38 protein-coding genes (1 of these 38 running past the window's edge) are annotated in these 46889 nt (G+C 72.5%); 23 read left to right on the forward strand and 15 right to left on the reverse strand.

Translation table 11 applies throughout. The annotated features are described in order from the left end of the window. Both ITX44_RS42390 and ITX44_RS32035 read right to left on the reverse strand, forming a co-directional pair. A protein-coding gene (locus ITX44_RS42390; RefSeq protein WP_205361735.1) for an NACHT domain-containing protein crosses the window boundary here: on the reverse strand, positions 1 to 2432 show its 5' portion. The gene continues 1519 nt to the left of window position 1, outside the view; the window shows 2432 of its 3951 coding nt (coding positions 1-2432); the start codon lies at positions 2430 to 2432; its stop codon lies off the left edge, out of view. A 131-nt stretch (positions 2433 to 2563) separates the two neighbouring features. Further along, the gene (locus ITX44_RS32035) at positions 2564 to 3058 is read right to left on the reverse strand and encodes a hypothetical protein (RefSeq protein WP_236062076.1); all 495 of its coding nucleotides are present in this window, start codon (positions 3056 to 3058) and stop codon (positions 2564 to 2566) included. Between the two features lie 564 nt (positions 3059 to 3622). On the opposite strand from ITX44_RS32035, the gene ITX44_RS32040 reads away from it, so the two are divergent. Next, on the forward strand, positions 3623 to 5176 hold the full coding sequence (locus ITX44_RS32040; RefSeq protein WP_205361737.1) for an FG-GAP-like repeat-containing protein: 1554 nt from the start codon (positions 3623 to 3625) through the stop codon (positions 5174 to 5176). An 80-nt stretch (positions 5177 to 5256) separates the two neighbouring features. Here ITX44_RS32040 and ITX44_RS32045 read toward each other — a convergent pair whose 3' ends face one another. After that, positions 5257 to 6963: an ABC transporter ATP-binding protein gene (locus tag ITX44_RS32045; protein ID WP_236062103.1), complete on the reverse strand. Its 1707-nt coding sequence runs from the start codon at positions 6961 to 6963 to the stop codon at positions 5257 to 5259. A 445-nt stretch (positions 6964 to 7408) separates the two neighbouring features. Between ITX44_RS32045 and ITX44_RS32050 the strand changes: the two genes are divergently transcribed. Together ITX44_RS32050 and ITX44_RS32055 are read left to right on the forward strand one after the other, a co-directional pair. Next, complete coding sequence (locus tag ITX44_RS32050; protein ID WP_205361743.1) at positions 7409 to 9205, forward strand: trypsin-like serine protease; 1797 nt, start codon at positions 7409 to 7411, stop codon at positions 9203 to 9205. Between the two features lie 255 nt (positions 9206 to 9460). After that, on the forward strand, positions 9461 to 11137 hold the full coding sequence (locus ITX44_RS32055; protein WP_205361745.1) for a hypothetical protein: 1677 nt from the start codon (positions 9461 to 9463) through the stop codon (positions 11135 to 11137). A gap of 101 nt (positions 11138 to 11238) precedes the next feature. Here ITX44_RS32055 and ITX44_RS32060 read toward each other — a convergent pair whose 3' ends face one another. Further along, positions 11239 to 12498 carry a serpin family protein gene (locus tag ITX44_RS32060; protein WP_205361755.1) on the reverse strand — a complete coding sequence of 420 codons (1260 nt, stop codon included), beginning with the start codon at positions 12496 to 12498 and terminating at the stop codon, positions 11239 to 11241. A gap of 48 nt (positions 12499 to 12546) precedes the next feature. Further along, positions 12547 to 13542, reverse strand: coding sequence for a polyphosphate kinase 2 family protein (locus ITX44_RS32065; protein WP_205361765.1), 996 nt, complete (start codon positions 13540 to 13542; stop codon positions 12547 to 12549). Between the two features lie 259 nt (positions 13543 to 13801). Here ITX44_RS32065 and ITX44_RS32070 point away from each other — a divergent pair, with 259 nt between their 5' ends. From ITX44_RS32070 to ITX44_RS32140, 15 genes are all read left to right on the forward strand, one after another. Then, on the forward strand, positions 13802 to 14614 hold the full coding sequence (locus ITX44_RS32070; protein WP_307795591.1) for an N-acyl homoserine lactonase family protein: 813 nt from the start codon (positions 13802 to 13804) through the stop codon (positions 14612 to 14614). After that, complete coding sequence (locus tag ITX44_RS32075; protein ID WP_205361769.1) at positions 14611 to 15516, forward strand: SDR family NAD(P)-dependent oxidoreductase; 906 nt, start codon at positions 14611 to 14613, stop codon at positions 15514 to 15516. The genes ITX44_RS32070 and ITX44_RS32075 overlap by 4 nt, the downstream gene beginning before the upstream one ends. Continuing rightward, positions 15509 to 16426 (forward strand): NAD(P)-dependent oxidoreductase, encoded by a 918-nt coding sequence (locus ITX44_RS32080; RefSeq protein WP_205361771.1) that lies wholly within the window; start codon positions 15509 to 15511, stop codon positions 16424 to 16426. Before ITX44_RS32075 ends, ITX44_RS32080 begins: the two co-directional genes overlap by 8 nt. Positions 16427 to 16431: 5 nt before the next feature. Next, a complete protein-coding gene (locus tag ITX44_RS32085; RefSeq protein WP_205361856.1) occupies positions 16432 to 16818 on the forward strand; it encodes a cupin domain-containing protein in 387 nt (128 codons plus the stop codon). 10 nt (positions 16819 to 16828) lie between these two features. After that, the gene (locus ITX44_RS32090) at positions 16829 to 17296 is read left to right on the forward strand and encodes a carboxymuconolactone decarboxylase family protein (protein WP_205361773.1); all 468 of its coding nucleotides are present in this window, start codon (positions 16829 to 16831) and stop codon (positions 17294 to 17296) included. Beyond that, a complete protein-coding gene (locus ITX44_RS32095; protein ID WP_205361774.1) occupies positions 17289 to 18185 on the forward strand; it encodes an NAD(P)-dependent oxidoreductase in 897 nt (298 codons plus the stop codon). Before ITX44_RS32090 ends, ITX44_RS32095 begins: the two co-directional genes overlap by 8 nt. A 136-nt stretch (positions 18186 to 18321) precedes the next feature. Beyond that, the gene (locus ITX44_RS32100) at positions 18322 to 19164 is read left to right on the forward strand and encodes a carboxymuconolactone decarboxylase family protein (RefSeq protein ID WP_205361776.1); all 843 of its coding nucleotides are present in this window, start codon (positions 18322 to 18324) and stop codon (positions 19162 to 19164) included. Further along, positions 19164 to 19985, forward strand: coding sequence for an enoyl-CoA hydratase/isomerase family protein (locus tag ITX44_RS32105; RefSeq protein WP_205361778.1), 822 nt, complete (start codon positions 19164 to 19166; stop codon positions 19983 to 19985). Before ITX44_RS32100 ends, ITX44_RS32105 begins: the two co-directional genes overlap by 1 nt. Further along, positions 19982 to 22411 carry a CaiB/BaiF CoA-transferase family protein gene (locus ITX44_RS32110; RefSeq protein ID WP_205361780.1) on the forward strand — a complete coding sequence of 810 codons (2430 nt, stop codon included), beginning with the start codon at positions 19982 to 19984 and terminating at the stop codon, positions 22409 to 22411. Before ITX44_RS32105 ends, ITX44_RS32110 begins: the two co-directional genes overlap by 4 nt. After that, on the forward strand, positions 22404 to 23693 hold the full coding sequence (locus ITX44_RS32115; RefSeq protein ID WP_205361782.1) for a PrpF domain-containing protein: 1290 nt from the start codon (positions 22404 to 22406) through the stop codon (positions 23691 to 23693). The genes ITX44_RS32110 and ITX44_RS32115 overlap by 8 nt, the downstream gene beginning before the upstream one ends. A gap of 202 nt (positions 23694 to 23895) precedes the next feature. Then, a complete protein-coding gene (locus ITX44_RS32120) occupies positions 23896 to 25125 on the forward strand; it encodes an ABC transporter substrate-binding protein (RefSeq protein ID WP_205361784.1) in 1230 nt (409 codons plus the stop codon). A 91-nt stretch (positions 25126 to 25216) separates the two neighbouring features. Continuing rightward, positions 25217 to 26089 (forward strand): branched-chain amino acid ABC transporter permease, encoded by an 873-nt coding sequence (locus ITX44_RS32125; protein WP_205361786.1) that lies wholly within the window; start codon positions 25217 to 25219, stop codon positions 26087 to 26089. Between the two features lie 103 nt (positions 26090 to 26192). Beyond that, a complete protein-coding gene (locus ITX44_RS32130; RefSeq protein ID WP_205361788.1) occupies positions 26193 to 28100 on the forward strand; it encodes a branched-chain amino acid ABC transporter ATP-binding protein/permease in 1908 nt (635 codons plus the stop codon). Next, the gene (locus ITX44_RS32135) at positions 28097 to 28828 is read left to right on the forward strand and encodes an ABC transporter ATP-binding protein (protein ID WP_205361791.1); all 732 of its coding nucleotides are present in this window, start codon (positions 28097 to 28099) and stop codon (positions 28826 to 28828) included. Before ITX44_RS32130 ends, ITX44_RS32135 begins: the two co-directional genes overlap by 4 nt. Before the next feature lie 285 nt (positions 28829 to 29113). Then, positions 29114 to 29848: a GntR family transcriptional regulator gene (locus tag ITX44_RS32140; RefSeq protein ID WP_205361793.1), complete on the forward strand. Its 735-nt coding sequence runs from the start codon at positions 29114 to 29116 to the stop codon at positions 29846 to 29848. 143 nt (positions 29849 to 29991) lie between these two features. Here ITX44_RS32140 and ITX44_RS32145 read toward each other — a convergent pair whose 3' ends face one another. Then, entirely contained in the window at positions 29992 to 30459 is a 468-nt protein-coding gene (locus ITX44_RS32145) for a Zn-ribbon domain-containing OB-fold protein (protein ID WP_205361801.1), read from the reverse strand. After that, the gene (locus ITX44_RS32150) at positions 30456 to 31607 is read right to left on the reverse strand and encodes a thiolase family protein (RefSeq protein WP_205361802.1); all 1152 of its coding nucleotides are present in this window, start codon (positions 31605 to 31607) and stop codon (positions 30456 to 30458) included. The genes ITX44_RS32145 and ITX44_RS32150 overlap by 4 nt, the downstream gene beginning before the upstream one ends. A 232-nt stretch (positions 31608 to 31839) precedes the next feature. Between ITX44_RS32150 and ITX44_RS32155 the strand changes: the two genes are divergently transcribed. After that, the gene (locus ITX44_RS32155) at positions 31840 to 32604 is read left to right on the forward strand and encodes a GntR family transcriptional regulator (protein WP_205361803.1); all 765 of its coding nucleotides are present in this window, start codon (positions 31840 to 31842) and stop codon (positions 32602 to 32604) included. 36 nt (positions 32605 to 32640) lie between these two features. Here ITX44_RS32155 and ITX44_RS32160 read toward each other — a convergent pair whose 3' ends face one another. Continuing rightward, the gene (locus ITX44_RS32160) at positions 32641 to 33846 is read right to left on the reverse strand and encodes an acyl-CoA dehydrogenase family protein (RefSeq protein ID WP_205361804.1); all 1206 of its coding nucleotides are present in this window, start codon (positions 33844 to 33846) and stop codon (positions 32641 to 32643) included. A 138-nt stretch (positions 33847 to 33984) separates the two neighbouring features. Continuing rightward, positions 33985 to 35484, reverse strand: a complete 1500-nt coding sequence (locus tag ITX44_RS32165; RefSeq protein WP_205361805.1) for a hypothetical protein — start codon at positions 35482 to 35484, stop codon at positions 33985 to 33987. A gap of 620 nt (positions 35485 to 36104) precedes the next feature. Between ITX44_RS32165 and ITX44_RS32170 the strand changes: the two genes are divergently transcribed. Continuing rightward, positions 36105 to 37085, forward strand: a complete 981-nt coding sequence (locus ITX44_RS32170; RefSeq protein ID WP_205361806.1) for a quinone oxidoreductase family protein — start codon at positions 36105 to 36107, stop codon at positions 37083 to 37085. Positions 37086 to 37180: 95 nt separating this feature from the next. Here the strand turns inward: ITX44_RS32170 and ITX44_RS32175 are convergent, their stop codons facing one another. From ITX44_RS32175 to ITX44_RS32190, 4 genes are all read right to left on the reverse strand, one after another. Continuing rightward, positions 37181 to 38101: an RNA polymerase sigma-70 factor gene (locus tag ITX44_RS32175; protein ID WP_236062109.1), complete on the reverse strand. Its 921-nt coding sequence runs from the start codon at positions 38099 to 38101 to the stop codon at positions 37181 to 37183. 140 nt (positions 38102 to 38241) lie between these two features. After that, positions 38242 to 39174, reverse strand: a complete 933-nt coding sequence (locus tag ITX44_RS32180; RefSeq protein WP_205361858.1) for an NAD-dependent epimerase/dehydratase family protein — start codon at positions 39172 to 39174, stop codon at positions 38242 to 38244. Positions 39175 to 39347: 173 nt separating this feature from the next. Beyond that, the gene (locus ITX44_RS32185) at positions 39348 to 39560 is read right to left on the reverse strand and encodes a hypothetical protein (RefSeq protein ID WP_205361809.1); all 213 of its coding nucleotides are present in this window, start codon (positions 39558 to 39560) and stop codon (positions 39348 to 39350) included. A gap of 77 nt (positions 39561 to 39637) precedes the next feature. Next, on the reverse strand, positions 39638 to 40675 hold the full coding sequence (locus ITX44_RS32190) for an aldo/keto reductase (RefSeq protein ID WP_205361811.1): 1038 nt from the start codon (positions 40673 to 40675) through the stop codon (positions 39638 to 39640). A gap of 146 nt (positions 40676 to 40821) precedes the next feature. Between ITX44_RS32190 and ITX44_RS32195 the strand changes: the two genes are divergently transcribed. Next, positions 40822 to 41538 (forward strand): TetR/AcrR family transcriptional regulator, encoded by a 717-nt coding sequence (locus ITX44_RS32195; protein ID WP_307795592.1) that lies wholly within the window; start codon positions 40822 to 40824, stop codon positions 41536 to 41538. 13 nt (positions 41539 to 41551) lie between these two features. Here ITX44_RS32195 and ITX44_RS32200 read toward each other — a convergent pair whose 3' ends face one another. Beyond that, entirely contained in the window at positions 41552 to 42769 is a 1218-nt protein-coding gene (locus ITX44_RS32200) for a class I SAM-dependent methyltransferase (protein ID WP_205361813.1), read from the reverse strand. Positions 42770 to 42957: 188 nt separating this feature from the next. Here ITX44_RS32200 and ITX44_RS32205 point away from each other — a divergent pair, with 188 nt between their 5' ends. Beyond that, positions 42958 to 44223, forward strand: coding sequence for a glycosyltransferase (locus tag ITX44_RS32205; protein WP_205361815.1), 1266 nt, complete (start codon positions 42958 to 42960; stop codon positions 44221 to 44223). Positions 44224 to 44227: 4 nt separating this feature from the next. Here ITX44_RS32205 and ITX44_RS32210 read toward each other — a convergent pair whose 3' ends face one another. Then, entirely contained in the window at positions 44228 to 45337 is a 1110-nt protein-coding gene (locus tag ITX44_RS32210; RefSeq protein ID WP_205361817.1) for an alpha/beta hydrolase, read from the reverse strand. 398 nt (positions 45338 to 45735) lie between these two features. Here ITX44_RS32210 and ITX44_RS32215 point away from each other — a divergent pair. Next, a partial coding sequence (locus ITX44_RS32215) for a glycoside hydrolase family 99 protein (RefSeq protein WP_236062078.1) occupies positions 45736 to 46889 on the forward strand: 1154 nt, incomplete at its 3' end.

A 46889-nucleotide genomic window follows, 5' to 3' on the forward strand; every position in this document is an offset into this window, starting at 1 on the left:
CTGCGGTCGGCGACGGCGCGTTCCAGCAGCAGCGCCAGGGCCGGTTCGCTGTGCGGGCGGCGCTCGCCGAGTACGCGCAGGGCGGCGGCGCGGATGTCGGCGCCCTCGTGGAAACGGGCCAGCGTGCTCAGCCGGGCCGGGTCGCCGTACAGGTGGCAGGCCAGGTGCGCGGCCGTGGACTCGGGGGAGACGACCAGGCCGCCGTCCGCGTAGAAGCGGTATTCGGGCACGAACTGGCCGCTCAGGTGGAACCAGCGCAGATACCGGGCCCGGCCCTCCCACGCCTCGGGGAACCCGGCCAGCACCGGGCCGAGTTCGCGCAGCCGGTCGCCCGGGCCGAGCGACAGCGCGGTGGTCAGCTCGTCCACGGCCCGCGCGCTCTGCGCCGCCAGCGACCCGGTCCGGCCGAACTCGGCCAGGCACCGCACGGCCAGCACCAGCATCGCCGGGTCGGCCCGGGAGCGGTACAGGTCCAGCAGGTGGTCGACCATCGCCGCGGCGTCCCGGTCGCCGAGCAGCCCGGCGAGCAGCAAAAGCACCTCGCGCCAGGACGGGTCGGCGGCGTGCCGGGTGACGACGTCGTCCAGCAGGTCCTGCGGCGTCGGCCAGTCCCTTCGGTCCCGGTAGCGGTCCGCGATGTCGCACGCGGCCAGGTACTCCAGGAAGGCGCGGTGCACGAAGCCGTACACCTGGCCGCCGTAGCGGGCCAGGATGAAGTTCCGCCGGCGCAGCAGTGCGACCAGGCCGCGGGCGCCCGCGCTTACGTCCGGCCCGGAGAGCGGGTACTGGGCCAGGAAGGTACGGAACACTTCTTCCAGGTCGGTGCCGTGGATGCGGTTGGCGCCGATGCCGTGCCCGTTCTCCTTCGCGTGCTCCTGTTCGTTCCCGGGGCCGTCCTGCCGCCGGTCTCCCTGCCCGTCCTCCTGCATCCGGCGGGCCAGGAACTGCAGCAGCTCCAGCCGCTCGTCCGCGCCGAGCACGTCCCGCACCGCCTGCGGCAGCTCCTCGCCGAGGAACTTCGCGTCCAGGTCCCAGTGCGCGACCAGGACGGTCACCGCGTGGCGGTACGCGCCCCGGCGGCTGCGCGGCAGTTCGTGCCGCCGGCCGATCAGGGCGAGGATCGTCAGCAGCAGCGGGTTGCCGGCCAGCTCGCGGATCGGCCGGGACCGCGCGACGGCCCCGGTCAGCCGGTCGCCCAGCTTCTCGGCCAGCTCCGGGTCGTGCGGGCAGACCTTCGCGTACCAGCGGCGTGCGAACGTCTCGATCTGCGGCCGGTCCAGGTCCTGGAGCACGTAGTGGCCGAACCCCGCCTCCTCCAGCACCGCTTCCTGGTAGCCGGTGATCCGGGACGTGACGACGACCCTGGCCAGCGGGTGGGCGCGGGCGAACTCGGCGATCCTGCCTTCCAGCTCGCGGCGCAGCCCGGGGTCGAACAGCTCGTCCAGCCCCTCGAAGACGACCAGTGCCTTCCCCCGGGCCAGCCGGTCCCGCAGCACCGCCTCGGGTACGGACAGGCCCTGGGTACGGTGCAGATGCCGCAGGAACTCCTCGAACGTGGCGTCCCGCCACTCCCGTTCGGCGAACCGGCGCAGCTCCACGACCACCGGCAGCATGCCGGCCAGCGGCCCGAGCGGATGGTCCGGCGCCGGGCCGGCCAGCAGCGTCAGCGCCACGTACCGTACGACCGTCGACTTCCCCGCCCCCGGATCGCCCAGCAGCACCACGCACCGGTTGCCCGGCGCCGCCAGCAGCGACAGCACGGACTGGCGGGGCCGCTGCCGGTAGTCGGTCCGCGCCCGGGCGAGCGTCGCCGCGTCCAATACGTCGAGCAGGCCGCGGGTGTCTTCCCCGGCTCGCGTCCGCCCCGGCTCCGCCACCTCCGGCTCCGCCAGCCGCCGCACCAGCTCGCGCGGCAACTCCACGGCGCGCACCCCGGCCCGCACCTTGGGCGCCACGAACACCTCCGTCAGGTGCACCGCCGGCGTCCGGCCCTGATCGTCCAGCGGCCTGATCACCTCCAGGTCCAGCCGCCCGTACGTGTCACGCACCCGCTGCCCGTACCGCGCGACCGCGGCCTCCGGGTCCACTTCCTCGGGGATCGGGGCAGCTCCGGTGACGGTCAGGTTGACGACGGTGGCGTTGTCGCCGGTGATCACGGTGTCGGCGTCGCCCCCGATGACGGCTGCGCGGGGGGCGGGGGCGGGTGCGGGCGGCGCGGGGGGCTGTACGTGTTGGCCGCCAGCGGCGCGGGCCTTGGACAGGGCGGCCCGGTCCCCGGAGTCCGGGCCGCCGAGCGGTGCCGGCTGGTTCTGGCCGGCCGGTAGCTCGGGCCGGGCGGGCTCGTCGGGGGAGTCCTGGTCCTCGGACGGTTCGGGCCGGTCGTGAGATGCCGAGCCCTCGGAGTGTGTCGGCCGGCCCCGGTCAGCGGGCACCTCTGGCCGGGCGGACCGACCCTGAGCGGGCGGGTCCTGAGGCTCGACGGGCTGGTCCCGAACAGCAGGGCTTTCGCGCTGTGCCGGGCGGAGCAGGCGGGCCAGACGGGTCAGGACGGGAAGGCGGCGGGTCAAGGACGTGGTCCGTCGCCCGTGACGACCTCGTCCGCGTCGCCGCCCACTGCCGCCGAGCGCGGCCCCTGGGCGGTGACGTCGGTCGCGGGCGCCGGTGCCCGCGTGGCGGGCGGCTGAGTTCCGGCCGCCGGCGGGAGCGGGGGGAGCGTGACGTCGTCCCCCGTCACCACACGCCGTGCGTTGCCGCCGATCGCGACCGCGCGTTCCCCGCCCGCCGCGACGGAGCCGGTGCCGGTACCGATCCCCGTACCCGTAGCGCCTGTTGACGTACTACCGCTTCCCGAAGAGCCCCCCGACGCCGCGTCGCGCGCCAGCGTGAGCACCGACAGGGCGAGGCCGGCGAGTGCGACCGCCCCGCTGGCCACGCCCGCGACGGCGCCGGCCGTGTCGAGGTTGACCACGATGGCCACGATCACCAGGGCCACCACCGCGGCCCCGCAGACGGCTGCCCCGGCCCGGGCCCACGCACGCCGTGTTGTCGTCGTCGACATGACTGCCCCCTTGATCCCCATTGCCCCGGTTCCCCCCAGGGGGTGGCCGATTGTAGGGGGTCGCTCCGGTACAGGGCGGGACAATCCGGCGTACGCCGCAGCACGCGCGCGGCACGGCCCGGCCGGCCGCGAACCCGGTCGTACAAAAAGGGGGAGCCCCGCCGCTCTCAACCCTTCAGTTGCCCTCCCCCCACGGAACACCAGGTCATCCCGCCCGTACCGGACATCGCCCCCGCCCCCGGAGCCCCGCACCGCCCTCCCCGGCACCCCCGGCGCGCCGACCGGCGTGCGGGTCCCGGCCCCCGGCCCGGTCGCCTTTCCGGCCGAGCACAATGGGCCACCCCGCACCGGCCGGTCCACCTCCCTGCGTACGCCGCCCTGCGCCCGTTGCAGGACGTCGCCCTGTACGACGACACGTACGTGTGAAGTCCGTGTGATATGCAGAGGCCGCCATCGGCCGTTGGGATCACGCGCGGCCGTCAGGGGGGTCGGGAGCCGGGAACCGCCGTGGGTGGCGGTCGGCACCGGTCATGGGGAGGGGACGTTTTGGGGATACGTGTGCGCGTGCCGGCGAAGTGGCGGCGGTCGGGGGCGGTGGCCTTCGCCGTGGGGGCGATGCTGGCGGGGATCGCGGGAGTGGGGGCGCAGCCGGCTTCGGCGCAACCGGCCTTTCCCTCCTGGCTGGTGGGGTTCGAGACGGAACACGGCCTCGGCGGCCCGTTCCGGGCGTGCTCGGCGATCGAGCTGTCGAAGGTCCGTGAGCTGACGTCGCCCGACTGCTTCACCGGGCGTACGGCCGGCGATTATTCGACGTGGTACCACGGCGGCACGCCGGACTGGGGCGCGGACACGGTGCGGTACGAGACGCACCCGCAGTACAACGCGGCGACCCGGCAGACCGCGCTCGCGGTCACCGTCGCCAGCAACCCGCCGGTGAGCTACACGACGGGCAACGGCCGGCCGGTGCTCGCGACCACCGCCGACGCGGCGCTCTACTCGCCGGGCGCCACCGCCACCTTCTACTCCTGGTCCGGGCCCACCGAGGAGGGTGTGCAGCGCACCGCGCACACCGAGCAGGTGGCGATCCTGTCGACCGCCACCTGCACGAGCGTGCTGGGGCACACTCCGCCGGCCGGCTCGCTGTGCACCCTGCCCGCCAAGGGCGCGCCCGTGCCGGACCACGCGGACCAGTGCCTCGGGGACGCGGGCGGCGCGCTGATGTCCGGCGGAAAGCTGATCGGCGTCTCGGCCACGCCGTCCACCGGATGCGTGGCCGCGAGCGGGGTGCGCCTGTACGTCAACGTGACGGCGTACCACTCGGTGATCGGGGCGTGGGGGCACGACGTCTACGCCGACCCCTGGGACAGCGGCTCGGTGACCGCGCAGCAGCCGTGGTCCGGCGGCGGCTTCGTCTCCTTCTGCGACATCGACGGCGGCGGCCACCTCATCGGCTGCCAGGAGAACGGCGGGGCGGCGGACTTCTTCGACGTCCAGTACAACTGGCTCACCCAGGCCGGCGATCTCGACGGCGACGGCTACGGCGATCTGCTCGCCCGGACACCCGGCGGCGCCCTCTACCGCTACTCCGGACCGTTGTCCGGCGACTTCGACACCCAGCGGCACACCTGGCTCGCCAACGGTTTCGGCGGCTACAACGCGATCTTCGCCAGCACCGACTTCTCCGGTGACGGCATCCCCGACGTCCTGGCCCGCGACGCCGCCGGCGACCTGTGGCTCTACCGCGGTACGGGCAAGGGCGGCCTCCAGCCCCGCGTCCACATCGGGGTCGGCCTGCGCGGCTACAACCTGATCACCGGCCGCGGCGACCTCTCCGGCGACGGCCTGGCCGACTTCATCGCCCGCGACTCCGCCGGCACCCTCTGGCTCTTCAAGGGCAACGGCAAGGGCAGCTACGCCGGCCGCGTCAAGCTCGCCACGGGCTACGCCGGCTACAACCGCATCGTCGCCTCCGGCGACATCGACCACGACGGCCACCCCGACCTCTTCGCCACCACCCCCGCGGGCGGTGCCGCCGTCATCAACGTCACCAACGGCACCCTGTCCCACCCCAAGTGGTACGCCTCCGGGGGCTACCAGGTGTTCACGCACATCAACTGAGCCCCTCCCCGCGGTGACCGGCCGCCCGGCCCGAGGGCGCGGGCGGGGCGGCCGGTATGAACGGAGGGGTCGGTTCCCGCTCAGTCCACCGCCGCCAGGAATTGCGTGGCCGCGAGCTCCGCGTACAGCGGGTCGGCGGAGACGAGTTCGGCGTGGGTGCCCACCGCCCGGACGACGCCAGCGTCCATGACGACGATGCGGTCGGCCATGGTGACCGTGGAGAGGCGGTGGGCGACGACCAGAACGGTGGTGGTGCGGGCCGCGTCGGCGACGGTGTCGCGCAGGGCGGCCTCGTTGACGGCGTCGAGCTGGGAGGTGGCCTCGTCGAGGAGCAGGAGGCGGGGGCGGCGCAGGAGGGCGCGGGCGATGGCGACGCGCTGGCGTTCGCCGCCGGAGAGCTTGGTGCCGCGGTGGCCGACCAGGGTCTCCAGGCCCTGCGGGAGGCGGGCGACCAGGCCGTCGAGCCGGGTGGCCACGAGGACGTCGCGCAGCTCGGCGTCGGTGGCGTCGGGGGCGCCGAGCAGGAGGTTGGCACGCAGGGAGCCGGACAGGACCGGCGCGTCCTGCTCGACGTAGCCGATGGCCGCGCGCAGCCGGGCGAGGTCCCAGTGCCGGATGTCGGTGCCGTCCAGCAGGATGCGGCCGGCGGTGGGCTCGTAGAAGCGCTCGATGAGCGAGAAGACCGTGGTCTTCCCCGCGCCCGAGGGGCCGACGAAGGCGGTCATGCCGCCGGGCGGGATCGTGACGGTGACGCCGTGGTGGATCTCGGGCAGGTCGGGCGCGTACCGGAAGCGCACGTCCTCGAAGGCGAGGCCGGCGGGCGGCGCGCCGGGCTCGGCGGGCGCGGGGAGTACGGGCGGCTCGGTCGGCAGCCGGTGCGCCTCCTGGATCCGGGCGACGGCGGCCGCGCCGACCTGGTACTCGCTGACCGCGCTCACCAGTTGCTGCACCGGCGGCATCAGGTAGAAGACGTACATCAGGAACGCGATGAGCGTGCCGATGTGGATCGCGCCGGAGGCGACCCGGCCGCCGCCGACCGCGAGCACCGTGAGGAAGGCGATCTGCGAGGCGAGCCCCGCGGTGTTCCCGGCCACCGCGCTCCACTTCGCCGAGCGCAGGCTCGCCCGCCACGACTCCTCGGCGGCCTCGTGGACGGCCGCCTCCTCGCGGAGTTCGGCGCCGGACGCCTTGACCGTACGCAGCGCGCCGAGCATCCGCTCCAGCGCGGCGCCCATCCGGCCCACCGATTCCTGCGCCTGCTTGCCGGCCCGGTGGATCCGGGGGACGAGCAGGCCGATGACGGTCGCGGCCAGGACGAGCACCGCCAGGGCGACGCCGAACAGCACCAGGTCGAGCACGGCCATCATGGTCAGGGTGGCGAGCATGGTCAGGCCGCCGGTGACCGCGCCGACCAGCGAACTCGTCGTCACCTCGTGCAGCAGGGTGGTGTCCGCGGTCACCCGCGACATCAGGTCCCCGGGCTCGCTCCGGTCGACCGCCGAGATCCGCAGCCGCAGCAGATGCGACACCAGGTTGCGCCGGGCGGACAGCACGACGGACTCCCCGGTGCGGCGCAGCACGTACGAACCGAGCGCCCCGAGGGCTGCGTTGCCCACCACCAGCAGGCTCATCAGCATGGCCTCGACCGCGATCGACCGGTGGCTGCCCAGGTTGTCGATCAGCCGCCGCGCGGCCAGCGGCAGGATCAGCCCGGTGGCCCCGGTGACCAGGCTCAGCGCACCGCCCAGCAGCAGCCACAGCCGGTACGGGCGTACGTACGCGAGCAGGACCCGCCAGGCGGGCGGATCGGGGTCGGGCTTCGGATCGTGGCCGGGGTCCGGGGCCGGGCCGTGCGTCGAGCCCTGACCAGGCACGGACACAGGCACGGACACAGGCACGGACACAGAGCCGGATACGGATACGGGCACTGCTGCGGCGGCGGATCCGGGCTCGTCGTTCCGCGTGTCCACGGACAGCTCCTCACCATTCGCACGTCGGCCGCTGATCCCCGGCCCCGATTCCATTGTCCCGCCCGGCGCCTCCACAACTCGCCGACAATTTCTCCGCAGTTCGATGACACAACCATGCACCGGCGGCAATAATCGCCGCTGGCATGGGTGGGGGGACCTCCTGTGTGCACGTTCGTTGCGCCGGGGGGGCGTTTGCGCAGTTCATCGCCAGGAGCCGGCCGGCCGCCGCGGACGAAATGTCGTTTCCATGAACAGGAGTCACGTGACTTTCATCCGCAAGGGTGGCCGGCGGGCCCGTCTCGCCGTCGCCGCCCCGCTCGTCGCGCTGGCCGTCGGCGCGGCGGGCATGACCCTGACGGCTCCGGCGCAGGCACAGCCGGGCACCGTCACCGGCGGCACGGGGGGCACCAACAGCACGCAGACCGCGCGCGCGGCCGCTCCGGCCACGCAGGCCCGGCATCAGGAGCGGGCGCGGCAGATCGCCGCGCAACTCACGGCGGAAGGGAAGGCCCCCGCGGGCAGGACCTCGGTCATGTCCGGGGCCGCCGTCACCCCGTACGTCATCGGCGGCACCGACACACCGATCAGCAGTGCGCCCTGGATGGTGCAGCTCCTTTACGTCGACGGGACCACCGCCGACTTCTGCGGCGGCACGCTGGTCGCGCAGAACAAGGTGCTCACCGCCGCGCACTGTGTCGCCGGCCGGGACTGGCGCAACGAGAACGGCGTGGTCGTCGGCGGCACCGCCACCTTCGGCGACCCGAACCAGGATGTCGCCTTCGTCTCCTCGCAGTGGGTCGACCCGCAGTTCAACAAGACGACGTGGGCCAACGACGTGGCGATCCTGACCCTCGACTACCCGTTCAACCTCAAGACGCTGCCGATCGCGACGCCGTCGAACAACAACCTCTACGCGGCGGGCACCAGCGCCACGATGTACGGCTGGGGCGGCACCACCACGGACGGGACCGGGACGTACTCGGACACCCTGAAGAGCGCCCCGATGCCGGTGGCCGACGACACCGCCTGCGCGAGCGACATGGCCTTCTACCACGGCCCGTTCGACGCCCAGTCGATGTTCTGCGCCGGCGTCAAGGGCACGGGCAGCGACGCGACCGGCAAGGCCAAGTGCGACGGTGACGACGGCGGTCCGCTGGTGGCCGGCGGCAAGCTGATCGGCCTGGTCTCCTGGGGCATCCACAGCTCGGTCGCGTACTGCAACGTCAACGGCGCGTACGACGTGTTCGCCCGAGTGGCGCCGTTCGCCGGTGTCCTGGAGCCGCAGATCGACAACACCGACATCTCGCGCGACGGCAAGGCCGACGTCATCGCGAAGACCCCGGCCGGGGCGTCCTACGCGTACGCCTCCACCGGCACCGGCGTGAAGGCCCGGGCCAACGCCCCGGTGCCGTTCGCGAACTACAACACGGTGATCCAGGCCGACCTGGAGCGGGACGGCTACCAGGACTACATCATGCGTGCCACCTCGTCCGGCAACGTCTTCATGGGCCACCGGACCGCGGACCGGCCGTCGTACTCGTACACCGAGATCGGCGCCGGCTGGAAGACCGTCAAGGCCATGCTGGTGCCGGGCGACGTCACCGGTGACGGCATCCCCGACCTGGTCACCGAGGACTCGGCGAGCCGGGTGTGGGTCTATCCGGGCAAGGGCAACGGCCTGTTCAACACGGCGGTGCTGACCCACGCCAACTGGGCCCAGTACAACCTGGTCGTCGGCCACGGCGACTTCTCCGGCGACGGCATCGCGGACGTGCTCGCGCGCAACGCCAAGACCGGCACGCTCACCGTCCTGCTCGGCACCGGCAACGTCTCGACCGCGTTCTCCTCGATCGGGAACGTCGTCAACGGCAACTGGAACGGCTACGACAAGCTGGTCACCGTCGGCGACTTCTCCGGCGACGGCAAGGCGGACCTGCTGGCCCGCGTGCCCTCCGGCTCCTTCTACCTCTTCAAGGGCAACGACACGGTCAGCAGCTCGCCCTTCGCCGCGTCGGTCCGGATCGGCACCGGCTGGAACATGTACAGCCTCATCGGCTGACCCGGCACTCCACCGGGAATCCGCGAACAGCTCGGCGCCCGTCCCTTTTGGGGCGGGCGCCTTTGTTTCGCAGCGTTTGTTCACCGCGCATGTTCACGGCGTATTACCGGAAGGTGAACTCCCGGTATCCACACGGGATTTGACGGGTGCCGGACCCGACCCCGGATATCGGGGTGGAAAAGGGGAGGCTAGGCTGCTCCCTCCAGCGTTTCCCGCTGTCCGCGGGCGCTGTATGACCTGTGGGGGGTCCACACGATGCGCATCACGCGCACTCGGCGGCGTGCCGTCATCGGCGCGACCGCTGTCACCATGTCCGCCGCGCTCGCCGTCGCCATCGCGCCGGCCGCGTTCGCGGATTCGACACCGGGATCGGTGTATCAGGTCGTCACGGGTGACGACGGCAAGGTGACCGTGTACATCAGCGGCGAAGTCCAGGACGGCTCCATGCAGTTGAGCGTCCGCGCGTCCACCGCCGCCGACGCACCCGTACTGACCACGATCGACGCGACCGGGTTCACCGGTAACCACACCACCAACGCCGTGCAGCTGCCGACCGGCACCGCCTACGGCGACTACCCGATCGACGTCGACTGGAAGCTGGCCGACGGCACCCAGGAGCACACCGCCGGCGCCGGCACGCTGAACTACCGCAAGCACGCCTCGGTCACCGATGTGACCACCGACCGCTCGATCACCGACTTCACCCACCGCACGGTGACCTTCGGCGGGCTCGTGAACGTCCTCGACCCGGCGACCGGCTCGACCGGACCGGCGGCCGCGGGCACGCAGGTGGGGCTGACCTGGTGGGAGGACGTCTCTCCCGCGCGCCGAGTGCAGCACACCGGCACTGCCACCACCGACGACTCCGGCGGCTTCAGCTTCCCGGTGACGGCGGGCGGCTCGCTGGAGAGCGGTTCGGTGAAGGTGATCGGCACGGCCGACACCGTGGGCGTGCAGAACTCGACGGCCCTGCCGGACGTCTCCGCGCAGTCGCAGTCCTACTCGGTCACCGCCTCCGTCACCCCGGGCACCGTGCACAAGGGCCAGACGGTCACCGTCAAGGGCAAGGTGATGCGGTACGACGTCAACAACGGCAGCTACGACCTGCCCTTCGCCGGCGCCCCTGTGGTGACCACCGCGGCGGAGCCGGACACCTACGGCTACACCGTCCCGCACAAGCTGGCGGGCGCCACCACCGGTACGGACGGCTCCTTCTCGTACTCGATCACCGCCAACATGACGACGGCGCTGCACACGTATCTCGCGCCGTCGCCGTACCTGTCGTCGGTGTCCGAGACGCAGAACACCGTCAACGTCCCGGTGGCCACCAGCATCACGCTGCCGGCCTTCTCCATCGACCAGTTCGGCCTGGTGAAGACCACCGGACGGCTGACCGGGGCCAACTGCTCCAACCAGTCGCTGTGGCTCCAGTACTCGCCGAACGGCCGGACCAACTGGCTGAACATGTCGCACATCACGACCGGCTGGACCAACGGCAGTTACTGCTCGTTCGTGATGCAGGGCTACGGCTGGAGCTACGGCTACTACCGCGTCGTCCACTTCGAGAGCCCGCAGCTGCTCGGCTACGCGGAGCCCGCGCACCGGCTCTCCCGCACGGACACGCAGATGTCCTTCGCGGCCAGCAGCACCCGCCCGTCGACCGCCTCCTCGAAGGTCACCTTCAGCGGCGTCGTCATCGCGCAGTCCGGCTCCAGCTGGATCCACTACAACCACGCCCACGTGGTGCTGGTGTACCGCCCCAAGGGCGACTCGAACTGGTACTGGGTCCAGAAGGGCTACACCAACTCCGCGGGCCGCTTCAGCTTCACCACCCCCGCGTACGGTGACGGCACCTGGGCCGCCTACCTGGACGCGGACTCGACCCACTTCTACAGCGAGACCAAGACGGTCTACGTCGACGTCGTCCACTGACGCCGCCCGGCCGACCCTCTGCTACGGCCGTCCCGCCGCGGATTCCCGCGGCCGGGGCGGCCGTTGGCGTTTCCGGCGGGGCTCTCGGGGGGACCTACGGCTCACCAGCCGGGCTTCGCCGTCTCCGGCTCGGTCACCCATCCCGCGGTCAGGACCAGGCCGGTCCGGCGGTGGACGGCGAGGAAGCCGAACGGCCGGTCGAAGTCGACGGATACGTGCTTGGCCCGCGCCGGGGGCAGGGCCGCGCCCACCATCATCGACACCGCGGTCACCGCGGCGGCGACGAATCCGTCGGCGCTGAAGGACGCGGTCATGGTCTGCCCGGCCTGGCCGACGGCCAGCGGGACGTCGCTGATGCCGGGGAAGTGGCCGGTCCGGCGGTCGGTGGCCGTCGCGAGGCCGAACAGCTGCGGCCGGGCCAGCAGATCGTGGTCGGCCCGTACGGTGAAGGCGAACGTGGTGGTGTGCAGCAGCGCGTCGGGGGACCAGCTCGGGGCCAGTTCGACCGTGACGCCGGGCGCCCGCGTCCCCAGGGGCAGCGCGCTGCCGGGGAGTTGCGGATACGTGCCCGCGAGCACCTCGATCCCGGCCCGGAGCACCGTGGCGGGGCGTGCGCCGACCTCGCCGAGCAGCAGGTGGACGTCGATGCCGTTGTTCCCCCGCACCTCCAGCACGGTGAGCGGTCCGTGCGGGGTCGGGGCGACCCGCACCTGGTCCAGGTCGGTGCCGGTACGGGTGAGGGCCGCCAGGTCGCGGCGGCCCGTCCACGGACCGGCGGCCGGGACCGCCTGGGCCGGTTCGAAGGGCTGCCGCCAGGTGGTCTCCACGGTCAGGGCACTCGCCAGCACCATGCAGGCCCGCGGATCCAGGGACAGCGGGAAGGCGGGGATCAGACCGCGGGTGCCGTCGGCGGCCCAGGCGTCGAGGGCGGCGCGGTCGGCCGCCGGGTCGCCGGTCAGCCGGCCGGACACACCCGGGGGGAGCCGGGCCAGCCAGTCCTCGCGCAGGTTGAGGGCGGCTGACGTCCACACGCCGGTCACCGCGCTCACCCCGCGCGCCGCGTCCAGGGTGTCCAGCAGCGTACGGGCCCGGAGCGCGGCGATGTCCGGGCTCATGCCCAGCGCCTCCGCCAGCTCCGCGCGGGCGGGGCCGTGCGCGGCGGTGCCCAGGAAGGCGAGCAGCGGCCACAGCCCGACCGCGCTGAACGCCGTGCCCCCGGCCGCGCCCGCGGCGGCCCCCGCCCAGCGCGCGGTCAGCCCGTTGATCGCCGCGACGGCCGTGTCCTCAAGGCCACCGGGCAGTCCACCGGGCCCTGCTCCACCGGGCAGTCCACCGGCCCGCCGTACGTCCCCCGCGTCCATCCGACCGCTCCCCCCTGCCCCCGCCGGCGGGTCCGGGCCCGCACGGGATCACGTGCGCCCAGCATAGGGGTCGGGGCGCGCGCCCTTCGGGGCCTCGGACTCCAACTCGTGCTTGGCGGCTAGCAGTTCGCGACGGGCGTGGGCGCTGACCGCCGGGTAGCGCGGGTCGATGCCGATCAGCGTGTGGGCGAGGATCGCCGCCGTGCCGATCCGGGCGAACCACTTGCGGTCGGCCGGGACGACGTACCAGGGCGCCCACTGCGTGCTGGTGGCCGACAGCATCTCGGAGAACGCCCGCTGGTAGTCGTCCCACCAGCGGCGTTCGTGGATGTCGGCCGCGGAGAACTTCCAGTTCTTCTCGGGCAGGTCGATGCGCTTGAGGAAGCGCGCTCGCTGCTCCTCCTTGGACAGGTTCAGCAGGATCTTCACCACCGCGAAGCCGTTGTCGGTGAGGTAGCGCTCCCAGTCGTTGATCTCGCGGTAGCGGCGCCGCCACAGGTGCTTGCCGGCCGGCCGGTCCGGCAGCCGCTGCCGGTCCAGGACCTCGCGGTGCACCTTGACGACCAGGACCTCCTCGTAGTGCGACCGGTTGAAGATCGCGATCTCGCCGCGGGCGGGCAGCCGGCGGGCGTACCGCCACAGGTAGTCGTGGGACAGCTCCTCCGCGGAGGGCACCTTGAAGCTGGTCACGCGCACGCCCTGCGGGTTCACGCCGCTCATGACGTGGCGGATGGTGCCGTCCTTGCCGCCGGCGTCGAGCGCCTGGAGGCAGAGCAGGACGCCGCGCGTGCCCTGGGCGGCCAGCCGCGCCTGGTACTCGTCGAGCAGGGACACCCCGGCGCGCAGCAGGTCGATGCCCTCCTGCTTGCGCAGGCCGCCCCGGTAGCGGGGGTCGAAGTCCTTGCCGAGGTCCACGGCCGAGCCCGGGGCCACCCGCAGCGGCGCGATGAACTCCCTGATGCGCCCGGCCTGCCGGTCCGTCACCTCGCCGGCCGTCACCTCGCCGGCCGTCGGCTTTTCCGCCGTCACCGCCTTGTCCGCCATCACCGCGCGCCTTTCGTCCGTCCGTCACCGGGGATCACCGCTCGCCGGATCATCCCTCCGCCACGTTCCGCCCGGCGAAGCACGACGTCAAACGCACTTCCGCCGGGTCCGGGCCAGGTCATGGCACAAGGACCCTTGGCAGGATTGTCAGACAGTCATATAGTCAGGCGATCGGTCGTCGAAGAAGTCGAGCCAAAGGGGGCGATATGGCGCTTTGCCATGCCATCCCGTCGCTGTTCCCGGACGAGTGGGGGCGTCCGTGAGCACGTACGAGGTCGTCGTGGTCCGTTACGGGACGCGGCGGACGGTCCGCAGCGAGGTCTTCCTGAACTACTCGCTCTACGGCGAACCGGACGCGCCGATCGGAATGGACTACTTCTTCTGGATCGTGCGCGACGAGCAGCGCACCTTCGTGGTCGACACCGGCTTCAGCCGGGCCGGCGGCGCGAACCGGGCCCGCACGACCCTGATCGAGCCGGTCGAGGCGTTCCGGGCGCTCGGCGTGGACGCCGCGGACGCGCCGACGGTGATCGTCACGCACGCCCATTACGACCACATCGGCAATCTCGACCACTTCGACCGCTCCCCGGTCGTCGTGGCGCGGTCCGAGGTCGATTTCTGGGCCGGGCCGCACAGCCGGCGCACCCAGTTCCACCACTCCGTGGAGGACGCCGAACTGGCCGAACTCGCCGCCGTGGTGGACAGCGGCCGGGCGGTGCTCTTCGACGAGCGCATCACCGTCGCGGACGGCATCGAGGTCATCCGGGTCGGCGGCCACACACCGGGCCAGTCCGTGGTCCGGGTCGCGACCGCCGACGGGCCGGTGCTGCTCGCCTCGGACGCGCTCCACTACTACGAGGAGAGCGAGAAGGCGATGCCGTTCGTCTCGGTCGCCGATCTCGTCGAGATGTACGACGGCTTCGACACGATCGACGCCATGTCCGCCAGCGGCGCGGTGGCGCACGTGGTCAGCGGCCACGATCCGGTCACCCTCGACCGCTTCGGCCGGGACGGCGGCCCGCTCGGCGACGCGACCGCCGTGATCGGCGGGACCCGGGGGGCGCGGGCGTGAGCGCCGGAGCGAGCGACGAGAGGGGCATCCGTACCGGCGGCCGATTCCACGGCCGGGTCGCGGTCGTCACCGGCGCCGGGAACGGCCTCGGCCGGGGCAGCGCGCTGCGGCTGTCGCAGGAAGGCGCCCGGGTGGTCGTCGTCGACATCGACGAGGCGGCGGCCCGGCGCACCGCCGCCGAACTGCCGGGCGAGGCATTGGCCGTGGCCGCCGACGTGGCCGTGGAGGACGCGACCGAGCGCTGGGACGCCGCCGCGGTCGAGGCGTTCGGCCGGGTGGACCTCTACCACCTCAACGCCGGGATCTTCGGCACCTTCGCCCCGCTGCCCGACCTGACCGTCGAGGAGTTCGACCGGGTGCAGGCGGTGAACGTGCGCGGCCAGTTCCTCGGGCTGCGGGCCGCGTTCCGGCGGTTCCGCGCCCAGGGCGGCGGCGGCGCGATCGTGCTCACCGCGTCCATCGCGAGCCTGACCGGCAGCGCCGACCTGCTCGCGTACCAGACCTCCAAGCACGCCACGCTCGGCCTGCTGCGCGGCGCGGCGATGTACGGCGGGCCGCTCGGCGTCCGGGTGAACGCGGTCGCGCCGGGCATCGTGCCGACCGACCTGTTCGCCGCGGCGGCCGGCACGGTCGGCGGCAAGAACGACATGGAACTGCGGGCCTCCACCACGCCCCTGCGCCGGGCCGGGACCCCGGCCGACATCGCGGCGGTGACGGCGTTCCTGCTCAGCGACGACGCCGCGTACATGACCGGGCAGGTGGTCTCGGCCGACGGCGGCGCGAGCGTCGTCAACACCGTCCGCCCCTCCGGCGGGGCCGGGGCGTGGCCGGCCCGGGAGCACGACCAGGCGCTGTACGGCACCGCCGTGCCGTCCGCGGATACGGAGACATCGCATGAGTGAACGGATCGGATTCATCGGCCTGGGCAACATGGGCGGCCGGATGGTGAAACGCCTGGTCGCCGACGGCCGGGAGGTGCTCGGCTTCGACGTCCGGGAGGGCCTCGCGGCCTCGGTCGGCGCCCAGCCGGCCGCCAGCGCCGGCGAGGTGGCGGCCACCTGCGAGGTGGTCCTGCTCTCGCTGCCCGACAGCAAGGTGATCGAGAAGGTCGTGGGCGACGGGGACGGCGACGGCGTGCTCGCGCACGCCCGGGCCGGCCAGGTGATCGTGGACCTGAGCACGGCCGCCCCGGGGTCGACCCGCGCGCTCGCCGAGCGGTTCGCCGCCAGGGGCGCGACGTATCTCGACGCGGGCATCTCCGGCGGCGCCGCCGCTGCCGACAAGGGCGCGCTGACGCTCATGGTGGGCGGCGACCCCGAGGCGCTGGAGCGGGTCCACCCGGTGCTCGACGCCTTCTCGTCCCGGATCTTCTTCTGCGGCGCCAGCGGCGCCGGGCACACCGCCAAGGTCCTGAACAACTTCCTCAACGCGGTCGCGCTCGCCTCGACCGCCGAGGTGATGGTCGCCGGCAAGAAGGCCGGGCTGGACCTCGCCGTGCTGCTGGACATCCTCAACGCCAGCTCCGGCGTCAACTTCGCCACGCTGAATCGTTTCCCCAAGATCATTACGGGTGACTACCTGGAGGGCGGCCTCACCAACGCCCTGATGATGAAGGACGTCTCCCTCTACGCGGATCTCACGGCCGCCCTCGGGGTCGCCGCCCTCAACGCGAGCGGGCCGCTGGCCAGTTTCGGCCTCGCGAACGGCCTCGGCTACGCCGACCGGATCAGCAACACCGTCGTCGACGCGATCGGCGACATGTCCGGCGGCGTACGGCTGCACACCCCGGTCGCCGAAGGGGAGCAGGCGTGATCATCATGCCCGGCCGCTCGGCCGAACTCCCCGACTCCGCGCCCAAGTCCGACACCTTCAGCGGGCAGGTGTGGGCCGACCCGGTGCTGCCGGCCACCGACGGCGTGGTCATCAACACCGTCTTCTTCGCCCCCGGCGCCCGGACCTTCTGGCACCACCACGAGCACGGCCAGATCCTGCACGTCCTCGCCGGCTCCGGGCTGATCCGCAGCGAAGGCGGCCCGGTGGAGGCGCTGCGCCCCGGCGACGTGGTGTGGGTGCCGCCGGGCGAACGGCACTGGCACGGCGCCGGACCCGGCTCCTACCTCGTCCATCTCGCCATCTCGCTCGGCACCACGGTGTGGGCCGAGGAAGTCGCCGACACGCCCGGTGCCGGCTCCCGTCACGAGTGAGGACTCCCCGATGACGACACACCAGACGACAGAGCAGACGCCGGACCGGCCGACGGACCCGACCGCGGACGGTACGGCGGACCGCACGCACGCCGAGACGTACCGGCGCGGGCTGGACCTGCGCCGCGCGGTGCTCGGCGCCGAGCACGTCGACCGGTCCCTCGGCCAGGTCAGTGAGTTCGCCCGCCCGATGCAGGACCTCGTCACCGAGTACTGCTGGGGCGCGGTGTGGGGCCGTGAGGCGCTGGACCGCAAGACCCGCAGCCTGCTCAACCTCGGGATGCTCACCGCGCTGAACCGCTCCCACGAGTTGGCCGTCCACGTGCGCGGCGCGCGCACCAACGGCGCCTCGGTCGCCGAGATCCAGGAAGTGCTGCTGCAGACCGCGATCTACGTCGGCGTGCCGGCGGCGCTGGAGTCCTTCCGGGTCGCCGAGAAGGTGCTGCGGGAGCTCGGGGAGAGCGACGGCGATGAGTGAGGCACGCGACGCGGTGGCGTTCGTCGGGCTCGGCAAGATGGGCCTGCCGATGGCGAAGCGCCTGGTCGAGGGCGGTATCCGGACGGTCGGATACGACGTCGGCCCGGCGGCCCGGGACTCCTTCGCGGCGGCCGGCGGCGAGGTCGCGGACTCCGCGGCGGTCGCGGTCGCCGGGGCCGCGACGGTGATCCTGATGCTGCCCGACTCGGGCATCGTCGAATCCGTCCTGGACGACCCCGAGGTGGTTGCCGCGCTGGCACCCGGCACGACCGTCGTGGACATGAGCTCGTCGGAGCCGGCCCGTACCCGGGCGCTGGCCGAACGGCTGGCGGCCCGCGGCATCCCGATGATCGACGCCCCGGTGTCCGGCGGCGTGGCGCGGGCGGTCACCGGAAAGCTGGCGGTGATGGTCGGCGGGGACGACGCCGACGTGGAGCGGGCCGAACCGCTGCTGACCCTGCTCGGCACGATCTACCGGTCCGGCGGCGTCGGCAGCGGCCACGCGGTCAAGGCCCTCAACAACCTGATGTCGGCCACGCATCTGCTGGTCACCAGCGAGGCGATCCTGGCCGGCCGCCGGTTCGGCCTCGACCCGGCCCAGGTGCTGGAGATCGTCAACGCCTCCAGCGGGCGCAGCGGTTCCACCGAGAACAAGTGGCCGCGTTTCGTGCTGCCGGGCACGTACGACTCCGGGTTCGGGCTGCGGCTGATGCTCAAGGACATGCGGATCGCGGTGGCCCTGGCCGACCAGGTGGGCCTGCCCAGCCGGCTGGGCGCGGACGCGGTGGAGCTGTGGGCGAAGGCCGCCGAGGAACTGCCCGCCGACGCCGACCACACCGAGATCGCCCGTTGGCTCGACGAGCGCGCCGCGCCGCCCGCGGGGGACTGACCACCGGCCCCGCGCACCGGCGCACCCGCGGCGCGGGCGGCCCGGCCCGGCTGCGGCCGCTCGGCACCGCTCCAGCGGCCGCCCGGCACGACTCCAGCCACTTCACAGCACTTCAAGGCACCGGAAAAGGCACGACATGACACTCACCGCCCGTCAGGAAGAGATCAAGGCGCGGTTCATCGAGGTCCGCGGCACGTGGGGGCCGAGCTGGGACTCGATCCTGCGGCTCGACCCCGAATTCCTCCTCGCCTACCTCGACTTCTCCGCCGTGCCGTGGCGGCAGAACCACCTGACGCCCCAGGTGAAGGAACTGATCTACATAGCCGTCGACGCGAACGCGACGCACATGTACCTCCCCGGCGTGCGCCAGCACGTGCGGGCGGCGCTGGACGTCGGTGTGCCGCCGGCCCAGATCATGGAGGTGCTGGAGCTGTGCGCGACGCTCGGCATCCACGCCATGAACATCGGCGTACCGGTCCTGGTGCAGGTGCTGGAGGAGAGGGGCCTGCGCACCGCGCCCGCGCCGCTCACCGAGCGCCAGGAGCAGATCAAGGCGGAATTCACCGACGGCCGCGGCTACTGGAACCCGTTCTGGGACGAGATCCTCGAACTCGATCCCGAACTCTTCGCCGCCTACACCGAGTTCTCCACCGTGCCGTGGCGCGGCGGGACGCTGGAGCCGAAGGTCAGGGAACTCGTCTACATCGCCTTCGACACCGCGGCGACCCACCTCTACACCCTCGGCCTCAAGGCCCACATCGAGAACGCGCTCGGCTACGGCGCCACACCCCGGGAGATCCTGGAGGTGATGGAGATCGCCTCCGTCCTCGGCATCCACGCGGTCACCGCGGCGGCGCCGATCCTGGAGGAAGAGGTCCGGGCACAGCGCGCCGCCGGGAACGGAAGCACCGGCAACGGCGGCACCGGCAACGGCGGCACCGGCGATGACGGCGCCGCGCAGGACGGCGGGGCCGCGTGATGGCCGCGACCCCCGGCACCGACCGGCCGGCCCCCGGCGCCGAGCCCCCCGTCCTGGTCACCCGCGTCTCCGAGCGGGTCCGCCGCATCACCTTGAACCGGCCGCACAAACGCAACGCCCTGGACCGGGACGCCCGCCAGGCCCTGCGCGACGCGCTCGCGCAGTGCCAGGACGCGAGCGTGATCGTCCTGACCGGCGCGGGCGGCACCTTCTGTTCCGGCATGGACCTCTCCCAGCTCGCCACGAAGAGCCAGGCCGACGAGGACGAGCTCAACCGCAGTTGGCGGCAGGTCCAGGAGGACATCCGCCACCACCCCGCGATCGTCATCGCCTCGGTCGCCGGTTACGCACTCGGCGGCGGCGCGACCCTGATCAACACCTGCGACCTGGCCGTGGTGGCCGAGGACGCGCGGATCGGCACCCCGGAGATCGGCTTCGGCTTCTACCCGGGCCTGGCCGGGCCCGCCGCCCAACTGCGGCTGTCGGCCAAGCGCGCGGCGTGGATGGTGCTCACCGCGGACCGCATCGACGGCCGTACCGCCGTCGAGTGGGGCATGGCCAACCTCGCCGTGCCCGCCGCGGAGCTGGACATGCGTGCCGAGGAACTCGCCGAGCGGGTCGCCCGGTTCGACCCGGTGGCACTGGAGTGGTCGAAGAAGGCGCTCTGGCAGATCCCGATGCACATCGGCGAATGGCGGGCGGCGCTGGAGTTCGGCGCCTACGTCAACGCCGAGATCCACGCCCGGACCCGCTCGCACGAGGCCGCGCTCGACGGATTCCTCGACGGCGTCCGCCACCCCGGACAGGGGGCGGACCGATGACCCCGGCGGAACCCTCCCGGCCGCTGCGGGTGCTGGAGCTGACCGAGAGCGTCGCGGCCGGCGTGTGCGGGCGGCTGTTCGCCGGCCTCGGCCACGACGTGGTGCGCGGCCCGCTCGACCCGGCCGACCCGCTGCGCCACCGGGCGCCGCTCAACCCCGACGGCGTGTCCCTGGCGTACGTGGCGGTCCACTCCGGCAAGCGCGGCGTGAGCGCGGTCGGCGCCGACGGACGGCTGCTGCCCGACGCCGAGGCGCTGCTCGACGACACCGACGTCCTGGTGCTGGACGCGACCCCGCGACGGGCGCGCGAGCTGGGCCTGGACCCGCGGCGCCTCGCCGAGCGGTGGCCGGACCTGGTGGTCGTGCGGATCACCGGCTTCGGTTCCGGCGACGAGAACGATGACGCGTACGCCGACCTGCCCGCCGACAGCCTGCTCGCCGAGAGCTACGGCGGCCTGGCGCAGATGATCGGCGAGGCCGGCCGGCCGCCGCTGAGCCTCGGCGGCGAGCAGGCGGCGTACTGCGCCGGGGTCACCGGCTTCCTGGGCGCGATGCTGGCGCTGCTGCGCCGGGACCGCGGGCAGGGCGGCGACCTGGTCGAGGTCGCGATGTGCGACGTGGCCGCGTACATGGACTGGAAGAGCGACGTGAGCTGGTCGATGACCGGCGTCGCGCCGGGCCGGGCGGTACGCGACCAGGGCGACTGGCGGCTGGTGCGCACGGCGGACGGCTGGGCCGGGTTCATCTTCCTGCCGCGGCACTGGCCGCAGGTGGTCGAGCTGATCGGCGACCCGGCGCTGCGCGCCCCGGACCTGGCCGAGGAGGCGGTGCGCACCGAGCACCCGGAACGGTGGTGGCCGGTCATCGAGCGGTGGGCCGCGGTCCTGCCGGCGCACGAGGTCTACGCCCGGGCGCAGGAGCTGGGGCTGCCGTTCGGCTGGGTGGCGCGGATGTCGGACCTGGCCGCCTCGGAGCAGCTGGCCGGCCGGGGCTTCCTGGCGGACGGGCCGGACGCCCGCGCCGGGCGGGTGCCGGTGGTCGGCGGCCCGCTGCACGGCGCCGGCCTGGGCTGGGACGCGGGCGAGCCGCCGGAGGAGAAGCCGGGCGAAGCGGTGGAGTGGCTGCCGCGCGCGGTGGCCCCGCTGCCGTCGGCCGATGGTCGTACGGCCCGTCCGCCGCTGGACGGCGTCGTGGTCCTCGACTTCGGCACGATCACGGCGGGCGCCGCCGTGACCCGGCTGCTGGCCGACCACGGCGCGACGATCCTCAAGGTGGAGTGGCCGGGCCGGCCGGACACCTTCCGTACCTGGAAGCTGACCGAGACCGAACTGCGGGCCGCGGGCGAGCCGCCCACCTCGCCGTACTTCCCGTCGAACAACATCGGGAAGCTGGACGTCGCCATCGACCTCAAGACCGAGGCCGGGCGGGACGTGGTCCGCGGGCTGGCCCGGCACGCGCACATCGTGGTGGAGAACTTCCGGGTCGGCGTCACGCGGCGGCTCGGCATCGACGCGGCGACCCTGCGGGCGGAGAACCCGGCGCTGGTGTGCCTGTCGCTGTCCAGCCAGGGCCAGCGCGGCCCGGAGGCGGGCAACCGCTCCTTCGGGTCGACGCTCGACCTGCTGTCCGGGCTGGCGTCCGTGACCGGCTACCCCGACCGCGGGCCCACCTGGTCGTCGTACGAGGTGAACTACCCCGACCAGCTGGTCTCGCTGGTGGGCGCGGCGGCCGTCGCCTACTGCGTGCAGCAGGGGGTCACCGGCGCCGAGCTCGACCTGTCGCAGCGGGAGGCGGTCAGCTGGACGCTGTCCGCGCAGATCGCCGACTACGTCGTGAACGGCCACGATGCGCAGGTCACCGGCAACCGCCGGTCCGGCGCGGCGCCGCACGACACCTTCCCGGCCACCGGGACCGACAGCGGGGCCGACGCCTGGCTGGCGGTGGCGTGCACGAGCGACGCCCACCGGGCCGCGCTGGCGAGCTGGCTGGGCCGACCGGAACTCGCCGGGTGCGACGAGCGGTGGTGGGACGGCGAAGAGGCGTACGCGCTGATCGCCGCCGCCACCGGCGCGCTGGCCCGGGACGAGGCCGCGGCCGCCCTGCGCGCGGCGGGGGTGCCGGCCGTGCCCGTGCTCACCGCCGCCGACCGCGCGGTGACCCCGAGGTTCACCGAGCGCGGCGTCACCCTCGGCGGCGAGGGCCCGCCGGTGAAGGGCTCCCCGATGACGTTCGCCCGCTACGCGCCGCGGATCCGGCCCGTGGCACCGGCGATCGGAGAACACACCCGCGAGGTGCTGACCGGCGTCGTCGGCCTGGCCCCCGGGGAACTGCGGCGGCTGGAGGACGCCGGCGCTGTCCACTGCGCCCGGCCGGCGGGACCGGCCGGGACACCCACGGACGAAAGAGAGGCGAGGGCCGGTGACTGAGGACCGGGAGAACGAACGGGCGAACGACCCGGGGAACGGCCGGGCGGACAACCTGGCGGACACGGGCTTCCCGACCGGATTCATGGCCGCGGAAATGGTGTCGATCCCCGCGATGGTGATCCGGGGCGGCACCAGCAAGGGGGTGTTCCTGCGCGGGCGCGACCTGCCGGCGGACCGCTCCCTGTGGGGCCCGTATCTGATCGACATGTTCGGCGCGCGCGACGCCCGCCAGATCGACGGGATCGGCGGCGCGATGCCGACGACCAGCAAGTGCTGCATCGTCGAGGCGAGCGAGCGCCCCGACGCCGACGTGGACTACACCTTCGCCCAGATCGGCATCGGCGAGGAACGCGTCTACTGGGACTTCAACTGCGGCAACCTCACGCCCAGCGTGGGCACGTACGCGATCCTGGCCGGACTGGTGCCGGCCGTCGCGGGGCGCACCACCGTGCGGGTGTACCAGACGAACACCCGCATGCTGCTCACGATCGACGTGCCGACCGGCCCGGACGGCAGTCCGCTGGTCGCCGGTGACTTCGAGATGGCCGGGGTGACCGGGCCCGGCGCGCCGGTGACCACGGACTTCTCCCGCGCGATCGGGGCGTCGCTGGGCGGCGGGCTGTTCCCGACCGGCCGGCGCACCGATGTGATCACGGTGCCCGGGGTGGGCGAGGTGACCTGCTCGATCCTGGACCTGGCGAACATGTGCGTGTTCTTCCGCGCCGAGGACGCCGGGCTCACCGGGCTGGAGATGCCCGCCGAGGGCCCCCTCGGGGTCGCCGAGCGGTTCCACGAGGTACGCAGGGCGGCCCAGGACCTGCTGGGCGTGGACCACGGCAAGACGACGCCGTGGCCGGTGGCGATCACCGCGGCGCGGGACTTCGAGCTGTACGGCGGCGGGACGCTGGCCGCCGGCGACTACGACTTCGCGGTGCGCTTCGCCGGTATCCAGCCGATGCGGGACACCCTGCACGAGGCGTTCCCGGGCACGGCGAGCTGCTGCACGGCGGTGGCGGCGGTGACCGAGGGCACGGTCGTGCACGGCCTGTACGCGGGCCGCAAGCCCGGCAGCGTCCTGCTCGCCCACCCCTCGGGCGTCTCGGTGGTCGAGGCGGCCACCCACGACGAGGACGGGCAGTGCGTGGTCGACGCGGTCCGCATCGCCCGCACCGCCCGGCCGATCATGACCGGCACGGTGTTCGTCCGGAAGTCCGAGGTCGAGCGGCTGTGCTCGGTCATCCCCGCGGACGACCGCACGCGCTCGTCCGTACCGGCCGGCTGACCCCCGCCGGCGAATCGCAGCACGTCAGACCTATTGCTGTCCCCCGATTCGGGGGCTACAGTCGGCACACATTGTCAGCCTGTCAGACAATCTGACCGCCTTACGTGTGCACTTTCCGTACATCCTCCACCTTTCCCTCTTCATCCATCCAATGGGCACCCACATGGGCATCGACGGGACGCGAGTCCACGAGGAGTTGGTGATGGCAATACGCCACAGCGGACGGGTCGTTTCGCGGCTCGCCTCGGCTACGTACAGACGGGTCGGCGCGCGCGGAAGCGCGCTCGCCGCCGCCACGGCCGCCGCGGCCCTGGTCCTGAGCGCCTGCGGGGGCTCGGGCGCGGGCGGGGGCAACACGGCGACCGGCGACATCAAGCTGGGCATCTCGGTGCCCCTGAGCGGCGCGGTCGGGTCGAGCTGCTCGCCGATGAACCAGGCGATGCTCGCGTGGTTCAAGCACGTCAACGCGACGGGCGGCATCAACGGCCACCAGATCAAGGTCGACAACCGCGACGACGGCTACGACGCGGCCCGCTCGGTGACCAACACCAAGGCGTTCATCGCCGAGCACGTCGTGGCGGTCACCGGGCAGTGCGGCAGCCTCCAGCCGCCCGCCCAGCTGCCGCTGCTCAACGCGGCCAAGATCCCCTTCATGTACGTGTTCGGCGCCTCCACCTCGCTGCTGAAGCCGCTGAGCCCGATGTACTTCAACCTCATGCCGACCTACGGCAGCCAGCTGGTCGACGAGATCCCGTGGGTGTTCAAGGCGCACGGCCCCGGCACCGTCGCCCTGATGGACACCGTCACCCCGGACTCGCCGACCACCGCCAAGCAGGTCGAGGCGGCCGTCAAGGCGGCCGGCGGCACCTTCGTCGGCGACTACAAGGCCCCGCCCGGCACCGCGGACTTCGCGCCCGACGTGCTGAAGATCAAGCAGAAACACCCGGACTACGTCGTGCTCGACCAGATCCCGCAGGACGCCGCCCGGTTCACCCAGGCGATGACCGACAACGGGTTCGCGCCGAACAAGTTCCTGGTCGGCAGCAGCGCGGTCTCCCAGCAGACGTTCCTCAACGGCGTCTCGTCCGCGCTCCAGCCCAAGCTGCTGGTCTCCTCCGACACGATCGCGCCCGCCGGCGCCGGCACCACCCAGTGCGAGTCGGTGCTCAAGGCGGCGAACGTCAAGGTCGAGGACGTCACCCTGCGCGGGTGCGGCACGGCCCAGGTCGTGGAGAAGGTACTGCGGACGGCCAAGCAGCCGATCTCCAGCCAGGGCGTCGTGGCGGCCATGGAGAGCATGTCCGGCGTCAAGGCGTCCGAGATCTACCCGCCGGTCTCCTTCTCCGCCACCAATCACGTCGGGGTGTCCAGCCTCTACGTCTTCGGCGTGAAGAACGGCGCCTTCTACCAGGTCGGATCGATCGGCGGATGACGGTCCGCCGGCAAGGACGCGCTGTGGCGCGGCCGTACGAAGCCCTGCAACCGGCCACGCACGGCCGCCCCCGGCGGAGTGGGAGAACGACATGGGACTCGCAATATCGGTCATCGTGAGCGGCATCGCCTTCGGGCTGCTCATCGGAATGCTGGCCTTCATCCTGGTCTTCCTCTACAAGACGACAGGAGTGGCCAACTTCGCGGTCGGCAACATCGGCATGTTCGAGACGTTCATCGTCTACGAGCTGTGGAAGAACGGCATGGGGCTGTGGCCCGCGGCCGGTGTCGGGCTGGTGTGCAGCGCCGTGTTCGGGGTGCTGATCTACCAGTTGGTGCTGCGGCCCTTCGGCGGCAACCAGGCCAACACACTGGTCCGTACGGTCGCGCTGTTCCTGCTGCTGGCGGCGATGGCGGACGTGTTCTTCGGGCAGGACCAGCCGTATCACTTCCCGTCGCTGCTGCCGACCGGCGGCACCAAGGTCGGCGGTGTGCTGCTGCGCTGGTCCGACCTGATCACCGTCGGGATCGTGCTGGTGATCGTGACCGGGTTCGTCGCGATGTTCCGCTGGACCCGGCTCGGCCTGCAGTTCCTCGCGGTCGCGCAGCGCCCCGAGACCGCGCGCCTGCTGGGCGTGCGGGCCCAGCGCCTCTCGACGATCGCCTACATGCTCGCGGGATGCCTGGCCCTGCTGATCGGCCTGCTGCTGGCGCCCAAGCAACTGCTCTTCTCGCAGATGATGAACCCGATCCTGCTGTTCGCCTTCGCGGCGGCGGTCGTCGGCGGCTTCACCAGCCTCGGGGGCACGTTCGTCGGCGGCATCATCATCGGCGTGGTGACCGACCTGGTCACCACCTACGTGGGCAGCGACCTGACGCTGGCGAGCGCGCTCGCGATCATGCTGCTCACCCTCGCGGTCCGCCCGAACGGACTGTTCGGCACCGCCCAGGTGAGGCGGCTGTGAACACCCCCATGGACACCTGCGCGAACCCCCTCACGAACCCCCTCACGAACACCCCCGTGCACACCCCCTCCCGTAATTGTCACGACCCCCGGGGAGTTGAATCATGCTGACGCGCGCCAGGGACAAGGTGGGATGGCCGGCGCTGACGCTCCTACTGCTGCTGGCGCTCGCGCCGCTGGTGGTCCGCGGCGTCAGCGAGCAGGGCATCCTCGTCCAGGCCATGATCTACGCGGTCGGCGCCGTCGGCCTCGACGTGCTGACCGGCTACTCCGGCCAGTTCTCCTTCGGCCAGTTCGTCTACTTCGCGATCGGTGCCTACGTGATGGCGGCGGTGCGGGTCAACGGGCACTGGCCGTGGCTGCCGGCGATCATCGCCGGTGTGGCCGCCTCGACCCTGGTCGCCGCGGTCATCGGCTCGCTGTTCGTCCGGCTGCGGTTCTTCGGCTCGGCGGTGGGCACGTTCTTCCTCGGCGCGGTGGCGGTGGACCTGATCAGCGGTTCCCGGCTCTCGCACTGGACCGGCGGCTCCAACGGCCTGGCGGTGCTGCCCGTCACCATCGGCGCCAACAGCCTGTCCACCGGCGACTGGCTCTACTACACGGTGTGGATCGCGCTCGCGCTCAGCGTGGCCGTGTGCCTGCGCTACACCAAGGTGCGGGCCGGCCGGGCGGCCCGGGTGGTGAAGGAGAACGAGGTCGTCGCGGCGGTCCTGGGCGTACGCGTGTTCCGCGAGAAGGTCCGCGCGCAGGCCCTGGCAGGGGCCGTGGCCGGACTCGCCGGCTGCATGCTGGCCCTGGAGGTCGGCTACCTGTCCCCCGACACCTTCGGCATCAGCCAGTCCATCGAGCTCTTCGCGATCGTCGCGGTCGGCGGCACCGGCAGCATCGTCGGACCGATCCTCGGGGCGGTCTTCTTCTTCAGCATGGTCAACGGGCTGGCGTCCACGTCGGCCTCGTCCTCGCAGCTCCTGTTCTCCCTCGTCGTGCTCGTCGTGGTGGTCCTCTTCAACGGGGGCCTGTACGACCTGCTCGAGAAGGGCACGCGCAAGCTCCTCGGGCTGCGGCGGTCCGACGCGGGCGCGCACAAGAAGGACGCGCAGGTCGCCGGGCGGGCGCAGGCGGAACGGACCGAACCGGTGGCCGCGGCGGCCGTGGCCGAGCCGCTTTCCGGCGCGCTCGCCGAGTCGCCCGCCACGGTGTCCTTCGCGCAGCCGTCCGCGGACCGGGCGCGGGTGCGCACCGGCCCGCCGCTGCTCGAACTGGCCGGCATCGGCGTCGACTTCGGCGGTGTACGGGCGCTGGACGCCGTGGACCTGACGGTCGGCCGGGGCGAGGTGCACGCCATCATCGGCCCCAACGGCGCCGGCAAGACGACGCTGCTCAACTGCATCAGCGGCATCCAGCCCGCCACGGGCCGGGTCGTGCTCGACAGTGACGACCTGACCTCGCTGCCGGTCTCGGTCCGCCGGGCCCGCGGCATCTCCCGGACCTTCCAGCACCCCGCGCTGGTCGCGGACCTGACCGTGCTGCAGAACGTCGAGGTCGGCGCGTACGAGACCCACAACGGCTCGGCCGTCCTCGAAATGGCCGGGCTGCCCGGCACCCGCCGCCGGGACCGCGTCGCGCGCGACCGCGCCGTGCACGCACTGGAGCTGCTGGAATTCCCCCGGGAGCGCTGGGACGTCCACGCCGGTGAGCTGACCATGGGCGAGCAGAAGCACATCGACATCGCGCGGGCCCTGGCCAGCGAGCCGAAGCTGCTGCTGCTCGACGAACCGACCGCCGGCCTCGGCGAGGAGGAGATCGGCGCCGTCGCCAACGCCATCGAGGGCGTACGGCGGGCCGGGGTGACCGTGCTGGTGATCGCCCACCACGTGGGATTCGTCCGGCGGATCGCCGACGCCTGCACGGTCCTGGACTTCGGCCGCGTGCTCACCTCGGGCACCGCGGGCGAGGTGCTGGCCGACGACCAGGTCGTCGACGTGTTCGTCGGAGCCGGGAGGAAGTCATGAGCACCGTGAAGGACGTGAAGGAGCAGCCGACCGCCGGGCGGACCACCGCCGGGCTGCGCATCGAGGACCTGCATGTGCGGTTCTCAGGCGCGCGGGTGATCGACGGACTGTCGCTCACCGTCGCGCCCGGGGAGATCGTGGGCCTGGCCGGGCGCAACGGCGCGGGCAAGACCACCACCCTGCGGGCGGTCTCCGGGCTCGCGGCGCGCAGCGGCGGCACCGTCGAACTCGACGGCGTACGGCTGCCGTCGCGGCCCGAGGCGGTCGCCCGGGCCGGCGTCGCGCACGTGCCGGAGGGCCGCGGCATCTTCGCCGACCTGACGGTCGAGGAGAACATCCGGCTCGGGCTGGTCCGGAAGGTGCCCGCCGAGCAGACGCTGCGCGGGGCGCTGGAGGAGGCGTTCCCGGCCGTCGTCCGGCTGCGCGGGCAGAAGGCCGGCCGGCTCAGCGGCGGCGAGCAGCAGATGGTGGCCCTCTTCCGCGGGCTGATCGGCGCTCCCAAGGTGCTGCTGGTGGACGAGATGAGCCTCGGCCTGTCGCCGCGGGCCCTGCTCACCGCCATCGAGGCGCTGGCCGCGCTCGGGCGCGCGCACGACATCGGCGTGCTGGTCGTCGACCAGAACAGCCGCATGCTGCACGAGCACTGCGACCGGGTGTACCTGCTCGGCGGCGGACGGGTGCGGCTGTGGGACGACGCCGGCGACATCGCGTCGGCGTACTTCGAGTGAGCACCGAGTGAGCACCGAGTGAGCGCCGCGCACGCGGTGTGCACCCGGTGTGCCGGGCGAGTGCGCCGGGCAGCCGCGGGTCCGGGCCGGCCGCGCCCGCATGGGGCGGCCGGTGAACGGGCAAGCCCTATGCTGGGTGCGCGCACCGGCTCATTGTCAGACAATGTTGGAGCCGTGCCGGCGTTCCCGGATTCCGCCCGCCGACACGGGCGCCGGCGCTCCGGGACGCGGCACCCGGGCACGACCAGCGACCGGCCGGGAAGGTCATACGTGGGAGGACACACCGTGGGTTCGGACAAGACAACGGCGGGCGGCACGGCCGGAGCGCCCTTCGCCGGTGCTCGGATCGGCCGCGTCGCCGCCCCCATTCGCGAGCAGGTCCTCGACGTGATCCGGCAGGGCATCCTCGACTTCCAGCTGCGGCCGGGCCAGCGCCTCATCGAGCGGGAGCTGATCGAGCAGCTGGGCGTCTCCCGACCGACCATCCGCGAGGTGCTCTCCCGCCTGGTCGCCGAGGGCCTGGTGACCATCCAGCCGCAGCACGGTGCGATCGTCGCGGTGCTCTCGCCCGTCGAGGCCGAGGACATCTACGAGATGCGGGTGCCGCTGGAAGTGCTGGTGATGCAGCGCTTCGTGAAGCGGGCCACCGACGAGGAGATCGTCGAGCTGCGCCGCGCGCTGGAGCGGATCGAGGAGATCACCGAGGCCGGCTCGGAGACGCAGAGCCGGCTGCGGGCGAAGGACGACTTCTACCAGATCGTGTTCGAGGGCGCCCGCAGCCCGGCGCTGGCACAGACGCTGCAGACCATGCAGGGCCGCATCCGGCTGCTGCGCGCCACCTCGCTGGCCACCCCCGGACGCCCGGAGGCGTCCCTGGAGGAGATCCGCGCGCTGGTCGACGCGATCGAGCGGCGCGACCTCAACGACGTGGCCGCGGCCGCGACCGCGCACGTACGGAACGCGTCGGCGAGCGCGCTGAGCAGGCTGGCCGAGACCGATCCGGACGCCAAGGAGCAATAGGTGTGAGGCGGCGCCGGGCCGGCCCCCTGAGCCGCCCCGGCGCCCGTACAGCCCCCCAGGCCAGGACCCCCGTCCCGGCAGCCCCCGAGGGCGCCGGAACGGGGGTCCTTCCATGACCGGTTCAGGCCCGCTTCAGGCCCGGCTCACGCCAACTGCCAGCGGACGAAGGTGACCTCGTCGTTCACCGGCTCGAACACGGCGGTGACCGCGCGGCCGATCACCATGTCGCCGGGTTCGCCGCGCATGATGCCGTACATCTTCAGCCCGCAGGTCAGCTCCACCAGACCGACCACGTACGGCAGGTCGGCGGCGAAGGCGGGGTCGAGGGCGCGGCGGTAGGTCGCGTAGCTCCACAGGGTCCCGCGCGGCTCGACCTCCTCCCACCCGAACCCGGAGTGCCAGCACTCCGGGCAGACCGGCTCCGGCGGCCACAGGCGGTAGCCGCAGGCCGTGCAGCGCGGGACGGTGAGCCGGCCCTCGCGGGTCGCCGCCCAGAAGGGCGCGGTCACCGGGTCGGACAGGTCGGGCAGCGGCTTTTCGGGCAGCGGTTCGTCCGTCAGGGGCTGGTCGGTCAGGGGCTTGTCCGTCAGGGGTTTGTCGATCGCGCTCATGCCGCGCTCCGGGTGGAGAGGATGGTGGCGGCGCCCTTCCAGAAGTCGTGCGTCTGGGCGTGCAGGGCGACGGCGGCCCCCGGGACCTGCCGGTCGCCGGCCGCGCCCCGCAGCTGGGTCACCGCCTCGTACAGATGCATCCAGTTGTGCGTGTAGCTCTCGGACAGCTGGCCGCCGTGCGTGTTGACCGGCAGCCGCCCGCCCGGCCGGGTGTGGCCCTCGGCCAGGAACGGACCGGCCTCCCCGAGCCCGCAGAAGCCGTACCACTCCAGCATCTGCAGCACCCACACCGACGTGCCGTCCTGGAGATACGCGAGGTCGATGTCGGCCGGCCCGAGTCCGGCGTTCCGGTACACCTGGTCCGCGATGCCGCCCAGCCACGGCCGCATCAGCTTGTCCTCGTTCTGCTCGTTGCGGATCGCCGAGCGCTGCGACATGCCCAGGGCGTACACCGGCTTGTCGTGCAGGTCGGCGGCGCGTTCGGCGCTGGTGACGACGAAGGCCGCGCCGCCGTCGGAGATGACGGTCAGGTCGGCCCGCCGCAGCGGCTCGACCACGTACGGCTGGGCCAGGTAGTCGTCGATCGTCATCGGGGCACGGAAGACGGCGCGGGGGTTGAGCGCCGCCCACTCGCGCTGCGCGACGCCCACCCAGCCCAACTGCTCCTCGGTCGTGCCGTACAGGTGCATGTGCCGGCGGGCGGCCATCGCGGCGGGCCCGGCGACGTGCAGGAAGCCGGTCAGCGCGGCCCACTGCGCCGAGCCGCCGATCGGCCGGCTGAACCCGATGCGCGCGCTGCGGGCGTTGGTCCCGTACGTGAGCAGCACGGTGCTCGCCAGGCCCGCCTGGATGGCCATCGCCGCCAGGTGCAGCGAGAAGCCGGCCATGCCGTAGTCCAGCGTGGTGCTGTAGTCGGGGTTGATGCCGAGCAGCGGGCCCAGGCCCTCGTCCGTGCCGTGGCTGGTGAGCGGGGCCTTGCAGGTGATCAGCCCGTCGATCGCGGACTTGTCGATCCCGGCGTCGCGCAGTGCGGCCGCGGCGGCGCGTACGGCGATCACCTCCGGCGACTCGCCGGGTATCTCCCCTTGTTCCGTGGCCCCGGCGCCGATGACGGCGATCCCGGGGTGCGGCCCGACTGCTGTACCCACGTCCGCTCCCTGCTGTTCCTGTTGGTGCCGGTGTTCCTGTTGTTTCTTTGTCAGATCCTGGCGTCAGTTCCGGTGTCAGTTCGTCCGACTGTCAGACGATACTATCGGGGAAGGCTCGTCGGGCACCATGCCCGAGCCGGAATCCCCGGGCCGGCCGACCGCCGGCCGGCCCGCGGTGACCCGGTGCGAGCCCCGGTTCACAGGCCGGTCACGGGCCACGGGGGTGGATGGGATGAGCGTGGACGAGCCGCGTGGAGCGGACGGGTCGGCGCAGGGCGCTTCGCGGGGAGCGGCGGCCGGCGGCTGGCGGCCCACGGCGATCGGCCGGGTGTCGGCGCCGCTGCGCAAGCAGGTGCTCGACATCGTGCGCCGGGAGATCCTCGACTTCCGGCTGCGCCCCGGCGAGCGGCTGATCGAGCGCGAACTCATGGAACGGCTCGGGGTGTCCCGGGCGACGGTGCGCGAAGTCGTCGTACGCCTGGAGTCGGAGGGTCTGGTGACCACCGTCCCGCAGCGCGGCGCGATCGTCACCGTACTGACCGTCGCCGAGGCCGCCGACATCTACGAATTGCGCGTGGTCCTCGAAATGCTCGCCGCCCGGCGCTTCGTGGAGCGGGCCACCGACGAGCAGGTGCGGCGGCTGCGCCAGGTGTACGACGACCTCGCCGCGCTGTCCGTCGCGCCGGACGACACCCTCGGGATGCTGCGTGCCAAGGACGCCTTCTACGCGATCCTGCTGGAGGGCGCGGCCAGTCCGGTGCTCACCTGGACCCTCACCGGCCTGCAGAGCCGGGTTCGCCTGCTGCGCGGCGCCTCCCTGTCGGTGCCCGGCCGTGCCGCGTCGAGCCTGGAGGAGATCCACGCCATCGTGCGCTCGGTCGAGGCCCGCGACGCCGAAGCCGCGGCCGAGGCCAGCGCGACCCACATCCGCAACGCCGCCCGCATCGGCCTGGCCCGCATGTCGGAGGAGCCCCCGCCCGCGGACCCGTCGCGGTGACGGGAAGGCGGGGCGGGGGCCCGGTCGGTACCCGAATCAGCGGCGGTACACCAGCGGACCGCCGAGCAGGTACTGGCCGACGGTCTCGAAGTGCGAGGAGGAGACCGTGATGTGCTTGGCCGCGGAGTTCACGTCACGGAAGCACTTCTCCAGCCGGCTCCCGGTGAACATCGAGCTGGACCCGGCGAGCCGGTAGAGGCCGTCGACCGCCTCGACCGCGTGCTCGGCGACGGTCGCCGAGGTGATCCGGACCAGCGCGCTCAGCCCCTGGCCGCCGTCCTCGCCGTGCGCGGTCAGCTCCCCGATGGTGTCGGCCAGCAGCACCTCGGCCAGCCGGATCCGCATCTCGAGGCGGGCCAGCTTCTCCTGCGCGGTGTGGCTCCCGGCCAGCGTGGTGCCCGAGGCCGCGGGCGTCTTGGCGAGCGCGAGTTCCTTGAAGGAGGCGAGGGCGTCCTGTGCGATGCCCAGCGTCACCGCCGCCGCGCCGATCCCGAAGTCGTAGTACGAGACGGGGTACGCGCGCGACGGGCGGGCCGGCGGCGGCAGGAACAGGTCCGCGTTGGAGACCGTGTACTCGGTGGCGACGAACGTGCCGGGCACGTCGAAGTCGTCGCTGCCGGTGCCGCGCATGCCGAGGGTGCGCCAGGTGTCGTGCATCCTGGTCTCGGACTTCGGGACGAACAGCATGCGGATCTCGGGGATGCCGTCGGGGCCGATCCGCCGCTGCCCGTCCTGTGTGACGAACGCGGTGGTCACCAGCCAGTCGGCGTGCCGGTAGCCGCTGCCGTTGCCCCACCGGCCGCTGAGCAGGTAGCCGCCCTCGACGGCCTCGGCCGCGCCCGACGGGTTGACCCCGCCGATGACCAGGCCGGTGTGGTCCTTGAACAGCTTGCGGGAGGTCGGCTCTGGCAGGTAGTCCGAGACCCGCGCGACCGCGCCCTGCACCGCCATCTGCCAGCCGAGCGAACCGTCGTGCCGGGACAGGGCCTGCAGGACCGCGGAGGCGGTGGAGATCGCGACCTGGCCGCCGCCGAACTCGCGCGAGGCCGTCATCCGGTGGAACCCCGCGGCGCGCAGCGCGTCCATCACCTCGGTCGGGGTGAAGCGCTGCTCCTCGGCGGTCGCGCGGTGCGACTCGATGACATCGGCGACCGCCTCGACCCGGCCGACCCAGTCGGCGGTCTCGGGCGAGGGGTCGGGGCTGCGCAGAAGGGCCGGTGCGGGCGGTGTGGCGATGGACATTTGTGTTTCCCCCAGGTGGTGATCGGACGGGCTGCGTGGTGGACGGGCTGCTTGGCTGGTGCGGGTGTGCGGGTGTGCGGCGGTGCGGACGGCTCAGTGCTGAGGGCCCAGTGGTGAGGGCCCAGTGGTGACGGCGGGTCAGGACGTACGGTCGGCCGACGCGGCCCCGGGCGTCTCGGTCAGGCGGAAGCGGAACGTCCGGAACAGCTCGGTCTCCCGCCGGTGGGCGCCGCGCAGCCGCAGCGCGCAGCTGATCAGGGCGTGGTCGACCATGGTCAGCCGGGTGCCCTCCTCGCGGCCGTTCTCGGAGAAGCGGTCGATGACCCAGGTCACCGCGGACGCGCCCCCGTACCGCGCCCGGGGTGCGAACAGCCGGTCCGCGACGCCGATCTCGCCGAAGGCGTTCAGCGAGTAGCTCAGCGGGAAGGGCCGGTTGACCCGGTCCTGCTCGGTCCGGTCGTGGTCGCGGAAGGCGTCCGCCTGGCGCTCCAGGGCCTCGTCGGTGATCAGGTCCGTCCGGCCGGTGATCATCGCGGTCTCGATCAGGTACGGGTAGGCCACTCCGTGCAGGAAGAAGTCCTCGCCCGGGTCGATGTCCTGCCACCGTCCCACCGCTTCCTCGAGGTGGGCGTCCAGGTCCGGCACCTGCTCCGTCAGCCGGCCGAGATTGTGCAGGGCCACCACGTAGTACAGCGTCATGTGGGCGCGTTCCGACCGGGAGATGGTCCCCATCAGCTCCTTGATCTCGGCCAGCCGGTCCCGCCCGTACCGCAGGTACTCCACCCGGCCGGACATCGCGATCGCGTTCAGCAGGGTGAGCAGCGGATACGTCTTGGCGAAGCGCGGCGTCACCGGCTGCGGGAAGGACACCTCGTTGCCGGGGTCGAAGGTGCGGTCCAGGTGGTCCAGCACCTCCTTCATGTAGTCCCGCTCCCCGTCGAAGACCAGCGCGTCGTAGCCGAGCAGCGAGATCACCGACAGCAGCATGGAGGCGGCGCGGACCCGGAAGAAGGGCGAGGGAATGCGCTCCAGCAGGTCCAGCGCCTCGCGGACGTGGTTGCGCGGGCCGGTGACCAGCCGTTCCTTCAGGCCGAGTTGGCCGAGGGCGAGCATGACCGCGGAGTAGGCGGAGAGCCGTTCGTAGTCGCCGTGTCTGTTGCCGTCCTTGATCCGGTCCGGTTGGATGCCGTCGACCGCGGCGAGGATCTCCGCCGGGAGGTCCACGCTGTCGTTGACCAGCAGTCCGGGGTCCATCTCCAGCTTGGCGAAGGTCTCCAGCAGGATGCTGCCGGCGATGACCCGGTAGTAGGCGTTGCCCTCGGCCCGGACGGCGGCCACCACCGGGCCCAGCGCCCGCCGCACCTGGGCGGGCGACGGTTCGGTGCCGGGGTTCGCGACCGTCAGGATCAGTTCGGTCAGCAGCCGCGCGAACACGGTGTAGGTGTGGAACGGCATCTTCGCCGCCAGGCGGTCGAAGGTCTCGCGGATCCGCGCCGCGGCGACGGAGTCGTAGTCCACGGGGTACTGGCCGAGGCCGATGCCCCGCACCATACGGCTCCACGGCGTGGCGATCATGCGTGACTCGTTGGGCAGGGCGTCCAGCCCGGACACGGGCAGTGCGAGCGAAGCGATGGCCATGGGTCATGCCTTCCGGTGGGACGGTCATGGTGGGCCGGCGATTGGGTGCGGCCGGCGTGATTTCCCCGGTTCTTTTTCGTTCAGGACGCGGAGGGCCCCGGCGGGAGGAATGGAATCCCGCGTTCCGCTGTTTCCTGCGGTGAACCGAAAAGGGAATGACTCGACACTCCGGCGCCGGGGCGGCGCCGGAAAGAGTGGAAGCGCTGTGCGAGTGAGCGGCTCAACTGTAGGAGGCAGCTGTCCGGCCACTCAAGGGCCGTCGGCCGCTATGACCGGAAATCGTCCGAACCTTTCCCCAGACCTTTGAGATCAATGCAGGTCAGCGGCTTTATGGGCAGCCTGTGAGGCAATTCTGCCCTTGCCTGAACTGTCGGTTGTCGGGCCCCTTCGGTGAAACTATTGGGTCAGCAGTGGCCGCATTTGCTTTGTGGTGAGAAGCCGGTCCGAATTACTGCCGTGTTTCCTTCGGGTAACCGTTTCCGTGTCACCTTCGACGGATGGTGTCAGGTGTGCGACCGGGCGGAGAATGGTTCATACTCTCTTCGGCATTGACCGCCCGGACAACGATTGATCACTTCACCGCTTGATCACCGCTTGATCACCACTGAGGGGAGCACATCGTGCGCGCCATCGTTTTCGAGGAGCTCGGCGGCCCGGAGGTCCTGAAGATCGCGGAATTACCCGATCCGCAGCCCGGCCCCGACGAAGTGGCTGTTGCCGTCGCGTACGCCGGAGTCAACTTCTTCGACCTCATGGCGCGCTCGGCGGGCCACCGGGTGGCCGCCCTGCCGTTCGTCCCGGGCGTCGAAGTGGCCGGAGTGGTCCGCGCGGTCGGGGAGCGGGTGACCGGGTTCGCCCCCGGCGACCGGGTGACCGCGTACACGGCCGCGGGCGGCTACGCCGAGACGGCCGTCGTACCGGCCGCCACAGCCTTCGCCCTGCCCGAGGGAATCTCGCTGCGCACCGGGGCCGCACTGCCGAACATCGTGCCCACCGCCTACGCGCTGCTGCACGACATGGCCCGGCTCCAGGAGGGCGACCGCGTCCTCGTCCACAGCGCGGCCGGCGGCGTCGGCACGATCGCCGGCCAACTGGCCCGCAGGGCAGGCGCGTCGGCGGTCTACGGGGTGGTCTCCGACCTCGGCAAGGCCGAGCACGCCCTCGCGTACGGCTACGACCTGGTGTTCACCGCCGACACCTTCGCCGACGACGTGCGGGAGGCCACCGGGGGCCTGGGCGTGGACATCGCGCTGGACCCGATGGGCGGCGAGGTGCTCCGGCGCACCCTCGGCACCCTCGGCCGCTTCGGACGGCTGCTGTCCTACGGCAACGCCGCGGGCGGCGACCTCTGGCAGGTCGGCCCCGGCGACCTGTCGACGCTCGGCGCCGCCGTCGCGAGCTTCTCCCTGCCCCGGCTGGCCGCCGGCGATCCGGCCCGGCTGCGCCGTATCGCGGACCGGTCCTTCCGCCTCGTCGCCGACGGGGAGATCCAGGTGCCGGTCACCGCGGACTTCGACCTCGCGGACGCGGCCGACGCGCACCGGCTCCTGGAGTCCCGGACCAGCACGGGCAAGCTGCTGCTGCGCGTGTCGGAGCGGTGAGGCCGGTACGCGACCGGTGAGCGGGCCCGTATCCGGGCGACCGTGAGCGCTCCGCCCCCGTGGCCGGAGCGCTCCTCGGTCAGTCGGTCAGTCGGTCAGTGGGTCAGTCGGTCAGTGGGTCGGTCCACGGACCCCCGGATCAGGTTCGCCTCGCGGTTGAGCGCCCAGATGTCCGCCACGGGACCCATGTGCGCGAGCTTGTCGGGGTTGAGGACCGTACGGATCGTGCGGACCCGTCCGTCCAGGATGTCGAGGGTCAGGGTGCTGAGCACCCCGCCGTCCTTGTCGCGGACGACCGCGCCCGGCTGGCCGTTGACCGTACGCGGCTCCGTCACGACACCGGCTCCGGCGAACACCGGGCGGAGCGCGGCGATCACGTCGATCACGTGCTCCGGGCCGGCGACGTACTCGGCGAACAGCGGGGCCTTGCCACCGGCGTCGTTGACCATGCTGACATCGGCGGCGAGCACGGCCCGCAGTCCGTCGACGTCCCCCTCCCGGAAGGCGTCGAAGAACCGCCCGGCCAGCCGCTCGCGTTCCTTGCGGTCCGCCTCGAACCGGGGCCGGCCCGCGTCCATGTGTCTGCGCGCCCGCACCGCGAGCTGCCGGCACGCCGGCTCCGACCGGCCCACGGCCGCCGCGATCTCCGGGAAGCCGAACGCGAACACCTCCCGCAGCACGAACACGGCGCGCTCCAGCGGGCTGAGCCGTTCGAGCAGCAGCAGCGCCGCGGTCGACAGCGAGTCGGCCAGCTCCGCCGAGCGCTCCGGGTCCTGGTAGGGGTCGGTCAGCAGCGGCTCGGGGAACCACGGCCCGACGTACTCCTCGCGCCGGACCCGGGCCGAGCGCAGCACGTCGATCGAGATCCGGGTCACCACCGCCGACAGGAACGCCTTCGCGGAGGCGGGCCGGGCGGCGGCGGTCTCGTAGCGCAGCCAGGTCTCCTGGACCGCGTCCTCGGCTTCGCCGACGCTGCCGAGGATGCGGTAGGAGATCGAGAAGAGGAGGGGGCGCAGCTCCTCGAACTCCTCGGTGCGGGTGGCTCGTTCGGTGTGGGTCGGGTCGGTGCCGGTCGCCTCGCCGCGGGCCGTCCCAGTGCCGGCCTGCTCCGTACGGGTCCGATCCGGAACCGGGCCCCGGCCGCGGTCCGCGCGGCTCACGCGAACTCCTCGGCGAAGCCCTGCCGCCAGGAGGGGTGGCGCGGCTGCCAGCCCAGCTCCCGCTTGGCCTTGGCGTTGGAGAAGGCGCGGCCCTGCGTCATCATCACCACCGCCTGCTCCCCGGCCAGCAGCCGGGCCAGCCACACCGGCACCCGCATCGGCCGTTTCGCGCCCGCGCACGCGGCCAGATGCGGCAGCCACTCGCTCGCCGGGGCCGGTTCGTCGTCGACGACGTTGAACACACCCCTGGCCTTCTGCTCCACGGCCAGCACGGTGGCGCTCGCAGCGTCGTCGAGGTGGATCCACGAGCTGTAGCCCCCGGCCCGCCCCACCAGCGGGAACTGCCGCTTGCGCACCAGCTCCACCTGGTCGTCGATGGCGCCGGGCCCGTAGAACGCCCCGTACCGCAGCACCGCGCCCCCGTACCGGAGGACGACCTCCTCCACGTGCCGTATCGCCTCCATCCCCACCTGCGCCGGGGTCCCCGCCATCATGTCCAGCGGGTCCTCCTCGGTCTTGACCCACCCGCCCTCGCGGATCCCGTTCCAGCTCGCGTACCCCTGCGCCACGATGTGCTCGACCCCGGTCGCCTCGGCCGCGGCCAGCAGGTGGTTCGTCCCCTCCCTCCGCAGCCGGTTGGTGCCGGCGAACCACCGGTCGGGGTGCTTCAGATCGGGCTTGCCCGCATGCGCCATCGAGATCGCGGTCATCTGGTGCACGATCACCTCCGGCCGCGCCGCGGCCACCGCCTTCCCGACCGCCACCCCGTCCAGCCCGTCCATCACCACCCCCTCCGCCCCCAGCCGCTCCAACTCCGCCACTTTTGCCGCACTCGTCGTCGTGGCCGTCACCTGGTGCCCCCTCCCCACCAACTGCGGCACCAGCCGCCGCCCCAGCACCCCACTCCCACCCGCCACGAACACCCGCATGTCCCTCACCCTCTCCACGTCCTTTTCCCTTCCTCCCCCGGTGACGAGACAGCGGTCCGGGCTGTGACATGGGCAGGTGGACGGCGGGGCGGCTGAGCCTTTCCGCGGCAGGTGGATGAGGGGTGGTACGTGCCGGGGGGCGGGCAGCACGGGCCCGTTGCGCGAGGACGGGTTCAGCGACCTGCGCCGCGCTCGCGTGAGCGACGTCGTTGCGGGCGGGGGCGGAAGCGGTCGCGTACCGAAGCCGCGGTCGTCAGCGTGCCGACGCACAGCAGGACGACGGAGAGGACGCGGAGCATCCCGTCGTTCAGGGCCTGGTAGCCGAACCGGACAAGGGCCAGGCAGGTCAGGACGCCGCTGCCCAGGGTGCGAAGGCGCTGCGTCATGTGCGCTCCCGGATCAATGGCTGCCGCAACTCGACGTGTCGAGTGTGCCATTGGGGCGGGACGAAGCGCGACGGCGGTCACGCGGCCGCGCGTTCCTCCGCGGGGCGGCGGCGGAGGGTGGGGTGGTGGAGGGGTGGGGGGAGGTAGGCGGAGCCGTCGAGGGTGCCGATGTCGGTGCCGGGTGGGACGATCTCGTCGATGCGGTCGAGGATCTCGTCGGAGAGGGTGACGTCGAGGCCGGCGAGCAGGTCGGCGAGGTGGTCCATGGTGCGGGGGCCGATGATCGCGCTGGTCACGCCGGGGTGAGCGATGGTGAAGGCCATCGCGAGGTGGGTCAGGGGCAGGCCCGCCTCCTGGGCGAGCGGGATGAGGCGTTCGACGGCGTCGAGGCGGTGCTCGTTGCTGAATTGCTGGAGGAGCGGGGCGCGGCGCAGGTCGGTCCGCTGCCCCTTGCGGACGCGCCCGGTGAGCATCCCCTTCGCGAGTGGGCTCCAGACCAGCGTGCCCATGCCGTAGCGCTGGGCGACCGGCAGCACCTCGGACTCGATCCCGCGGTTGAGGATCGAGTACGGCGGCTGTTCGGTGCGGAAGCGCTCCAGGCCGCGCCGCTCGGCCACCCACTGGGCCTCGACGATGTCGGAGGCGGGCATCGTGGACGACCCGATCGCCCGCACCTTGCCGCTGTGGACCAGGTCGGACAGCGCCGAGAGCGTCACCTCGATGTCGGTGTCGGGGTCCGGCCGGTGGATCTGGTAGAGGTCGATGTGATCGGTCCGCAGGCGCCGCAGCGAGTCCTCGACCGCGGTCATGATCCAGCGCCGGGAGTTGCCCCGCCGGTTGGGGTCGTCGCCCATCGGCAGATGCGCCTTGGTCGCGAGGACCACGTCGTCCCGGCGCCCCTGAAGCGCCTTCCCCACGACCTCCTCGGACGCGCCGCGGGAGTACGCGTCGGCGGTGTCGACGAAGTTGATCCCCGCGTCGAGCGCCCGGTGGATGATGCGGATCGAGTCGTCGTGGTCGGCGTTGCCGATCGTGCCGGGGGCCCCGAACATCATGGCGCCGAGCGCGTAGGGGCTGACCTTGATGCCGGTCCGACCGAGGGTGCGGTACCGCATGCGGTTCTCCAAAGGTCGAGGTAGCGGTCGGGGTTCGAGGCCGGGACATGGCAGGCGCGCCGCCGGTGCCGTACCCTGAACCTAAGCGGAAAGCTATTCCGGAACTATACGGAAAGGCTTTCCGGTAAAGCAAGCGAAGGAGTGTTGTGACGGAGGATCCGACCCCTGCCGCGGCCGAGCAGCCGCACGGCCCGGCTGCCTCGACCGGTCCCACGGACCCGGCCGACTCGACGGGCCCCACCGACCCGACCGCCCCCGCGGGCCCCGGCGCCGTACCCGAAAGCGCCCCGCGAAGGCAGCGCGCCGACGCGCGGCGCAACCTCGACTCCCTGCTCGAAGCGGCGAAAGCCGTCTTCATCACCTCGGGCGTGGACGCACCCGCCAAGGAGATCGCCGACCTGGCCGGCGTCGGCGTGGGCACCCTCTACCGCCACTTCCCGCAGCGCTCCGACCTGGTCAAAGCCGTCTTCCAGCGCGAGGTCGACGCCTGCGTGGCCGCGGGCCCGGCCCTGTCCGCGAACCACGCCCCCGGCACGGCCCTCACCGAATGGATCGACCGCTACACCGAGTTCCTGGCCACCAAACGCGGACTCGCCACCGCCCTCCACTCCGGCGACCCCGCCCTCGAGGCCCTCCCCGCGTACTTCATGGAGCGCGTCGGCCCCACCCTCGGCGCCCTCCTCGACGCGGCCGCGGCCAGCGGCGAGATCCGCGCCGACGTCACCCCCCGCGACCTGCTGCTCGCCGTCGCCGGCCTCTGCGCCCCCGTCGACCACGAGGGCGCCGCCTTCAGCCGGCGCATGGTCGCCTTCCTCATGGACGGCCTGCGCTACGGCGCCGTCCCGCCCGAGCCCCGCGGCTGAAGCACTCGCCTCATCAACCGCCGGCCGGATCCCGGCGCGCCACGATGCGGTAGGCGTTGGCCAACCGGCCCCGGCCCCCGCACACCGCGGCCGCCTGGTCGAGCAGGCAGGCCAGCGCCAGCAGGGGAACACTGCCGAGACGAACGGCGTCCCGCAGCACCAGACTCACCCGGTCGGGCGGTTTCGCCAGCCAGGGCACGTCCCCGGGCGGAGCAATCGCGTTGACCAGAAGCCAGCACCCGGCCAGCAGATCGATCGGCAAATGGGCCTCGCCGTGCTGTTCGGCCACCACGGTGAAGCCCAGGTCGCCCAGCCTGCGTCCGAGATTGCCGGCCGGGATCAGATGCAGATGCTGCGGCTGGAGCCACGGCAGCCACCAGCGGCCCAGCAGGCGGCCGTAGGGGGAAGCCGGATCGGGCACCTCGATCAGCAGCAGCCCCCCGGGGCGCAGTACACGCCGGGCGGCGGCCAGCTCCCGGTCCGGGTCGGTGCTGTGCTCCAGGTAGTGGAACATGCTGACGACGTCGTAACGACCGGCCAGCCCGGTGGCCAGCTCAGGGAACGTACCCCGGTAGCCGCGGGCCACCCGGCCGTCGCGTTCGGCTCGTGCCACGCTCTCGCTGCGGTCCAGGCCGTCGAAGACCGTGGCGGGCAGGAGCTCCCGGGCCGCCGCGCAGAAGTCGCCGTCGCCGGTGCCGACGTCCAGCCAGCGTTCCGGCGCCGGGGCGAACGGCAGGACGGGACCGGCGCGCCTGCGGTGACCCGCGGCCGTGACCCTGCGGACCACCGCGTTGCAGGCCCCCAGCACCCCGGCGAGCCGCTGCTCGCCCAGCCCGTCGTAGAAGTCGCGGTAGTAGAAGTCCAGGCCCGCCGGGCTGAGCCGGGGGTTCTGGAAGACGTGCCCGCAGTCCTCACACTCGTCCAGGACGAAGCGCCCGGGCTTGCGCTGCACGAGGTCGGTGGTCCGCAGCCGTTCGCGCAGCCGCGCGGAGCCGCACCAGGGGCAGTCCGGGCGGCGGGGGAGGAAGAAGCGGCCGGTTCCCCCGGCCAGCTCCTTCGCGTAGAGCGGGCGCAGGGCGGCCACCCGCCGGCTCCGGCTGTCCCGGTAGGTGTCCCGGCTGCCGTCCCGGTCGCTGTCCGGGGCGCTGTCCGGGGCGCTGTCCCGGTCGCTGTCCCGGTCGCCGGGAGCGGACGGGGACGGGGACGGGGACGGGTCGTGGAGGTCCGGCATCGCTCGTGTCCCTTCACGGGGAAGACCAGGCTCGCACGGGACCGGGACGGCCGCCCGCTGGCGGGCGACGGAGGGGTACGCCGCAGGTGGACTTACGGCGGAGGCGGCGCCCGCGCCACAGGTCGCGCCGGTACGGGTGCGCTCCTACCGTGAGGCGGGGGCCGCACTCCACACACGGCGAGGCGCAGATGGGTCGGTCCGTAGTGATCATCGCCGCGGGCTCCCGCGGGGACGTCCAGCCGTGCCTGGCGCTGGGCCGGGCGCTGACCGGCCGGGGGTACGCCGTGCGGGTGGTCGCCAGCCCCCGCTACCACGACCTGATCACGGAGGCGGGCCTGGATTTCCACGCCCTGTCCCACGACCCGGCCGAGATCGTCGCGTCACCCGAAGGGCAGGCACTGCTGGCCGGCGGACGGACCCCGATCGGGTTCGTCCGCGGATTCCAGCGGGTGCTGGGGCCCCTGCTGGCCCGTATGCTCACCGAGGTCCAGGCGGGCGCCGAGCAGGCCGATCTGGTGGTGGCCCCTTCATTCGGCTTCCTGGGCCTGCACCTGAGCGAATACCTCCGGGTCCCGCACGCGGTCGTGCACTTCCAGCCGAGCCAGCCCACCAGGGCCTTCCCGCACCCCATGGCGCCGGGCGCGCGGTTCCTGGGGCCGCACGGAAACCGCCTCAGCTTCCAGGCGGTCGACCTCGCGTCCTGGACGGTGAGCCGCCGCATCGTCAACACCTGGCGCCGCGAGCACCTCGGCCTTCCCCCCATGTCCCCGCTCGCACCCTTCTCCCGGGTGCGGCGCGCGCCCGTGCTGTGCGCGTTCAGCCCCGCCGTCGTACCCCGGCCCGCGGACTGGGGACCGAACGTCCACCTCACCGGCTTCTGGTTCCACGAACAGCCCCGGTGGACCCCGCCCCGAGCGCTCCTCGCCTTTCTGGCCGCCGGGCCCCCGCCGGTGTACGTGGGCTTCGGCAGCATGCGTACCCGTGACCCCGGGGCCACCGACCGCGCCGTACGGGAAGCGCTCCGGCGCGCCGGGCTGCGCGGCGTGCTGGCCGGGGACCCCGCCGCGAGCGACCACGACGTCCGCGGCGATCACGACATCTACGTGGCCGACGCGATCCCGCACGACTGGCTGTTCCCCCGTACGGCCGCGGTCGTCCATCACGGCGGGGCGGGTACGACCGCCACGGCGCTGCGGGCCGGGGTCCCGTCCCTGGTCTGCCCCTTCTTCGGCGATCAGCCGTACTGGGCCGAGCGGGTGCACCGGCTGGGCGCGGGCCCCGAGCCCCTGCCGGCCGGCCGGATCACGGTCGAGGCCCTCACCGGTCGGCTGCGCGCTCTCACCGCCGGACGCGGTTACGCCGAGGCGGCCCGGCGGGTGGGCGCGGCGCTGGCGGCGGAGGACGGGGTCGGGCGCGCGTGCAGTGCGCTGGAGGGGATGCCGGCCGCCGGGTAGCCGGTCACGCCGTCGTACGTGGCGTGCCGGTCGTTCCCGTGGCCGTACCCGACGTACCCGACGTACCCGTCGCGCTCGTCGCGCTCGTCGGCGTCCGTCGCGCCCCGGCTTCGAGCTCCCTCGTCACCGTCCCCCAGACGAGGTGGAGTTCCCGCTTCCAGTACGGCCACGAGTGCGTCCCGGGAGCGTAGATGTGCGTACTCACATCGACGCCCGCCGCCCGCAGCGAGGCGGAGAACTTCTGCACGTCGGGCAGGAGGACGCCTTCCAGCGTCGAGGCGGCCACGGCGACCGGGTCACGGTTCGCGTCCAGCGGCCCCGTCGTACCGGTCCCGACGGACAGGTGCACCTTCGTCCCGCGGAAGTTCCGTACCATCGCGGCGGGGTTGTGGGCCTCCCAGTTGGCGGCCTGCTTCTTCGGATCGCCCCAGACCTTGCTGTAGTCGACATCGTTGCCGGCCAGCCAGTTGCCCAGCAGGATGGACGCCCGGATCCACGGGTCGTCGATGTCGACGGTCGGGCTGAATGCGGCGACGTAGCGGTACAGACCCCGATGACGCGCCGCGTAGTCGAGAGCGCCTAGCGCGCCCATCGACAGTCCGATGATCGCCCGCCGCGTATTCGCCCGGAAATCCCGCTCCATGAGCCGGACGAGCTCGCCGGTGTGGAAGGTCTCCCACAGCGGCCAGCCGACGGACCAGTCCGAGTACTGTCCCGCCTTGCCGGCGTCGGGCATCACGATCAGCGTGTCGGAGTCCTGGGCCAGCGTCTCGATGTCCGTCTCCCGGGTCCAGGACGTGTAGTCGTCGTTCCCGCCGTGCAGCAGGTAGAGCACGGGATACGTACGCGTCCGGTCGCTGTCCCAGCTCCTCGGCAGAATGACCCGCACCGGCACGGACCCGCGCATGGCCGGGGACTCGACGGTCAGGTCGAGCATGCGCGCGTCGAGCCGTTTGACGGCCGTGACCCGCGCCTCGCCCGCCGCCCGGGCGGCCGCGGCAGCCGCCGTCCCCGGCGCCCACAGCGGTGACAGAAGCACCAGGCAGACGAGCACGCACAGGCTCGTCAGTCTCGCCCGGCCGGCCGACTTCGCGACCCTGAAGCTGAACGGCATGGCCCGAGGACCTCCTAAGGCCCCCCTGAAATACGATGATCCGGCGGCTCATCGTGACATAACACATCGTCAGATCCGCTTCCCGCCGGGCCGTCCCGGCCGGCGAGGCGCAATGATCACTCAGCCGGCGGACAGCGGTGGACCGGTGGCGGATCAGCGGTGGACCGGGCCGCGGCGCGGGGCGCGGCGACGCGGAACCCGCCCCGCGCAGTCCGTTCCGCAACCCCCCATCAGGGCACTTCTTGCGTGACTTCTGTCAATTATTTCGCGTTACGCGCGAAGTATTGCGGCTTGATAACCGCGTGGTTACGATCCCACGCACCAGACTTCCGGCTCGCTGCCATGTGCCCAACAGTCCCGGCCGCGGCGGGAGTTGACAGCCGATCGGAGGAGTCCAGATGGGTGTCACACGCAGGACGTTCCTGCAGGCCGCGGCCGCGGTCACGGCGGCCGGCACGCTGGGGGTCGCCGAGACCGCCACCGCCGGACCCGCGGCGGCGGCCAGCGCGCCGGGGGACGTGGTGGGCAAGGTCACCGTCGGGTATCAGGGCTGGTTCGCCTGCATCGGCGACGGCGCCCCGATCAACACCTGGTGGCACTACAGCGCCAACGGCGGGCAGCCGCCGTCCCCGTCGAACACCACCATCGTGGCCTGGCCGGACGTACGCGACTTCACGCACACGTACCCGACCGCGTACGCGAACCTGGGCAACGGCCAGCCCGCGTCGCTCTTCTCGTCCTACGACCAGCAGACCGTGGACACGCACTTCTCGTGGATGCAGCAGAACAACATCGACGTCGCCGCACTCCAGCGCTTCAACCCCAACGGCAGCGAGGGCCCGACCCGCGACGCCATGGCCACCAAGGTGCGCAGCTCCGCCGAGAAGTACGGGCGGAAGTTCTACATCATGTATGACGTGTCCGACTGGACGAACATGCAGTCGGAGATCAAGACCGACTGGACGAACAAGATGTCGGCGCACACCGCGTCGTCCGCGTACGCGCGGCAGAACGGCAAGCCGGTGGTGTGCGTCTGGGGCTTCGGCTTCAACGACAACCAGCGGCCGTTCACCGCGGACGCCTGCCTGGACGTGGTCAACTGGTTCAAGGCGCAGGGCGTCTACCTGATCGGCGGCGTGCCCACCTGGTGGCGTACCGGCGATCGCGACTCCCGGCCCGGCTTCTCCGACGTCTACCACGGCTTCCACATGCTCTCGCCCTGGATGGTCGGCCGCATCGGCAACGTGGCCGACGCCGACAACTTCTACAACGTCGCCACCCTGCCGGACCTCGCCGAGTGCAACACGTACGGCATCGACTACCAGCCCTGCGTACTGCCGGGCGCGGTCACCCTGCGCCAGCGCGCGCACGGCGACTTCATGTGGCGGCAGTTCTACAACCACGTCCGCGCCGGCGTGAAGAGCTTCTACATCTCGATGTTCGACGAGTTCAACGAGGGCAACCAGATCGCGAAGACCGCGGAGTCGCAGGCGTGGGTGCCGACGAATTCCGGTTTCCTGGCGCTGGACGAGGACGGTACGGCGTGTTCCTC

The sequence above is a fragment of the Actinacidiphila acididurans genome (assembly GCF_016918855.1).
In the GTDB taxonomy this organism is placed as follows: domain Bacteria; phylum Actinomycetota; class Actinomycetes; order Streptomycetales; family Streptomycetaceae; genus Actinacidiphila; species Actinacidiphila acididurans.

Coding starts and splice junctions, on each gene's coding strand:
- ITX44_RS32205 (WP_205361815.1), top strand. CDS start 42,958: ATGGGTCGGTCCGTAGTGATCATCGCCGCGGGCTCCCGCGGGGACGTC.
- ITX44_RS32060 (WP_205361755.1), bottom strand. CDS start 12,498: ATGGACGCGGGGGACGTACGGCGGGCCGGTGGACTGCCCGGTGGAGCA.
- ITX44_RS32135 (WP_205361791.1), top strand. CDS start 28,097: ATGAGCACCGTGAAGGACGTGAAGGAGCAGCCGACCGCCGGGCGGACC.
- ITX44_RS32185 (WP_205361809.1), bottom strand. CDS start 39,560: ATGACGCAGCGCCTTCGCACCCTGGGCAGCGGCGTCCTGACCTGCCTG.
- ITX44_RS32055 (WP_205361745.1), top strand. CDS start 9,461: ATGCGCATCACGCGCACTCGGCGGCGTGCCGTCATCGGCGCGACCGCT.
- ITX44_RS32180 (WP_205361858.1), bottom strand. CDS start 39,174: ATGCGGGTGTTCGTGGCGGGTGGGAGTGGGGTGCTGGGGCGGCGGCTG.
- ITX44_RS32110 (WP_205361780.1), top strand. CDS start 19,982: ATGACCCCGGCGGAACCCTCCCGGCCGCTGCGGGTGCTGGAGCTGACC.
- ITX44_RS32100 (WP_205361776.1), top strand. CDS start 18,322: ATGACACTCACCGCCCGTCAGGAAGAGATCAAGGCGCGGTTCATCGAG.
- ITX44_RS32105 (WP_205361778.1), top strand. CDS start 19,164: ATGGCCGCGACCCCCGGCACCGACCGGCCGGCCCCCGGCGCCGAGCCC.
- ITX44_RS32120 (WP_205361784.1), top strand. CDS start 23,896: ATGGCAATACGCCACAGCGGACGGGTCGTTTCGCGGCTCGCCTCGGCT.
- ITX44_RS32155 (WP_205361803.1), top strand. CDS start 31,840: ATGAGCGTGGACGAGCCGCGTGGAGCGGACGGGTCGGCGCAGGGCGCT.
- ITX44_RS32035 (WP_236062076.1), bottom strand. CDS start 3,058: ATGTCGACGACGACAACACGGCGTGCGTGGGCCCGGGCCGGGGCAGCC.
- ITX44_RS32145 (WP_205361801.1), bottom strand. CDS start 30,459: ATGAGCGCGATCGACAAACCCCTGACGGACAAGCCCCTGACCGACCAG.
- ITX44_RS32125 (WP_205361786.1), top strand. CDS start 25,217: ATGGGACTCGCAATATCGGTCATCGTGAGCGGCATCGCCTTCGGGCTG.
- ITX44_RS32210 (WP_205361817.1), bottom strand. CDS start 45,337: ATGCCGTTCAGCTTCAGGGTCGCGAAGTCGGCCGGCCGGGCGAGACTG.
- ITX44_RS32190 (WP_205361811.1), bottom strand. CDS start 40,675: ATGCGGTACCGCACCCTCGGTCGGACCGGCATCAAGGTCAGCCCCTAC.
- ITX44_RS32095 (WP_205361774.1), top strand. CDS start 17,289: ATGAGTGAGGCACGCGACGCGGTGGCGTTCGTCGGGCTCGGCAAGATG.
- ITX44_RS32085 (WP_205361856.1), top strand. CDS start 16,432: ATGCCCGGCCGCTCGGCCGAACTCCCCGACTCCGCGCCCAAGTCCGAC.
- ITX44_RS32080 (WP_205361771.1), top strand. CDS start 15,509: ATGAGTGAACGGATCGGATTCATCGGCCTGGGCAACATGGGCGGCCGG.
- ITX44_RS32090 (WP_205361773.1), top strand. CDS start 16,829: ATGACGACACACCAGACGACAGAGCAGACGCCGGACCGGCCGACGGAC.
- ITX44_RS32130 (WP_205361788.1), top strand. CDS start 26,193: ATGCTGACGCGCGCCAGGGACAAGGTGGGATGGCCGGCGCTGACGCTC.
- ITX44_RS32200 (WP_205361813.1), bottom strand. CDS start 42,769: ATGCCGGACCTCCACGACCCGTCCCCGTCCCCGTCCCCGTCCGCTCCC.
- ITX44_RS32165 (WP_205361805.1), bottom strand. CDS start 35,484: ATGGCCATCGCTTCGCTCGCACTGCCCGTGTCCGGGCTGGACGCCCTG.
- ITX44_RS32065 (WP_205361765.1), bottom strand. CDS start 13,542: ATGGCGGACAAGGCGGTGACGGCGGAAAAGCCGACGGCCGGCGAGGTG.
- ITX44_RS32160 (WP_205361804.1), bottom strand. CDS start 33,846: ATGTCCATCGCCACACCGCCCGCACCGGCCCTTCTGCGCAGCCCCGAC.